At 72.4% G+C, this 55,736-nt stretch carries 50 protein-coding genes and 2 pseudogenes (1 of these 52 running past the window's edge); 23 read left to right on the plus strand and 29 right to left on the minus strand.

Annotated elements, in window-relative coordinates:
- Positions 1–118 precede the first annotated feature (118 nt).
- The 3 genes from AACH11_RS13450 to AACH11_RS13460 all read right to left on the minus strand — a co-directional run bounded on the left by AACH11_RS13450 (position 119) and on the right by AACH11_RS13460 (position 2,527).
- Positions 119–1,234, minus strand: coding sequence for a galactose-1-epimerase (locus AACH11_RS13450; RefSeq protein ID WP_341374756.1), 1,116 nt, complete (start codon positions 1,232–1,234; stop codon positions 119–121).
- Positions 1,231–1,827: an IMPACT family protein gene (locus AACH11_RS13455; RefSeq protein WP_341374757.1), complete on the minus strand. Its 597-nt coding sequence runs from the start codon at positions 1,825–1,827 to the stop codon at positions 1,231–1,233. The genes AACH11_RS13450 and AACH11_RS13455 overlap by 4 nt, the downstream gene beginning before the upstream one ends.
- A 91-nt stretch (positions 1,828–1,918) precedes the next feature.
- Positions 1,919–2,527, minus strand: coding sequence for a DUF924 family protein (locus tag AACH11_RS13460; RefSeq protein ID WP_341374758.1), 609 nt, complete (start codon positions 2,525–2,527; stop codon positions 1,919–1,921).
- A 90-nt stretch (positions 2,528–2,617) separates the two neighbouring features.
- Between AACH11_RS13460 and AACH11_RS13465 the strand changes: the two genes are divergently transcribed.
- Together AACH11_RS13465 and AACH11_RS13470 are read left to right on the plus strand one after the other, a co-directional pair.
- Positions 2,618–2,773 carry a hypothetical protein gene (locus AACH11_RS13465; protein WP_341374759.1) on the plus strand — a complete coding sequence of 52 codons (156 nt, stop codon included), beginning with the start codon at positions 2,618–2,620 and terminating at the stop codon, positions 2,771–2,773.
- Positions 2,774–2,969: 196 nt separating this feature from the next.
- Positions 2,970–3,164 carry a PEP-CTERM sorting domain-containing protein gene (locus AACH11_RS13470; protein ID WP_341374760.1) on the plus strand — a complete coding sequence of 65 codons (195 nt, stop codon included), beginning with the start codon at positions 2,970–2,972 and terminating at the stop codon, positions 3,162–3,164.
- A 46-nt stretch (positions 3,165–3,210) separates the two neighbouring features.
- On the opposite strand, the gene AACH11_RS13475 is transcribed toward AACH11_RS13470, so the two are convergent.
- From AACH11_RS13475 to AACH11_RS13500, 6 genes are all read right to left on the minus strand, one after another.
- Positions 3,211–5,490 (minus strand): hybrid sensor histidine kinase/response regulator, encoded by a 2,280-nt coding sequence (locus AACH11_RS13475; protein WP_341374761.1) that lies wholly within the window; start codon positions 5,488–5,490, stop codon positions 3,211–3,213.
- A gap of 36 nt (positions 5,491–5,526) precedes the next feature.
- Positions 5,527–5,964: a response regulator gene (locus AACH11_RS13480; protein WP_341374762.1), complete on the minus strand. Its 438-nt coding sequence runs from the start codon at positions 5,962–5,964 to the stop codon at positions 5,527–5,529.
- Positions 5,949–8,579: a sensor histidine kinase gene (locus AACH11_RS13485; RefSeq protein ID WP_341374763.1), complete on the minus strand. Its 2,631-nt coding sequence runs from the start codon at positions 8,577–8,579 to the stop codon at positions 5,949–5,951. The genes AACH11_RS13480 and AACH11_RS13485 overlap by 16 nt, the downstream gene beginning before the upstream one ends.
- Complete coding sequence (locus AACH11_RS13490; protein WP_423228746.1) at positions 8,563–9,768, minus strand: ABC transporter substrate-binding protein; 1,206 nt, start codon at positions 9,766–9,768, stop codon at positions 8,563–8,565. The genes AACH11_RS13485 and AACH11_RS13490 overlap by 17 nt, the downstream gene beginning before the upstream one ends.
- Before the next feature lie 461 nt (positions 9,769–10,229).
- Positions 10,230–11,564, minus strand: a complete 1,335-nt coding sequence (locus tag AACH11_RS13495) for a hypothetical protein (RefSeq protein WP_341374765.1) — start codon at positions 11,562–11,564, stop codon at positions 10,230–10,232.
- 119 nt (positions 11,565–11,683) lie between these two features.
- Complete coding sequence (locus tag AACH11_RS13500; protein WP_341374766.1) at positions 11,684–14,164, minus strand: hypothetical protein; 2,481 nt, start codon at positions 14,162–14,164, stop codon at positions 11,684–11,686.
- On the opposite strand from AACH11_RS13500, the gene AACH11_RS13505 reads away from it, so the two are divergent.
- On the plus strand, positions 14,163–14,963 hold the full coding sequence (locus AACH11_RS13505; protein ID WP_341374767.1) for a PfkB family carbohydrate kinase: 801 nt from the start codon (positions 14,163–14,165) through the stop codon (positions 14,961–14,963). The two genes, AACH11_RS13500 and AACH11_RS13505, sit on opposite strands and share 2 nt — an antisense overlap.
- Positions 14,964–15,358: 395 nt before the next feature.
- Here the strand turns inward: AACH11_RS13505 and AACH11_RS13510 are convergent.
- Positions 15,359–16,291 (minus strand): annotated as a pseudogene (locus tag AACH11_RS13510) (IS5 family transposase); the annotation flags it as partial.
- 1,009 nt (positions 16,292–17,300) lie between these two features.
- On the opposite strand from AACH11_RS13510, the gene AACH11_RS13515 reads away from it, so the two are divergent.
- Positions 17,301–17,615: a hypothetical protein gene (locus AACH11_RS13515; RefSeq protein WP_341374768.1), complete on the plus strand. Its 315-nt coding sequence runs from the start codon at positions 17,301–17,303 to the stop codon at positions 17,613–17,615.
- A gap of 118 nt (positions 17,616–17,733) precedes the next feature.
- Here the strand turns inward: AACH11_RS13515 and AACH11_RS13520 are convergent, their stop codons facing one another.
- Positions 17,734–18,801, minus strand: a complete 1,068-nt coding sequence (locus AACH11_RS13520) for a M12 family metallopeptidase (protein ID WP_341374769.1) — start codon at positions 18,799–18,801, stop codon at positions 17,734–17,736.
- Between the two features lie 187 nt (positions 18,802–18,988).
- Here AACH11_RS13520 and AACH11_RS13525 point away from each other — a divergent pair, with 187 nt between their 5' ends.
- Both AACH11_RS13525 and AACH11_RS13530 read left to right on the plus strand, forming a co-directional pair.
- On the plus strand, positions 18,989–19,975 hold the full coding sequence (locus AACH11_RS13525; RefSeq protein ID WP_341374770.1) for a Gfo/Idh/MocA family protein: 987 nt from the start codon (positions 18,989–18,991) through the stop codon (positions 19,973–19,975).
- Positions 19,976–20,000: 25 nt separating this feature from the next.
- Entirely contained in the window at positions 20,001–21,041 is a 1,041-nt protein-coding gene (locus AACH11_RS13530; protein ID WP_341374771.1) for a metal-dependent hydrolase, read from the plus strand.
- Positions 21,042–21,161: 120 nt separating this feature from the next.
- Here the strand turns inward: AACH11_RS13530 and AACH11_RS13535 are convergent, their stop codons facing one another.
- Entirely contained in the window at positions 21,162–22,025 is an 864-nt protein-coding gene (locus AACH11_RS13535; protein ID WP_341374938.1) for an EamA family transporter, read from the minus strand.
- Positions 22,026–22,329: 304 nt separating this feature from the next.
- Between AACH11_RS13535 and AACH11_RS13540 the strand changes: the two genes are divergently transcribed.
- The 6 genes from AACH11_RS13540 (at position 22,330) to AACH11_RS13565 (ending at position 27,501) form a co-directional block, all read left to right on the plus strand.
- Positions 22,330–22,560 (plus strand): CsbD family protein, encoded by a 231-nt coding sequence (locus AACH11_RS13540; protein WP_341374772.1) that lies wholly within the window; start codon positions 22,330–22,332, stop codon positions 22,558–22,560.
- Between the two features lie 122 nt (positions 22,561–22,682).
- Complete coding sequence (hemP, locus tag AACH11_RS13545; RefSeq protein ID WP_341374773.1) at positions 22,683–22,904, plus strand: hemin uptake protein HemP; 222 nt, start codon at positions 22,683–22,685, stop codon at positions 22,902–22,904.
- A gap of 127 nt (positions 22,905–23,031) precedes the next feature.
- Positions 23,032–24,264 carry a hemin-degrading factor gene (locus AACH11_RS13550; RefSeq protein WP_341374774.1) on the plus strand — a complete coding sequence of 411 codons (1,233 nt, stop codon included), beginning with the start codon at positions 23,032–23,034 and terminating at the stop codon, positions 24,262–24,264.
- Positions 24,261–25,268: a heme/hemin ABC transporter substrate-binding protein gene (locus AACH11_RS13555; protein ID WP_341374775.1), complete on the plus strand. Its 1,008-nt coding sequence runs from the start codon at positions 24,261–24,263 to the stop codon at positions 25,266–25,268. Before AACH11_RS13550 ends, AACH11_RS13555 begins: the two co-directional genes overlap by 4 nt.
- Positions 25,265–26,569, plus strand: coding sequence for a FecCD family ABC transporter permease (locus AACH11_RS13560; RefSeq protein WP_341374776.1), 1,305 nt, complete (start codon positions 25,265–25,267; stop codon positions 26,567–26,569). The genes AACH11_RS13555 and AACH11_RS13560 overlap by 4 nt, the downstream gene beginning before the upstream one ends.
- Positions 26,570–26,634: 65 nt before the next feature.
- Positions 26,635–27,501 (plus strand): ABC transporter ATP-binding protein, encoded by an 867-nt coding sequence (locus AACH11_RS13565; RefSeq protein ID WP_341374777.1) that lies wholly within the window; start codon positions 26,635–26,637, stop codon positions 27,499–27,501.
- 38 nt (positions 27,502–27,539) lie between these two features.
- On the opposite strand, the gene AACH11_RS13570 is transcribed toward AACH11_RS13565, so the two are convergent.
- On the minus strand, positions 27,540–27,920 hold the full coding sequence (locus tag AACH11_RS13570; RefSeq protein WP_341374778.1) for a 4a-hydroxytetrahydrobiopterin dehydratase: 381 nt from the start codon (positions 27,918–27,920) through the stop codon (positions 27,540–27,542).
- A gap of 172 nt (positions 27,921–28,092) precedes the next feature.
- On the opposite strand from AACH11_RS13570, the gene AACH11_RS13575 reads away from it, so the two are divergent.
- Positions 28,093–28,680 (plus strand): MaoC family dehydratase, encoded by a 588-nt coding sequence (locus tag AACH11_RS13575; RefSeq protein ID WP_341374779.1) that lies wholly within the window; start codon positions 28,093–28,095, stop codon positions 28,678–28,680.
- A 71-nt stretch (positions 28,681–28,751) separates the two neighbouring features.
- The gene (locus AACH11_RS13580; RefSeq protein ID WP_341374780.1) at positions 28,752–29,597 is read left to right on the plus strand and encodes a class I SAM-dependent methyltransferase; all 846 of its coding nucleotides are present in this window, start codon (positions 28,752–28,754) and stop codon (positions 29,595–29,597) included.
- Between the two features lie 72 nt (positions 29,598–29,669).
- On the opposite strand, the gene AACH11_RS13585 is transcribed toward AACH11_RS13580, so the two are convergent.
- Together AACH11_RS13585 and AACH11_RS13590 are read right to left on the minus strand one after the other, a co-directional pair.
- Entirely contained in the window at positions 29,670–30,437 is a 768-nt protein-coding gene (locus AACH11_RS13585; RefSeq protein ID WP_341374781.1) for a PEP-CTERM sorting domain-containing protein, read from the minus strand.
- Positions 30,438–30,501: 64 nt separating this feature from the next.
- Positions 30,502–31,704 (minus strand): DUF3500 domain-containing protein, encoded by a 1,203-nt coding sequence (locus AACH11_RS13590; protein WP_341374782.1) that lies wholly within the window; start codon positions 31,702–31,704, stop codon positions 30,502–30,504.
- Between AACH11_RS13590 and AACH11_RS13595 the strand changes: the two genes are divergently transcribed.
- Positions 31,682–31,954 (plus strand): hypothetical protein, encoded by a 273-nt coding sequence (locus AACH11_RS13595; RefSeq protein ID WP_341374783.1) that lies wholly within the window; start codon positions 31,682–31,684, stop codon positions 31,952–31,954. The genes AACH11_RS13590 and AACH11_RS13595 overlap by 23 nt on opposite strands.
- Positions 31,955–32,212: 258 nt before the next feature.
- Here AACH11_RS13595 and AACH11_RS13600 read toward each other — a convergent pair whose 3' ends face one another.
- From AACH11_RS13600 to AACH11_RS13660, 13 genes and pseudogenes are all read right to left on the minus strand, one after another.
- On the minus strand, positions 32,213–33,418 hold the full coding sequence (locus AACH11_RS13600) for a HupE/UreJ family protein (protein ID WP_341374784.1): 1,206 nt from the start codon (positions 33,416–33,418) through the stop codon (positions 32,213–32,215).
- A 254-nt stretch (positions 33,419–33,672) separates the two neighbouring features.
- The gene (gene dbpA / locus AACH11_RS13605; RefSeq protein ID WP_341374785.1) at positions 33,673–35,136 is read right to left on the minus strand and encodes an ATP-dependent RNA helicase DbpA; all 1,464 of its coding nucleotides are present in this window, start codon (positions 35,134–35,136) and stop codon (positions 33,673–33,675) included.
- Between the two features lie 189 nt (positions 35,137–35,325).
- Positions 35,326–36,321 (minus strand): virulence RhuM family protein, encoded by a 996-nt coding sequence (locus AACH11_RS13610; protein WP_341374786.1) that lies wholly within the window; start codon positions 36,319–36,321, stop codon positions 35,326–35,328.
- A complete protein-coding gene (locus AACH11_RS13615) occupies positions 36,318–36,470 on the minus strand; it encodes a hypothetical protein (RefSeq protein WP_341374787.1) in 153 nt (50 codons plus the stop codon). The genes AACH11_RS13610 and AACH11_RS13615 overlap by 4 nt, the downstream gene beginning before the upstream one ends.
- 88 nt (positions 36,471–36,558) lie before the next feature.
- Complete coding sequence (locus AACH11_RS13620) at positions 36,559–36,993, minus strand: universal stress protein (RefSeq protein ID WP_341374788.1); 435 nt, start codon at positions 36,991–36,993, stop codon at positions 36,559–36,561.
- 106 nt (positions 36,994–37,099) lie between these two features.
- Positions 37,100–38,296, minus strand: coding sequence for an ACP S-malonyltransferase (locus AACH11_RS13625; RefSeq protein WP_341374789.1), 1,197 nt, complete (start codon positions 38,294–38,296; stop codon positions 37,100–37,102).
- On the minus strand, positions 38,293–39,324 hold the full coding sequence (locus tag AACH11_RS13630; protein WP_341374790.1) for a triphosphoribosyl-dephospho-CoA synthase: 1,032 nt from the start codon (positions 39,322–39,324) through the stop codon (positions 38,293–38,295). The genes AACH11_RS13625 and AACH11_RS13630 overlap by 4 nt, the downstream gene beginning before the upstream one ends.
- 18 nt (positions 39,325–39,342) lie before the next feature.
- A complete protein-coding gene (gene mdcG, locus AACH11_RS13635) occupies positions 39,343–40,311 on the minus strand; it encodes a malonate decarboxylase holo-[acyl-carrier-protein] synthase (protein WP_341374791.1) in 969 nt (322 codons plus the stop codon).
- Between the two features lie 21 nt (positions 40,312–40,332).
- Complete coding sequence (locus tag AACH11_RS13640) at positions 40,333–41,232, minus strand: biotin-independent malonate decarboxylase subunit gamma (RefSeq protein ID WP_341374939.1); 900 nt, start codon at positions 41,230–41,232, stop codon at positions 40,333–40,335.
- Positions 41,206–42,081, minus strand: a pseudogene (locus AACH11_RS13645) (biotin-independent malonate decarboxylase subunit beta); the annotation flags it as partial. The pseudogene AACH11_RS13645 and the gene AACH11_RS13640, both read right to left, overlap by 27 nt.
- Complete coding sequence (mdcC, locus tag AACH11_RS13650; RefSeq protein WP_341374792.1) at positions 42,078–42,455, minus strand: malonate decarboxylase acyl carrier protein; 378 nt, start codon at positions 42,453–42,455, stop codon at positions 42,078–42,080. The pseudogene AACH11_RS13645 and the gene mdcC, both read right to left, overlap by 4 nt.
- A gap of 13 nt (positions 42,456–42,468) precedes the next feature.
- Complete coding sequence (mdcA, locus tag AACH11_RS13655) at positions 42,469–44,139, minus strand: malonate decarboxylase subunit alpha (protein ID WP_341374793.1); 1,671 nt, start codon at positions 44,137–44,139, stop codon at positions 42,469–42,471.
- A gap of 130 nt (positions 44,140–44,269) precedes the next feature.
- Complete coding sequence (locus AACH11_RS13660; RefSeq protein ID WP_341374794.1) at positions 44,270–45,277, minus strand: Bug family tripartite tricarboxylate transporter substrate binding protein; 1,008 nt, start codon at positions 45,275–45,277, stop codon at positions 44,270–44,272.
- A gap of 213 nt (positions 45,278–45,490) precedes the next feature.
- On the opposite strand from AACH11_RS13660, the gene AACH11_RS13665 reads away from it, so the two are divergent.
- The 3 genes from AACH11_RS13665 (at position 45,491) to AACH11_RS13675 (ending at position 49,224) form a co-directional block, all read left to right on the plus strand.
- On the plus strand, positions 45,491–46,459 hold the full coding sequence (locus AACH11_RS13665; protein WP_341374795.1) for a LysR substrate-binding domain-containing protein: 969 nt from the start codon (positions 45,491–45,493) through the stop codon (positions 46,457–46,459).
- Between the two features lie 8 nt (positions 46,460–46,467).
- Positions 46,468–47,073 carry a glutathione peroxidase gene (locus AACH11_RS13670; RefSeq protein WP_423228741.1) on the plus strand — a complete coding sequence of 202 codons (606 nt, stop codon included), beginning with the start codon at positions 46,468–46,470 and terminating at the stop codon, positions 47,071–47,073.
- A gap of 153 nt (positions 47,074–47,226) precedes the next feature.
- Entirely contained in the window at positions 47,227–49,224 is a 1,998-nt protein-coding gene (locus AACH11_RS13675) for an MFS transporter (protein ID WP_341374796.1), read from the plus strand.
- Positions 49,225–49,409: 185 nt separating this feature from the next.
- Here AACH11_RS13675 and AACH11_RS13680 read toward each other — a convergent pair whose 3' ends face one another.
- Positions 49,410–50,753 (minus strand): MFS transporter, encoded by a 1,344-nt coding sequence (locus AACH11_RS13680; protein ID WP_341374797.1) that lies wholly within the window; start codon positions 50,751–50,753, stop codon positions 49,410–49,412.
- Positions 50,754–50,909: 156 nt separating this feature from the next.
- Between AACH11_RS13680 and cyoA the strand changes: the two genes are divergently transcribed.
- The 5 genes from cyoA to AACH11_RS13705 form a co-directional block, all read left to right on the plus strand.
- Positions 50,910–51,980, plus strand: coding sequence for a ubiquinol oxidase subunit II (gene cyoA / locus AACH11_RS13685; protein ID WP_341374798.1), 1,071 nt, complete (start codon positions 50,910–50,912; stop codon positions 51,978–51,980).
- Positions 51,980–53,998 carry a cytochrome o ubiquinol oxidase subunit I gene (cyoB, locus tag AACH11_RS13690; protein WP_341374799.1) on the plus strand — a complete coding sequence of 673 codons (2,019 nt, stop codon included), beginning with the start codon at positions 51,980–51,982 and terminating at the stop codon, positions 53,996–53,998. Before cyoA ends, cyoB begins: the two co-directional genes overlap by 1 nt.
- Positions 53,999–54,025: 27 nt before the next feature.
- Positions 54,026–54,655, plus strand: coding sequence for a cytochrome o ubiquinol oxidase subunit III (gene cyoC / locus AACH11_RS13695; RefSeq protein ID WP_341374800.1), 630 nt, complete (start codon positions 54,026–54,028; stop codon positions 54,653–54,655).
- Positions 54,656–54,701: 46 nt separating this feature from the next.
- Complete coding sequence (gene cyoD, locus AACH11_RS13700; protein ID WP_341374801.1) at positions 54,702–55,106, plus strand: cytochrome o ubiquinol oxidase subunit IV; 405 nt, start codon at positions 54,702–54,704, stop codon at positions 55,104–55,106.
- A gap of 143 nt (positions 55,107–55,249) precedes the next feature.
- Positions 55,250–55,736: the 5' portion of an SURF1 family protein gene (locus AACH11_RS13705; RefSeq protein WP_341374802.1), read on the plus strand. 374 nt of this gene lie beyond the right edge of the window; the window shows 487 of its 861 coding nt (coding positions 1–487); the start codon lies at positions 55,250–55,252; its stop codon lies beyond the right edge, outside the window.

Raw genomic sequence — 55,736 nt, forward strand, 5'->3', positions numbered from 1 at the left:
GAAGACTCATGGCTCACCATGATCGCTCCACCTGGGCCCCTCTTGCCTGGGTCTGGCTGACCGAGGCGCGTATCCTCGCAACACGATTGGCCAAAAAAATCATTTAGGGGACACCCTCTCAGTCTGCCGGGCAGGCGAAGTCCCAGACCAGGGTGTGGGTCCAGGTCGCGCCCGGCGCCAGCCAGCAGTCGGGCTGCGGCCACTCCGGGTGGTTGGGGCTGTCGGGCAGCCACTGCGGCTCCAGCGCGATGCCGGCATGGGCGGGCAGCGGCCGGCCGTCGGCACCGTGCTCCTGGTCCAGCCAGCGGCCGGTGTAGACCTGCAAGGCCGGCTGGGTCGAGCCCAGCGTCAGACGCAGGCGGCCATCGGCCGACCCCAGCTCGGCCACGGTGGGCGCTGTGACCGTGTTGGCGGTGGCGTTCGTGGTGACGGGGGCGGCAGCGGTGGAGTGGGGACCGGCCGTGTCGATGGGGCTCCCGGCCGCAGGGGCGACCAGGAAGGCATGGTCCAGATCGCCGCCGGCACGGGCCTCGCGCAGGAGCCGCGCGGCACGCAGGTCGAAGCCGCTGCCGTCGACCGGGGCCAGCGCGCCCAGCGGGATCAGCGTGTCGTCGACCGGCAGCCACTGCGCGGCGGCCACGCGCAGGCGATGGTCGCGCACGTCCGTGGGCGGCCCCTCGGCCGGCACGCCGTCGAGGTTGAAGTAGCCGTGGTGGGTCAGGCAGACCGGGCTCGGCGCCGGGGCGTCCGCGTCCAGGGTGGCCGACAGCGTCTGCACGATGCGGCCGCCCGCTTCCAGCCGCAGCGTGCAGCCCATCTGCAGCGCACCCGGAAAGCCCTGGTCGCCATCGGCGCTGTCGAGCGCCAGCGTCGCGCCATGGGCATCGGCCTGCACGATGCGCCAGCGCCGCTGGCTGGCGCCTCCCGGACCGCCATGCAGCTGGTGGACGTGGCCGGGCGCGCGCGCCAGCGTCCACTGCCGCGATGGGTCCTGTGGATCGGTGATGCGGCCGTGGGCGATGCGGTTGGCCCAGCGGCCGACCGTCGCGCCCAGATAGGCGGTGTTGCGCACATGGGCGGCCGGATCGGGGCCGCGCAGCAGCACCTCGCGCGGGGCGGCCAGGCCCGGCAGGCGCAGTTGCAGCCGGTACCAGGTGGCGCCGATGTCCAGCACGGTCAGGCGCAGCGTGTCGTCGGGGGCCCTCAGGTCGAGGGTGGCGGGCAGGGTGTTCATTCGTCGTGGTTTTCGAGCCATCCCAGCCGCCCCTGCCCACCGTCGTCGAGCGCCTGGCGCAGCGCGGCCGCACCGTCCTGCGGCAGGCTGAAGCGGGCGGTGACCAGGCTGCCGTGGTCGACCGCATCGAGCTGCGCCCCGTGGCGGGCCAGCTCGCGCCGCAGCCAGCCTTCGAGCGGGTAGGGCACCTGGCAGGCCAGCGCCTGTCGCACCTGGCGCGGGATGCGCACGGCCGTCTTCAGCGCGCTGGCCACGGCTTCGGTGTAGGCCCGCACCAGGCCGCCGGCGCCCAGCGGTGTGCCGCCGTAGTAGCGCACGACGGTGGCCAGCACGCCTTCCAGGTCCTGGTGGCGCAGCACCTCCAGCATCGGCCGCCCGGCGGTGCCGGCGGGCTCGCCGTCGTCGACCGCCGCGCTCTGGCCGCCGGCCATCAGGGCCCAGCAGACATGGGTGGCGCCCGGGTGCTCGGCCCACAGCGCGGCGACGACGGCCTGCGCCTCGGCGCGGTCGGCCACGCTGCGCACGCAGCCGATGAAGCGGCTCTTCTTGATCGTCAGATCGCTGTGGACGGGGGCGGCCAGGGCATGGGGCATGGCCGGATTGTCGCCGGCCGGCGTCGGGTCGCAGGCGTCGCGCGGGCCCGCGCCGCGTCCGGCGCAGCCCGGCCCTGGGGGCGGGGGGCGCTCAGAACCCCGAGCCGGGCTGGGTGAGGAACTGCGCCTCCTCGGGCGTGTCGGGCCGGCCGAGCGCCGCATTGCGGTGCGGGAAGCGGCCGAAGCGCTCGATGATCTCCAGGTGGCGCTGCGCCCAGGGGGCCGCGCCGGCGACGACCGGATCGTCGATGCCCATGGCGGTGAACAGGCGCAGGCCCTCGCGCTGCAGCGCCAGATCCTCGGCATGGACGAAGGGCAGGTAGACGAACTGGCGCTGCACGCCGCTCAGGTGCCGGTCGGCGCCGCTGTCGACCAGGGCCTGGGCCAGCGTGCGGGCGCGTTCATCGCCGGCGAAGGCGCGCGCGGTGTCGCGGAAGATGTTGCGGGTGAACTGGTCGAGCAGCAGGATCAGCGCCTGGGCCGGCTGCACGGGCGGTGCCGGCAGCACGCCGGGCGGCGTCGCCAGCCAGTGGTCGAGGCCGCCGGCCAGCGCGGCCTCGACCCGTGTGCCGAAGCGCTCACGGATCTGCGCATCGAAGGCCGGTACCTTCTGGAACCACGAGGGCCGCGGCTGGCGGTGCAGCGGGTCGTCGGGCGGGCCGAACCAGAAATCGAGGATCTCGCGGACGTCGTCGTGCATCGGGGGGCTCGGCTGTGCAATCGTCGAGGGGCAGGGTGTGGCGCCAGCGTACACCGCGCGGTGCGCCTGCGTACATTGCGGAGCATGCCGATGTTCCTGCTCCTCAGCCTGCCGGCCATCCTGCGGGGCCCGGCGCGCCACCGTCTGCCCGCGGGCGTGCTCGCGCTCGGCGCGCTGCTGTCGCCTGCGGCGCAGGCGCTCGATCTGTTCGATCCGGCGCTCGGCTCGCCCGCGGCCCAGGGCTGAGCCATCGCCGGCTCCGGCACCGCCGCGCAACAGGCGCTCACCGCCGGGGCCTGGCTGCTGGACACCACCGGCAGCGGGGTCGTGCAGGCCGGTGCGGTGCGGCTGCTCGGCGGTACGGCCCCGCTGGACGCGGCCGCCGGCTACACGCTGAGCTTCACGCTGCAGGTGTTCGACGAGACCCATGACAGCGCCAACCGTGCCGGCTTCTCCGTGCTGCTCGGCGGGGCTGATCCGCGCCAGTCGCTGGAGCGTGGCGCTGGGCACGCTGGGCTGGCAGGCCGGGGTGGCCAGCGCCGTGCCGGAGCCGTCAGCGGCCTGGCTGGCGGCCGGCGGAGCGGTGCTGGTCGGCCTGGGCGTGCGCCGACGCGGCCGGCCGGTGGCCTCGGCCTGAGGTCCCGGCCCCGGCCCTGGCCCCGGCCGCTGCCGCCGCGCGGCGCTCAGCCGCCGCCGGTCTGCAGCCAGCGCCGCAGCAGCGCGTACAGGCGCTGCGGTGCCACCGGCTTGCTCAGGTGGTCGTTCATGCCGGCGGCCAGGCAGGCCTCGCGGTCCTCGGCGAAGGCGTTGGCCGTCATCGCGATGACCGGGACCGCCGCGCCGCCAGGCAGCCGGCGCAGCGCGCGCACCACCTGCAGGCCGTCCAGATGCGGCATCTGCACGTCCATCAGGATCAGGTCCCAGCCCGGCTGGCTGGCCTGGCGCAGCGCCTGCACGCCGTCGTCGGCCACGGCCACCTCCAGCCCGGCCCGGCGCAGCAGTTCGCAGGCCACCGTCTGGTTGATCGGGTTGTCCTCGGCCAGCAGCACACGCTTGCCGCGGCCGTGCCGGCGCAGCCAGTCGACATCGTCGCCGGGGGGCAGCAGGCGCGGCGTGTCCGCGCTCAGGTCGCTCCAGGCCGATGGCGGCGCGTCGAACCCGCCCAGCGCGCTGTCCGGCCAGGCGGGAGCCGCCGGGCCCGGTGCGCGGGTGCCCAACGGCGGGGTGTCGGGCCAGGGGGTGTGGCGTGGTGCCGGCGCGGCGGGGGCGCAGGCCGGCGCCAGGCGCAGCGTGCAGTCGAAGCGGCTGCCCTGGCCGGGCTGGCTGTGGACGTCGATGCGGCCGTCCATGCGCTCGACCAGGTGGCGGCAGATCGCCAGCCCCAGCCCGCTGCCGCCGTAACGGCGGGTCGTCGAGCTGTCGGCCTGGGCGAAGGTGTCGAACAGGCTGTCGAGCCGTTGCGGATCGATGCCGATGCCGCTGTCGGCCACGCTCAGCCGCAGGATGACGTGGCCGGTCCCGGCGGCGGTGCCCTGCTGCTCGATGTGCAGCCGCACATGGCCGCGTTCGGTGAACTTCACCGCGTTGATCAGCAGGTTCAGCAGCAGCTGGGCCAGCCGGGTCGGGTCGCCGCGCAGCTGCAGGCCGGGCGCCCGGTTGTCGACCTCGAACAGCAGCGCCTTGTCGCGGGCCCGCTGCTCGACCAGCGCGCAGGCGCGCTCGATCACCTCGTCGAGCGCGAAGTCGATCTGTTCGAGTTCGAGCTTGCCGGACTCGATCTTCGAGATGTCGAGCACGTCGTCGATCAGCGCCAGCAGGTGGCGTGCGGCGCTGTCGACGGTGGCCAGCCGGGCCCGCTGCGCGGGCGCCTGCAGCTCGGCCCCCAGCAGATGGACCATGCCGGTGATCGCGTTCAGCGGCGTGCGGATCTCGTGGCTGATGTTGGCCAGGAAGGCGCTCTTGGCCCGGCTGGCGGCCTCGGCACGGGCGGTGCGCTCGGCCACCAGCGTCTCCAGATGGTCGCGGTGGCGCTGCAGCTCGGCCAGCATGGCGCGCGCGGCGGTGGTGTCGCGCACCAGGCCCAGCACCGCGTCGCGGCCATGGTGCGGGAAGTGCGTGGCCCGCAGATCGACCCAGATGCGGCTGCCGTCGGCATGGCGCAGCGCGATCTCGGCGCAGGCCGCGGCCGGCGCGGGCACCGGATCGGGCTCGGGATCGGGATCGGGCAAGGCCGGCCGTGCGGCACCCGCTGCGGGCACGTGGGGGACGGCCCGCGCGCCGCCCCCCACGCAGGCCTCCCAGGCCGTGCGCGAGCCGGGTTCGACCACTTCGGCGAAGTCCAGCGCCAGAAAGCCCTCGGCCGGCCGGCCCAGCAGCGCGGGCAGCGCCGGGTTGACGTGCACGAAGCGGCCATCCTGGGCGACGAACAGGCCGTCGGCCAGCGAGCCGACCAGCGTGCGGTTGTAGGCCTCGCTGTCGGCCAGCGCGCGGGCATCGGCGGCGGCGGCGCGGTGGCGGTCCCGCTCCCGCAGGCAGCGCTCGATGGCCGGCACCAGCCGGCCCAGGCGGTCCTTGAAGACGAAGTCCGACACGCCGCGGTGCAGCAGGTCGACCGCCCGTTCCTCGCCGATGGTGCCCGAGACCAGGATCAGCGGCACCTCGGGCAGCGCCCGGCGCACGTGGGCCAGCAGTTCGTCCACGTCCAGGCCCGGCAGCGCGTGGTCGGTGAGCACCAGGTCCCAGGGCTCGGCCAGCGCGGCGGCGATCTCCTCCGGCCGGCAGGCCTGGCGGCAGTGCGCGCCCAGGCCGTGGCGCCGCAGGTGGCGCACCAGCAGCTGGTAGTCGGAGTCCAGATCCTCGATGAGCAGCACGCGGGCGGCCTGTGCGGCGGGCGGGGGCGTGGTCTGTGTCGGGGACGGAGACGGGGCGGGGTCGGCGGCGCTGGGGTCGGTACTGCGGATCATGGCGGCGGCGGACGGAAGGATCGAGGCGGGCCGGCGTCAGCCCTGCAAGGGCTGGTTGGTGGCCACCCAGTAGACGCCGAGCCGGGCCACGGTCTCGGCGAACTCGCCGAAGGCGAGCGGCTTGCGCACGAAGCTGTTGGCGCCGTGGCGGTAGCTGGACAGGCGGTCGGTGTCCTCGTCGGACGAGGTCAGGATGACGACCGGCAGCCAGCGGGTGCGCTCGTCCGCGCGCAGGCGTTCGAGCACCTCCAGGCCGGTCAGCCGCGGCAGGCTGATGTCCAGCAGCACGACGGTGGGCAGCTCGGGGCCCTCGCGCTGCGCGTAGTCGCCGTCGCGGAACAGGTAGTCGAGGGCCTGCTGGCCGTCGCGCACGACGTCGATGCGGTTGGCCACATGGGCCTTGCGCAGCGCGCGCAGGGCCAGCATCTCGTCCTGCGGGTTGTCTTCGACCATCAGGATCACGCGCTCTGACATGCTTCGCTCGATTCCTCGGCTGCGGGGCCGGTGGCGGTGGGGCGGGGGGCGGCGGGCGGCACGGCGTCACCGGCCGGCCGGCCCGAGGGGGTGGACCCGGCGGACCCGGCGGACGTTGCCGGATCCGGGCCGGCCTGCAGTCCGGGCAGGGTCAGCCGGAAGGCGGCGCCCTGACCGGGCCGGCCCTCGGCCAGCAGGCGTCCGCCGTGGCGCTGCACGATGCGCTGCACGGTGGCCAGGCCGATGCCCAGCCCGGGAAACTCGTCCTGCCGGTGCAGCCGGGCGAAGGCCTTGAACAGGCGCCCGGCATGGGCCATGTCGAAGCCCGCGCCGTTGTCACGGACCTCCAGCCAGCGCTCGCCGTCGAGCGTGCGGGCCTGGACCCGGATGCAGGCGGTCGCGGCATCGCGGGTGTACTTCCAGGCATTGCCGACCAGGTTGTCGAGCACCGCGGCCAGCATGCGGGGATCGCCGCGGGCCTGCAGCCCGGGTTCGATCCAGGTCTCGACCACGCGCCCGGGCTCGGCCTTGCGCAGCTCGTCGAGGGCGCGGCCGGCCAGACGGCTGAGGTCCACCGGCTCGTCGCGCATCACCCCGCGCACGCTGCGCGACAGCGCCAGCAGGCCCTCGATCAGCTCGCCCATGCGGCGGCTGCCTTCGACGATCTGTGCCAGATAGAGCCGGGCATCCGCGGGCAGCACGGGGCCATGGTCTTCCTCGAGCGCGATGGCGAAGCCGCTCATCGCGCGCAGCGGCGCGCGCAGGTCGTGCGAGACGGCGTAGGCGAAGGCGTCGAGCTCGGCATTGGCGGCCTGCAGCTCGGCGGTGCGTTCGGCCACGCGCTGCTCCAGCCGCTGGTTGAGCTCGTGCAGGGCGTCCTGGGCATCGCGCAGGTCGCTGATGTCCTGCACCATGCCGTCGATGCGCTCGATGCGGCCGTCCCCGGCCCGCACGGCGCGCGCCGACACCCGCAGCCAGCGGCAGCCGCCCGCCGGTTGCCGCAGGCGCAGCTCCAGATCGCAGGGCAGGCCCTGACGGCGCACGGCGCGCAGCGCCTGTCGCAGCTGCCGCCGGGCCGCCGGCACCAGCAGGTCGAGTGCCTGGCGGGGATCGGGCCGGGCCGTCAGCTGGCCGCTGAGCAGCCATTGCAGCTCGGGACTGCAGTGCAGGGCCCCTTCGGGCAACAGCAGACGCCAGCCGCCCAGCCGCGCCAGCGCGCTGGTGCGGGCGAGCTGGCCGCGCTGCTCACGCAGCAGGTCGGCGGCCGCACGCTCGGTGTGCAGGCGCTGGTTGAGCTCGGCATGCAGGCCGTGCAGCGCGCGGCCCAGGCCGGCCACCTCGTCGTCGCGCCCCGGCGTCAGCGCCGGCAGATCGGGCGCCTCGGCCCGCGCCACCCGCCAGGCGGCGCGCGACAGCGCGGTCACCGGTCGGGCGATGCGCCGTGCCAGCCAGACGCTGATCAGCAGGAAGGCCACCGTACCGCCGAGGCCGACCCACAGCAGCCTCATGCGCAGCGCGTCGGCCGCGGCGAAGGCGAGCGCGGCCGGCTGGCGCACCAGCACGCCGATGCCGATGTCGGCCGGCGGGCGCTCGTCGCGGTCGCCCTGATCGGCCACCGGTGGGGGCGCCCAGGCGGTCAGCCACTCCTGCGGCGGGCCATCGGGGCCCTGCGCGTCACCGGTGGCGTTCGCATCGGCATCGCGCAGCGCGGGCCGCGGCCCGGCAGGCGATGGCGTGCCGGGCGATGGGCCGGTCTCGGCCCCTGACCCCGCCGCGACGGCTGGCCAGCGGTGGACCGATGCCGCCACGCCGCCGCGCAGCTCGCGCAGCGCCGACAGGGCCAGCGGGCGGTCCAGCCAGGCCGCCGGGCCCAGCAGCACCCGGTCGTCACGGTCGAGCACGATGTGTTCGGTGCCGGGCCGCAACACGGCCGGCGGCAGCATGGCCGCGTGCTGCTCGTGCAACCAGTCCCAGCGCAGGCGGGCGGCTAGCACGCCGGTCAGCCGGCCCTGCAGGTCGTGGACCGGCAGCCCCAGGTCCAGCAACTGCACCGGCTGCCCGTCCTGCAGGCCGAGGTGGGCGGTCAGCGCGCCGGCCGGCCGGCGCGGGCCGACCCAGGGCCGCTGGCGGGCCTCGGCGAACCAGCGCTCCTGGCTCAGATCGGCGCCCTGCAGCAGCGCGTTGGTGGCCACCCGCACCTCGCCCTCGGGGCTGAGCAGGGCCAGCCAGGCCCAGGCCGGCTGCTGGCTGCGCTGGGCCTCCAGCAGCAGCCGCACCTCACCGGGATCGACCAGGCCGCTGACGAAGGCGGGCTGTGCGGCGATGTCCTGCAGCGTGCGCAGCTGCTGGCCGAGCCCGGCATGCAGCGTGCGCACCATCATCCGGGCCTCGCGCTGCATGGCCTCGCCTTCCGAGCGCAGCAGCTGGCCGCGCTGGGTGGTGTGGACGACGGTGGCGGTCAGCAGGGCCAGCGCCAGCCCGCTGCCGCCGATCAGCCAGGCAAAGCGCGCCAGCAGGCTGCGGCGCGGGTCCAGCCAGCGCGGCAGGCGGGCCAGCAGCGCGCGGGTGCGCGGTGGCCGTCCCGCGATCTGTTGCGGCTCAGTAGTAGCCCGCACGGCGCATCTCCTGCTCGGCCAGGCGCTGGGCGGCCTGCAGCGCCTGGGCCACGGTCTGGCGCCCGGCCAGCGCCGCGGCGATCTGCTGGCCGACGGCGATGCCGATGGTCTGGAACTCCGGGATCGCCGCGTACTGCACGCCCTGGTAGGGGCTGCGGGGCACGGTGGCGTCGTCGGGGTTGATCGCGTCGAGCGCGCGCAGCTCGGCCGCGTAGAAGGCGGCGGCTGCGCGCTGGAAGCCGCTCTCGCGGTAGGTCGAGCGCCGGGTGCCGGTGGGCACGGCGGCCCAGCCGCGCGTGCGGGCGACCTGGGCCACATACGCGCGCGAGCTGGCCCAGGCGACGAAGCGGCGGGCGGCCTCGGGCTGGCGGCTGCCCACCGGCACGGCCAGCGTCCAGGCCCAGAGCCAGCCCGCGCCCTTGGCGGTGACGGCCTGCGGCGCCAGCGTGTAGCCGACGCGGCCGGCGACCTGGCTGCCGGCCGGATCCTCGAGGAAGGACGCGGCGATGGTGGCGTCGACCCAGATCGCGCACTGGCCCTGGCGAAAGCGCGCCAGCAGCTCGTTGTAGCTGTCGGCCTCGGCGCCGGGCGGGCCGTAGCGGCGCATCAGGTCGACGTACAGGCCGACGGCCGCCTGCCACGGCGGGCTGTCGACCTGCGGCCGCCAGCCCATGTCGAACCACTGGCCGCCGTGGGCATTGACCATCGTCAGGATCAGCGCCATGTTGTCGCCCCAGCCGGGCTTGCCACGCAGGCAGATGCCATGCACGCCCTCGGACGGATCGTGCATGCGGGAGGCGGCGTCGGCCACCTGGCGCCAGGTCGGCCGCTCGGGCAGGCGCACGTTGTGGCGCTCGGCCAGGTCCTTGCGGTACATCAGCATCGAGCTCTCGCCGTAGAACGGCAGCGCGTGCAGCCGGCCGTCGATGCTCAGGCCCTGGCGGATGGCGGGCAGCAGGTCGGCCTCGTCCCAGGCCGGCGGCGGCTTGAGCGCCTGCAGCCAGCCCTGACGGCCCCAGACCTGGGTCTCGTACAGACCGATCGTGACCACGTCGTACTGCGCACCGCCGCGCAGCACGGCGCTGGCCACCCGCTGGCGCAGCGTGCTTTCCTCCAGCGTCAGCCAGCGCAGGCGGATGTCGGGGTTGGCCTGCTCGAACTGCGCGGACTGGCGCTGCAGCTCGATCATGTGGGCGTTGTTGACCGTGGCCACCACCACGTCGACCGGTGGGCGGGCGCGGTCCGTCGGCCTCGGACGCTCCTGGGCGACGACCGGTGCGGACCCGGCCAGCAGGACGGCCAGCAGGGTCAGCGACAGTGACAGGAGGATCGGGCGCCGGCCGCCGGAGGGGGCGCAGGGGCGGGCGCCAGGGCGGGCGCGGACGGCAGCAGGACGCAGGCGGAACGGCAACGGCACGGACGAAGGGCACGACGGCGTGCCGGACCGCGCGGATCAAGGCGCGACGACCGGCACCGGCCGGCGCGCGGACGGCGCCGGACTGGGGCTCGAGAGCCGGGTACTGCTGGAGCTGAGCATGCCTCATCCGGCGCGGCGCCGGCCAGCGGGCAAGCCCGGGGACGGCCGCTGTGCTGCTGGCCGCCGCGCCGTGCCGCGCCGGCCCATGCATCGGGCGCACCCGGACGGCCTGCTCAGGGGCGCTGTCGCTCCGCCGCTGGGCGCCGCGGGTCGGTGGCGGTGGACGTGCCGTCCGCCCAGCGCCAACCGAAGGCCAGCCGCATCGAGCGGGCCGTGCGGTCCAGCCGGTCGCCGCCGATCTCGAGCCAGGCGTCCGCGTGTCCGAACCAGAGGCTCAGCCGGCGTTCCTGCGGGGTCCAGGCCACGCCCTGCACGGCCCAATCCGTGCCGGCCATCCCGGAGGGCCCGTCGGGTGCGTCGGCCCAGCCTGCCCAGGCCGCGGAGCCCTGCCGGCGCTGCCAGCCCAGCGTGTGGCGCCAGCCGTGGTGGGCGTGGCGGCGCGCCGACCAGCCCCAGACGCCCGTGCCGGCGCGGGGCCGCTCCCCCGGGGCGCCCGCCCGGCCCGGGTCCAGCCACTCGGCGCCCAGGCTCCAGTCCGGTGTCTGCCAGACGGGGCTGTCGTCACGCTGCCACTGGCCGACGATCAACGGGCTGTAGACCAGGTAGCCGTCGGCGTCACGCCAGGTGGCCTCGGTGTCCAGCGTGGCCTGTTCGATCGAGCGGCGGCGCCAGCGCAGCCAGCCCGCGTCATGCCAGGACAGCCACAGGCGGGAGCCCGCCACCGGACCTGTCTCACCGTGGGGGCTGCTGAGGTGGTGGCTGATGCGTCCGCTGCTCAGCAGGGCCAGACCGTGATCGGCCGGCGCCGGTCCGAAGGGCGCGGCGGTGCGGCTGTCCATCGCCGTCGACACCAGACGGCCGCTGTAGTCGTCGGCGGCCGCGGTGTGCAGCACCTGGCCGTCGACGCTCCGCTGGCGCCAGCGGTCCAGGCGCAGGAACTGGCCTTCCAGCGTCAGGAGGGTCCGGCCGGCGGGTTCGGCGTCGGCGTCGGCGTCGCGCGGGGGGGAGGGCGATGCGGTCGAGGTGTCGGTCGGGGTGTCGGCCAGGACCACGCTGCGGCCGATCACCAGACCCTGGCCGGACCAGGCCTGCAGCCGCAGGCGGGCCGGCCAGTGCTCGTCCTGGAGGGCCGGCCGGTCGTCATCGGCGCTGCGGGCCGCCTCCAGCGCGGCCCGGCTGACCGACAGGGTGGCGCGCTGGCGGGCCACCACACCCAGGCGCCAGCCCGAGGCCAGATGCCGGGTCAACCGCCATTCATCGTCGATGCGGCCGAGCTGGCGCCCCGGCCGATCCAGCCGCAGCCGGGGGCCCAGGTCATCCTGCCCGGCGTCGCTCAGCGCCAGCGCATCGAGATGGTGGTCGATGCGCAGCGTCGTCGACCAGGCCGCGGGGGGCGCGACGGGCGCGGCCCATGCTGCCGGCGCCGTGCTGGCCGCCGGCGCCGTCACAACGGCCGCGGCCGCGGGTGTTGCCGCTGTCGCTGCCGCCCGGGTGAGGGCCAGCAGCAGGCCGACGGCCCCGATGCCCGTGCGGATTCCGCGGGCCGTCCGCGAGCCGGTGGCCGGCCTCACAGACCGATGTCCAGCGACACGAAGTCCCCGTTGGTGAAGGACATGCGGCTGTCGTCGCGGCTGTAACGGCCGATCACGGTGCCGGCGCCATTGAGCAGGTCGGCCGTGTCGGCACCGGGCAGCAAGGTCATGCGCAGGTCGCTGCCGGTCTCGGTGATCAGCGTCTGCGTCACCTTGCGGGTGGCCCCGTCATAGGTCGGCGTGAAGTTGACCGTGCGCACCGCGTTGCCGTTGGACAGCGTCACGTACTGCAGCGACGAGGACAGCAGCGTGCCGTCTCCGTTGTTGCGCCCGTCGGCCTGCACCGAGGCGGCGGCGATCATGCGCAGCGTCGGTCGGGCGCTGGCGGTGATGTTGCCGGTGAAGGTGGTGGTGACGGTGTAGTGGTTGGCGGTCGACTCGGTCAGGCTGTCGTTGAAGCTGCGCCAGCCGCTGATGCTGCCGCTGAGCGTGCCCTTCATGAACTCGGTGCGCGCACCGCCGCTGGCGATGGTGCGCAACGCGAGGCTGAGCGAGCCCGTGGTCGGCCGCAGGGCCCGGTTGCTGGCATCCCAGACCACGTCGCCGAGGGCCAGCGTGCCTTCCATCTCCGCGGTGCCGACGGTGGCCATCAGGTCCAGCGCCAGCGCATGGGCACGTGTGCCTGCGGTCACCGCGCCGGCGTAGGCCGGGCCGACCTCCTCGCCCGCGGCGTTCTGGTAGGCCGGGCCGAAGACGATCTGGCTGCCGTCCTTGAGCGTGACCGTCGCCGTGACCGTGCCGGTGCTGTCGTAGGCCGTCAGCGTGCCGGTGAGGGCATGGGTGCTGGTGCCGCCGCTGCCGTCGGTGACGGTGCCGTTCATCGCCAGCGTGTGGCGGTAGCCGACCAGGGTGTCGTCATCCCAGGCCGCGGGCAGCTCACCGCTGAGGCTGAAGCCGCGGATCGTGCCGTAGGTGGCGCTCAGGGTCGGCGCCAGCGTGCCGTTGAAGTACAGGGTGCTGCCTTGCGGGTTCTCCGTGGTGTAGGTGCTGCCGCAGCCGGCGTAGGTGCGCTTCTGCGCCCTCGAGCGCCAGCTGAAGCTGCCGTCGGCATTGGGCGTCATCTGGAACATGTGGCGCCACTGCGTGCACACATTGGTGAAACCGGTACTGCGGGTGAAGTAATGGCGGGCGCCGCAGCCGATGCCCACGGGCGTCTGCCCCGCCGTGACCGCGGTGGTGAAGCCGGTATCCGCAAACAGCGTGCAGCCGGCCGGTACCACCATGCTCGAGTAGTCCCAGGCCCCGTCATTGGCCACCAGATCACCGTCGCCGCGGGTGCGGTTGGCGTTCGTCGTGCGTCCGGCCATCCAGTCGTTGTAGAGGTCGATGCCCATCAGCATCGCTCCGCTGTCGGTGACCATCGTGCGCAGCGGCACGTGCACGCCTTCGGAGGCCGTGCGGAACTGGTAGGCCTGCTGGTTGACCACGCCGGTGGCGGTGGACGTGGCACCGCCCTGGCTGAACATGGACAGCAGGTCGGTCTTCAGGTTGGCGATCAGGGCCTTGGCCGAGGTGATCGCGCTGTCGACGGCGTTGTCGACGTTCACCGTCGTGACGTTGCAGGCCGCGCCGGTGCAGCCCAGGTTCTCGTTGGCCACGGCCAGTTCGCCGGGGCTGACGTCGCCGACCAGGGCCGGGTCGGCCAGCACGGTCTGCAGCGCGGCGTCGAGTTCCGCCGCGACATTGGTCGTGCCATTGGTCAGCGCCATGGTCGAGGTGCTGCTGGCGGCGCTGAGCGCCTGCACCACGCAGGTGGTGCGTTCACCACCCGCGGGGGCCGTGCCGCAGCCGAGCGCGCCTTCGGCCGCCAGCTCGGAGACGGCGGTCAGCATGACGGCCAGCCGGCGCTCGTCGGTGGTGGTGGCGGTGGCCACGGTGGTGGCACGGGTGGTCTGCGGGTCGAAGCCCAGCAGCTGGCTGACGGTGGCCCGGCCCTGGGCCACGTTGGTGGCCGTCAACGCACCGCTGGCCCGCGTGGCGGCCGACACCGCCATCTCCGAGTAGGGCGTGATGCTGGCTTCCATCGCCAGGTCGGTGCTGCCGATCGGGCGCAGGGCCGCGCGCATCAGGAAGGCGGACGGCAGGCTCTGGTTGGTGCCGCTGACCTCGTCGCGGTGGGTGGTCGTGGCGTCGCTGCGGCCTGCGGCGCGCACCACGTAGACGGCACCGGAGCTGTAGGCGAATTCCAGCGTGTAGCGGCCGCTGCTCGTGGGCGCGGCGGTGGCCAGGGCCGTCGCCGCCGGCTGACCGGTGGTGGCATCGACGGCATAGACCGCGACGTCGGCGTTGTCGGTCAGGCCCTTGGCCACGACGCCGGTCAGCGTCACCTTGCCTCCCGTGTTGCCGCTACCGCTGCCGTTGCCGCCGCTGCCGTTGCTGCCATCGCCGCTGCCGCCACCGCAGGCGGTCAGCAGCAGGCTGACGGCCAGCGCCGTCAGGCTTCGTGCTCGGTTCATGTGTGTGCTCCCTGTGCGTGTCGGCCCGCGCAGGTGGCGGCAGAGCTGCTGTCACCGGGGCCTGCCGCAGTGTGTCCAGACACGTCGGGCGCCGCTTCGGCCAATTGGCCGATCTCCTGGGGGCGGCCCTCCCCGGACATCGGGGGGAGTCAAGCTGAGCGGCCTTCGGGTCGTCCCGATCGGCCGGATTTCTGGCCTGCTGACCGCGACGCGCGATTGCGGCCTTATTCATGTCTCGAGCATCGGTGCGACCGGTCGTCGTCATCTTCTGGAGGCTCTGCGCCAAGCTCGCCGTGCGGGCACGGTGGTGTCCTTCGACCCCAACGTACGGACTCGTCTGTGGTCGGACCTGACCGAGCTGAGGACGGCGATGCGTGCGATCCTGGATGTCACCGACATCGCCTTGCCCAGCTTCGACGACGAGGCTGCGCTGTGGGGAGATGCGGACCCGCAATCCACCCTCAGCCGGCTCGAGCATGCGGGGGTGCAGGAGATCGTCGTCAAGAACGGGGCCGGTGAGGTGGCCTGTTCATGGTCCGGTCGGCGCGAGATTCTCCCCACACCACGGATCGATCGGGTCATCGACACCACGGGTGCGGGCGACTCGTTCAACGCCGGCTACCTCGCAGGCCGACTCGTCGGCCTGCCGATGACGCAGGCTTGCCATATCGGACAGCAGTTGGCCGGCATCGTCATCGGCCACTACGGTGCGCTGACGCCTGTCGATGCGCTCGATCACGTGCGTGCCGTGGTCCAGACCCCTGCCAACATTTCCAGAGCCGTCCATGTCCACGCCTGATCCCGTGTCCCCTGTCGGTACGGCGGTCTCTTCCGGACATCCGTTGGGTATCAAGGCCACGTCATCCGGACCTTGATGCTGCAGTCACCGGTGCCGCCACCGAGATGGTGGTGTCGGATCTGCACCCAGTAGCGGCCCGAGCTCAGGCGGTGGGCGATACGGGCGTTGATCGACTGGCCCGAGTCGTCGTCCTTGGCCACCAAGCGGGTGGGCTTGTCGGGGCCGAAGAGCTTCATCACCACGTCGGTACGGCCCGAAACCGCACAGCGCGGTGACACCGACCAAAGCCGATGGGGCGATCTGCAGTACTGCGCAGATCGGCGCGGCCCGGCTCTGCTGCACAAACCCGCGATCGGACGCCATGACCTCAGCCCCTGACGGAATCCTGCCACGGCGGCCACGGACACGGTCTGCGGCCGGCCGAACTGACTGAAGCGGTTGAGCACGGCCACGCGCACATGCAACTCAACCACCTGGCGCTCGAACGTGCAGGCCGTGACCCGCTCGCCCAGCCGCTTCAGGCAGTGCCTCTTGGTCTCCACCAGGCTGCGCCGGTGGTAGCCGCTCCACGTCTTCCAGATGCCATGCCCCAGGCGCTGGCATGCTCGGACGGCCTCGTTTCGGGACTCGGATCCCGGACTGGATCGACGCCATGCGAGCGTTCTTGCGCGGCGCAATCACCGCCACCGCGCCGCGCTGCGCGATCGCATCCCCGCACGCCCGCGTGTCATCGGCACCATCTGCCGTGACGCTGGCCAGGGCTTGGTCCGGCGGAATCTGCGCCAGTAGTTTCGGCAGCATCGGCGCGTCGCCGTCGCAGTGCTCGTGACCTCGACCGCGCGGATCTCCAGCGTCTGCGCGTCGATGCCCAGATGCACCTTGCGCCAATCGCGGCGGTACTCCGCACCGTGCTTCTTGCGCTTCCACTCGCCTCCACCGAAAAACTTGACCCCGGTGTTGTCGGCCAGCAGCTGCAAGAGCTCGGCGCTGGGACGGTAGCGCAGCTGCGCGTGCAGGGCCTTCTGCCGTCGGCACACCGTGCTGTAGTCGGGCACGGGCCAGTCCAGTCCGGCCAGCCGCAGCAGGCTCTACACCAGCCCCAACGTCTGCCGCAAAGCCTGCCCGAACATGCACTTGATGCGCAGGCAGAACTGGATCGCCGCGTTCGAAATGGTCTGGTTGGGACCTCGCTTGTCCGACAACATGGCCAGCCACTGCATGTCCTTGTCCAGCCACATCGCCAACGCACCCCGCGCCTTTAGCGCCGCGTTGTAGGATTTTAAGTTCGTCGTGCGGTACGTCGTCCGCCTCTTTTTTGCTTCGCCCACGACGTCAGCCTGCGAAGAAATGGTGCGGACTTTGTGTAACTGGCTCCAACAGATTTTCTATTAATGATAAAAATGATAAGCACTTAGCTCGTTTAGAGCGTTTAATTTATTACCTAATTTTACCTCGTTTAGCACGATTGCTTTAAGACATTGATATATAAGGATTTTTTGCCAAAAAGATCTCCCTGTTTTTCACCACCCACCCCCTGTTTTTTGATCTCCCGAGCCGCGGGATTACACGGTTTATTCTCCAGATTCATGTAAATTTACATTCATCATAAATCACAGAAAGTTAACGCTAAATTTTTTATTTCTTCATAAGAGGTTGGTAATTTTCTTCATGAATTTGAAAAAATTCCCCCATTGAAATAGATGATACTTCCGTAATTTATATTTCGGTTGGACTGAAGCAAAAATTTCAAATTTGAAGGTCCACTTCCAGAAGATTTATTTATATATTTTCAGTTATTTCATGATATTGATTCATTCCTTTTAAAGATTCAATTTAAATTGAGATTTTTGTGAACTGATTTTCGTTATTTTATTTATGAACTGCGCACCGCTTTAGGTATTCCGAGGCGACTCTCAGCAGAGAGTCCGGAAGAACGAAATGTGAATAACGTGTTGACGCTCAGTACAAGGTTGATTTCAAAGAGTCGGCCGTCAAACACGCTCAATCAGTGGCGTTGCGGTAGTCTCAAAAAGTCTGGGCTTGGTCGAGTAGTCGCTGCGCAAAGGGGTGAACGCGTCGGTGACCGGCGAGCTGACGGCGCCCGGTGTTGCCGGTTGACTCGAGCAGATGGATCTGTTCTGCCTGAGTGTAGGAGTATTTCGGAAAAAAACTTGTTAGGCTTTTTTCGAAAAGCTCGTTGTGAAGTGCGTCTTGATCGGCGGAAATTGGCCTCCAATAATTTTCTGACGGACCAAAACTCTTCTGTCCCAAAGGCGGAGCACGGCCCTGTGATCGCGCGCAGTCAAGACCTGTGGCAACGAGCTGCAGCTATCGGCAGTGCGGTGGTTCTTCAGGACCAACACGCTGCATCCGACCAATTACGCGGCCGAGCAGATGCAGCGCAACCTGTTGCACCAGCGCAAGATCTTCCGCCCCACCAACACGCTGCGTGGCAACCTTTTTGTCGCCCGCGGTTTCACGGAACGCGAGACCTGCCGATGGCAGAAGCGTGACCTGTGGAAGTTCGTGCAAAGGTCATGCGTTCATCCCCAAGACGGCTGCTTCGGGCTCGGTGCTGGCGAGCGGGCGGGTCCCTCGGGCTCGTACCGAGCGGCTGACGGTTCGGACTGGCTTGCCGCTTGTGCGGCTTGATTCAACGTAGCCTGAGTTCAGGATGTTCGACGCGGTGTGGCGTCACATGAACACGCACGGTGCGGCTGCCATTTCACTGAAGCCGGGGTGCCGGTCTCTTCCGGACATCGGGGGGGCGTCAAGACCGCGTCATCCGGACCTTGATGCTGTAGTCACCGGTGCCACCACCGAGATCCTGGTGGCGGATCTGCACCCAGTAGCGGCCCGGGCTCAGGCGGCGGGCGATGCGGGCGTTGGTCGACTGGCCCGAGTCGTCGTCCTCGGCCACCAGGCGGGTGGGCTGGTCGGGGCCGAAGAGCTTCATCACCACGTCGGTGCGGCCCTGGGTGTCGATGATGAAGGCGGCGGCCTGCGGCGCGTCGAAGACGTAGAGGTCCTCCTCGCCGAAGCGGCCGATCGAGGCCGTGGTGCGGGCCCGGGCGTTGACCTTGAGCGCCAGCGCATCGGCATGGGTGGGCCGGTCCTTCGGGTACATCTGCGCGCCGGAGATGAAGGCGCGGTCGGTGGCCGACAGCCGCTCGTTGGCGCGGGTGGCGATGCCGTTGCTCGTCCATTCGGCCGGGAAGAAGTACAGCATGACCGAGTCGGGGTCGAAGGCCGTGCCCTTGATCTGGTCGGCGCGGTAGCGGTGCAGGATGTTGTGCCGCGTGGTGGCTTCATCCCAGAAGTTGGGTGGGCCGGCCATCGCGCGCAGCACGGCGGCCTCGTTCCACTGGATGCCGCCCTGCGGGTTCTGGTGCTCGTGGGCCAGGCCGATGGCGTGGCCGAACTCGTGGGCGGCAGTGCCGCCTTCCTCGAAGCCGAGGTTCATCGTCGGCTGGTCGAGCGGGATGGACCGGGCATCGGTGCCGATGTAGGACCAGGCGCCGTCGGCGGCGTCGAAGGCGATGCGGATCTCGGCCTGTGGATGGTCGTCGAAGATGAAGTGCAGGTTGGCCACGGCCTCCCACCAGCCGGCCTGGGTGCGCGCGCTGTCGTGCTGGGCGCTGGTGCCGCCGAGGAAGCGCACGTGCAGCGTGCTGCCGTTCATCCAGGTCTTGCCGATCGGGGCGATGCCGCGCATCGGGCCACCACCGCCCGGCCCACCCGGGCCGCCGCCGCGCAGGCCCGCCGGTTGCATCGCCGGGGGCTGGAACAGGTCACGGGGCAGGATGCGGTCGAAACAGCAGCGGGGTGCTCTGGCCATGGGGTTCTCCGGTGGCACGGCGGATGCTGGACAGCGGATGCCGGATGCCGTGTGCGCGGCAGTCTAGGCAGGCGCGCGGGTGGCGGCATCGCCCGGGGGGCGGACGCCGCGGGCAGGGAATTTCCGCAGCCCGCGGCGATCACAATGGCCGCTCACCGACCCCTGTCCGACCCTGAGGAGATCCGTCATGTCCACCCGTCCGCCCGTGCGCTGGGGCATCCTGGGCGCTGCCAAGTTCGCCCGCGAGCACATGGCCCGCGCCATCCACGCGGCCGAGGGTGCCGAGCTGGTCGCGCTCGCCACGTCCGATGCGGCCAAGGCCGAGCCCTTCCAGGCCTTTTGCCCGTCGCTGCGGGTGCATGCCAGCTACGAGGCGCTGCTGGCCGATCCGGCCATCGACGCGGTCTACATCCCGCTGCCCAACCACCTGCATGTGGAATGGACGCTGAAGGCCCTGGCCGCCGGCAAGCACGTGCTGTGCGAGAAGCCGCTGGCCATGGCCGAGGCCGATTTCGATCGCCTGATCGCCGCGCGCGATGCCGCCGGCCGGCTGGCCGCCGAGGCCTACATGATCGTCCACCACCCGCAGTTCGCCCGGGCTCGCGAACTGGTGCAGGGCGGCGCCATCGGCGAGCTGCAGCTGGTCGACACCGTCTTCAGCTACAACAACGCGGCCGATACCGGCAACATCCGCAACCGGCCCGAGACCGGCGGCGGCGCGCTGCCCGACATCGGCGTCTACATCTTCGGCTCGACCTGCTACGTGACCGGCCAGGAGCCGACGGCGGTCCCCCACGCGCAGATCCGGCGCGAGAACGGCGTCGATGTCTTCACCCAGCTGACGGCCGAGTTCCCGGGCTTCGCCTACCGCGGCGTGGTGTCGATGCGGATGCAGGCGCGCCAGCACCTGACCTTCCACGGCAGCCACGGCCATCTGACGCTGACCGCGCCCTACAACGCCGGGGTCTACGACATCGCGCAACTGGTGCTGGAGACGGCACAGGGCCGTCAGGTCGAGCGTTGGCCGGCCGTCAACCAGTACGTGCTGCAGGTGCAGGCCTTCTGCCGCAGCGTGCGCGAGGGCGTGCCCTATGCCTGTCCGCTGGAGTTCAGCCGCGGCACCCAGCGCATGATCGACCTGACGCTGGCCGCCGCCGACGGCGTGGTCCGCTGAGTCCGGCCGGCAGGAGACGCGGCGCATGGATTCGCTGACGCAGATCGCACTCGGCTCGGCCGTCACGGTCGCGGTGATGGGCCGGCGCACGCGGGTGGGCCGGGCGGTGGCCTGGGGTGCGGTGGCCGGCACGCTGCCGGACCTCGACGCGCTGGTCTCGCACGGCGACGCGCTGCTGGACATGGTGCGCCACCGGGCCGAGACGCACGGCCTGGTGCTGCTGGCGCTGTTCGCGCCGCTGATGGGCGCGCTGGTCGCCCGCTGGCACGGCGAGCAGGCGCTGTGGCGGCGCTGGAGCCTGGCGCTCGGGCTGGCGCTGGTCACCCACCCCTTGCTGGACTGGATGACGGTCTACGGCACGCAACTGCTGCAGCCCTTCAGCGACCGGCCCTATGGCGTGGGCAGTGTCTTCGTCGTCGATCCGCTCTACACGCTGCCGCTGATCGTCGGCGTGGTGGTGGCCTGGCGGCGCGGGGCCGATGCGCGCGGGCTGCGCTGGAACGCGCTCGGCCTGCTGCTGTCGACCGCCTATCTGGGCTGGGGCGTGGCGGCGCAGGCCCATGTCGAACGGCTGGCGCGGGCCTCGCTGGCGCGCGAGGGGGTGGTCGCGCAGCGGGTGCTGGTCACGCCGGCGCCGCTGCAGAGCGTGGTCTGGCGCGTCGTCGCGCTGCCCGACGATCCGGCCGACGACCGCTTCCACGAGGCCCATGTGTCGCTGGCCGATGCCTGGGTCGATCCGGCGCGGCCGCTGCGCTGGCACGTCGCCGCGCGCGGGGTGGCGCTGCTGCAGCGCCATGCGCAGGCCGCGCCGGTGGCCCGGCTGTCGGCCTTCACCGATGGATTCGTGAAGCTGCAGCGCACGGCCGACGGCCACCTGTGGCTGACCGACCTGCGCATGGGCCAGGAGCCGGACTACGTGTTCCGCTTCGACCTCGGACCTGAGGCCACGGTCGGGCGGATCCCGGTCACGCAGCAGGGCCTGCGCGGCGAGATCGGGCCGATGGCGGGCTGGTTGTGGGCCCGCATGCGCGGGCTCGACGTGCCGCCGCCCGGGCTGACGCGCTGAGCTGGCGGTCCACCGGCCGGCGCGGCCGGTGGGTCCAGTTGGCCCGGCGCGGCCGGCCTGTCCGACCTGCCTGGCGCGGCCGGCTTGTCCAGCCGGCCCGGCCTGCCCGGTCCGGCCCGCTCAACGCCGCCGCGCCACCCACAGGTTCAGCCCCAGCCCGCCGATGACCAGCGCGGCGGCCGCCAGCTTCCAGCCTGGCAGCGATTCGCCCAGCCACAGCGCCGAGCTCAGCATGCCGACCACCGGCACGCCGAGGGCCAGCGGGCTGATGGTGGCTGCCGGATGGCGCGCCAGCAGCCAGGCCCAGACGCCGTAGCCGAAGACGGTGTTGCCCCAGGCCTGCCAGGCCAGCGCGATCCAGCCGCCGAGGTCGGCCTGCAGCACGGCCGCGCGCATCGCCGGCCAGCCCTCGACCGCCAGCGACAGCGCCAGCAGCGGCGGCACCGTCCAGATCGAGGACCAGACGACGAAGGGCAGCATCGGCGTGCCGCGCACCCGGGTGGCGACGATGTTGGCCGCCGCCCAGCACAGCGCGGCGAACAGGATCATGGCCACGCCGACGGGCGTGGCATCGCCGCCGCCGTGGGCGCCGATCAGCACGATGCCGCTGGCCGCCAGGCCGAGTGCCAGCCATTGCGGCGGCCGCAGGCCGGCCTGGCCATCGAAGCGGATGGCCAGCGCGATGGTGAAGAAGACCTGGGTCTGGATCACCAGCGAGGCCAGGCCGGGCGAGATCGCCCCGCGCATCGCCAGGTAGAGCACGCCGAACTGACCGACGCCCAGCAAGGTGGCATAGGCCGCCTGCAAGCGCCAGGCGACGGCCGGGCGCGGCAGCAGCAGCGCCGCCGGCAGGAAGGCCAGCACGAAGCGCAGCGCAGCGAACAGCAGCGGCGGCCACTGCGCCAGCGCCAGCTTGATGACGACGAAGTTGCTGCCCCAGATGGCGACCACGCTCAGGCCGAGCAGGACATGGGACAGCGGCAGACGGGGCGAGGTGGACATCGGCCCGAGGGTAACCGTGGCGGTGGCCGTGGATCCCGCCCGCGGCGTCCGGGCCCACGCTTCGCTGGCGCGACATAACGCCTGCACATCACGGTTGTCGAGGCCTGGGGCAGCGCCGAGAGGGCGGGGCAGGGCCCGGTCGCCCCGCCGCGGGCCTGGGGTTTGCTCCCCCAAGAATCAGGGTTGTCCCGGGTGTTCGTTGCGGTGCAGCATGGGTTCCGTGCACGAGCGACCGCACCGCGACGGCCCCGCCATGCACCACTGTCGAGTCCACCGGGAGCAGACCATGATCGATTGGAGCCTGTTGCGTGATGACTGGGATGAGGTCCGCGAGGCCGTGCAGGCCTTGTGGCCGCGTCTGACACGGGACGATCTGCAGCTGGTCAGCGGCAGCCGCATCTACCTGATCGACATGCTGTGCCACCGCTATGCGCAGCCGGAGGACGCGATGCGCCATGCCGTCGATGAGCGCCTGCCGGGGCTGTGGGCGGATTGCGTGATGCCGCGCGCCGCCTGAGCCGCCGCGCGGCGGTGGCCGCGCAGGCGACAAGACCCCGTCAGATTCAGGGTTTAGTGGCATCTAATGCGAATCATTCGCAATACACTGTCTCCATCGCCCCTGACCTGATGGAGTCCGCCATGACCCTGCTGTCCACCGCCGCCACCCAGGCCGCCCCGATCGCCGAAGCCCTGCTGCCGTTGGGCCTGTCCGAGGTCTCGACCGAGGCTTTGCAGCGCCCGCTGCGGGTGCTGTCCAGCCGTCAGCTGATGGGGCGTGACCAGGAGATCCACATCGCCCACGGCGCGGCGATGTACCGCCTGCGCATCACCGCGCTGGGCAAGCTGATCCTGACCAAGTAAGGGTCGCCCGACCCTCGACGATCGATGTCGGTCGACATCGATCGCTGTCCGCCGTCCGCCGTGCCGGTGGACGCCCTCCGGGCGGGATGGCCGGGCTGGCCGTCCGGCCCCCGCTGATCCCCCGACCATGACCTTGATGGCATCCGAATCCTCTTCCGGCGCCGCCTCTGCGCTGACGACCGACGGGGACCGCACGACCGACCCCCGCGCCTTGCGCCTGGCCTTCGCCGAGGCCCGGCGCGCCGGCCGTGGCCGCCACCGCGACATCGCCGAGCGCCTGGGCCTGAGCGAGGCCGCGCTGGTGGCCGCCCACTGCGGCGCCTGGCCGGTGGTCGAATCACCGCTGCGCGCGCGCCGCTTGCAGGGCCCGTGGCCGGAGCTGGTGGCCGCCGTCGAATCCCTCGGCGAGGTGATGGCCCTGACCCGCAACGACGGCTGCGTGCACGAGAAGACGGGCGTCTACCGGCGCACCAGCGTCAACGGCACGGTCGGCCTGGTGCTGGGCGGTGCGATCGACCTGCGCCTGTTCTACCGCGCCTGGTCCGCGGCCTGGGCGGTCGAGGAGCTGCTGGCCGATGGCCAGGTGCAGCGCAGCCTGCAGGCCTTCGACGCTGCCGGGCAGGCGGTGCACAAGATCTTCCTGCGCCCGGCCAGCGATCTGACCGCCTGGGAGCCGCTGATCGCCGCCCATCTGGCGGCCGACCAGCGCCCGGGCTTCGAGGCCGAGGCGCTGCCGGGCCCGGCCACCGACCGGCCCGATGCCGAGATCGACGTCGCCACCTTCCAGGCCGAGTGGCGTGCGCTGCAGGACACGCACGCCTTCTTCGGTCTTTTGCAGCGCCATGGCCTGGGCCGCGTGCAGGCCTTGCGCCTGGCGCCGCCCGGTCACAGCCGCCGACTGGCCACCGGGGCCGCCCATGCGTTGCTGCGTGCGGCCGCCGACCAGGGCACCGGCGTGATGGTCTTCGTCGGCAATCCCGGCGTGATCCAGATCCACAGCGGGCCGGTGCAGCGCGTCGAGCGCATGGGCCCGTGGCTGAACGTGCTGGACCCCGGCTTCAACCTGCACCTGCGCGAGGACCTGATCGACCAGGCCTGGTGGGTGGCCAAGCCCACGGCCGACGGTCCGGTGCATTCGCTGGAGCTGTTCGATGCCGCCGGCCAGACGCTGGCGATGTGCTTCGGCGTGCGCAAGCCCGGCCAGGTCGAGGATGCGGCCTGGGCCGCACTGCTCGACAGCCTGCCCGGGCTGGGCGAGGGCGGGGCGCCGCAGCCGGTGCCGCCCGGCGGGGACCTGAGCCCCACGGATGCGCAGCGGGCGGCAGCGCGCGCTGCGCCGATCCGCACGGAGACCGCATGAGGCCCGATGCCGGACGCCGACGCGTCTGCCGTGCGGTCGGGGCGCTGTCGGTCGCGGGCCTGGCCGGGCTGGGCGGGGCCGCGCACGGGCAGGGCACCGCACAGAACACCACGCAGAACATCGGGCAGAACACGGGCCCGGGTGTCGGCGCCGCCGCTCGCGTGGCCGGCACAGGGGCCCCGTCGGCGCCGCGCCTGCGCATCGTCAGCGTCGGCGCGGCCATCACCGAGACGCTGTACGCGCTGGGGGCGCAGAGCGATCTGGTCGGCGTCGACACCAGCTCGCAGTGGCCGGTCGAGGCCACGCGGCTGCCGCAGGTCGGCTACCAGCGCACGCTCTCGCCCGAGGGCCTGCTGGCGCTGCGGCCCACGCTGGTGCTGGCCACCGAGACGGCCGGCCCGCCCGCGGTGCTGCAGCAGCTGCGCGAGGCCGGCATCACGTTGCAGGTGATCGATGCCGACCACCGCATCGAGGGCGTGCGGGCGCGCACGCAGCGGGTGGCCGAGGCCTGCGGCCGCGCCGAGGCCGGCCGTGCGCTGTCCGGCCGCATCGCCGTGGACTGGCAGCGCGCGCTGGCGCGGGCCGGCCAGTTGCGCCGGGCGCAGGCCGGGGCCGAGCCGTCGCCGCTGCGCGTGCTGTTCGTGATGACCCAGGGCGGCACCGGCCTGCGGGCGGCCGGCCGCGACACCGCACCCGACGCGCTGCTGGCCTATGCCGGGGCCCGCAACGTGATGGCCGCCGTCGAGGGCTACCAGGCCGTGAGCGCGGAAGCCATGGTGGCGGCCGCGCCGCAGGTCATCGTCAGCACCACGCACACGCTGCAGGCGGCCGGCGGGCCGTCGGGGCTGCTGGCCCAGGCCGGGCTGGCGCTGACGCCGGCCGGCCGCGCGGGCCGCGTCGTGGCGCTGGACACGCTGCTGGCGCTGGGCTTCGGCCCGCGCCTGCCGCTGGCGCTGCAGACCCTGGCCGAGGGCCTCTACGGCGGGGCCGGAGGCCGGGCGTGAATGCGGCCTCCGGCGCGCCCGTCGGTGCGCTGCCGACGGCGGCGGTGGCGGTGGCGGTGGCTGGGAGATCGGCGGGTGAGCCGGCGCGCCGATCAGCAGGCCGCTGGCGTGGCCGTTCCGCCGGCTTCTGGCTCGGTCTGGTGCTGGTGCTGGCGGCGCTCGCCGCGCTGCGGCTGGGGGCCGTCCCCGTCACCTGGGCCCGGCTGCCGGGCCTGCTCGCCGAAGGCGCAGGCCAGGCGCTGCGTCCGCTGTGGCCCGCCTCGGTCGGGGGCTCCGTTCCGATGACCGGGGCGACCGGTTCCGGCCCGGCGGTGGCTGCCGATGACCCGGCCAGCCCCGGGCCCGCCGCCGCGGCGGACCCGTCCCCCGCGTTCGACACCACCCGTCACGACACCGCCAGTGCCGACGCCGCCCAGGCCTGGGTGCTGTGGCAGCTGCGGCTGCCCCGGGTGCTGCTGGCGCTGACCGTGGGCGCGGCCCTCGGCCTGGCCGGGGCCTTGACCCAGGGCCTGTTCCGCAACCCGATGGCCGATCCGGGCCTGTTGGGCGTCAGTGCCGGCGCGGCCTGTGCGGCCGCCCTGATGCTGACCGTCTTTGCCGGCGCCGAGCAGCGGCTGCCGCCGGCCTGGCGCCTGTGGTTGCTGCCCGGCGCCGCCTTCGCCGGGGCGCTGGCCGTCTGCGGCCTGCTGGACCGGCTGGCGCGCTGGCTGGCCCCCGGTTCGGTGGCCGGTCTGCTGCTGACCGGCCTGGCCTTGCAGGCGCTGACCATGGCCGTGGTCGGCCTGTGCACCTGGCTGGCCACCGACGAGCAGGCGCGCAGCCTGAGTTTCTGGACCCTGGGCTCGCTGGCCGGCGCCCGCTGGTCGGTGCTGGGGCTGCTGGCGCTGGTGCTGGCCGCCGTCGCGCTGGCCCTGCCGCGGCTGTCGACCGCGCTCAATGCGCTGGCCCTCGGCGAGGCCGCGGCCGGCCATGTCGGCGTCGACGTCGCCCGGCTGCGGCGGCGGGTCAGCCTGGCGGTGGCGCTGCTGGTCGCGCTGGCCACCGCCTGGTGCGGGCTGATCGGCTTCATCGGCCTGATGGCGCCACACCTGGTGCGCCTGGTGGCGGGCCCGGACCAGCGCCGCGTGCTGCCCTTGTCGATGGGGGTGGGCGCGCTGCTGCTGCTGGGCGCCGACAGCCTGGCGCGCACGCTGGCCGTGCCGGCCGAGCTGCCGGTGGGCATCTTCACCGCGCTGCTGGGCGCGCCGATGTTCATGGCGCTGCTGCGCGGGCGGCTGCGGCAGGCGGGGGGCGCGGCATGAGCGGATCGGCGCTCGATCGATCGGGCCCGTCGCTCCGGTCGGCCCGGTCTGCCCGGTCGCCGGCGGTGCCCTTCTGCGCCCAAAACAGAAGCGCGACCCCCATCCCTGCCCGGACGGGACCGGCCGCTCCTGCCGCGCTGCTCCAGGCCCAGGGCCTGTGCCTGCGCGCGCCGGGCCTGTCCCGGCTGGCGCCGCCGCACGGCCCGTGCGATCTGCACCTGGCCGCCGGTGAGCAGGTCGCGCTGCTGGGCCCCAGCGGGGCCGGCAAATCGACGCTGCTGCGGGCCTTGGCGGGTGAGCTGGCGCCGGCCGCCGGTCGCCTGGATTTCGACGGCGCCCCGCTCCACACGCAGGACCGGCTGGCGCTGGCGCGGCGACGCGCGGTGTTGCCGCAGTCGCACCTGGTGGCCTTCGGTCTGCCGGTGGCGCTGGTCGTCGGCCTCGGCCGCAGCCCCTGGATGCGGGCCGGCCGGGCCGCCGATGACGACGATCCGGTGATCCGCGACGCCCTGGCGCTGGCCGAGGCCGGCCATCTGCTGGAGCGCCGCTTCGACACCCTGTCCGGCGGCGAGCAGGCGCGGGTGCAGCTGGCCCGTGTCTTCGCCCAGCTGTGGACGGTGCGCGGCGGCCTGCTGCTGGTCGACGAGCCGCTGGCCGCCCTCGATCCGGGCCTGCAGTTCGCGCTGCTCGATGCGCTGCAGGCCTACAGCCGCGCCCGCGACCATGCGCTGGTGGCGGTGCTGCACGACATCAACCAGGCCTTCGACGGCTTCGACCGGCTGTGGCTGATGCGCCGCGGTGGCCAGCTCGATGCCCAGCCTGCCGATGCCCGGGCGCTGCCGGCGCTGGAGGCGCTCTACGGCATCCGGCTGCAGGCGGTGGCGCGGCCCGATGGCGGGCTGGGCGTGGTCGCCGGGCGGGCGGGGGGCTGAGGGTTGAGGGTTGAGGCCGCCGGCCCTGGCGGTCCGGCTCAGTCGTACTTCAGGTGGCGCAGTCGCGGATCGTCCGGCGTGCCCTCCAGCGGGCTGTCCGGATCGAGCCCCGGCTGCCAGCCGATGACGGCCTCGATCTGCCGCGCCAGCGCCACGTCCTTGGGTGTGATGCCGCCGGCCGAATGGGTGACCAGCTTGACGATCACCTCGGCATAGGTCACCGACAGGTCCGGGTGGTGCCAGGCCGCCTCGGCCAGGTGGCCGATGGTGCCCACCACCATCATCGTGCTCTTCCAGCCGGCGGTGCGGTAGTGACGGCGCAGGTGGCCGTCGTGCAGGCGCCAGTGCGGCAGGGTCTGCAGCGCCTGCTGCAGCGCGGCGGCGTCCAGCACGGCATCGGCATCGGGGTGGCGGCTCATCGGGTCTCCTGGGCGCGGTCCGGGGTGGGCGGACGATAGCGGCGCGCGCGAGACCGTGACGGGCGGGGGGGCTTGCCGCGTGGCTGCCGAGGCGCCGCCGTGCGGCTGTCAGGCTGGCGCCACGGCCTGCAGGCATGATTGGGGGTTACCCCTGATCCGAGGAGTCCGCACGATGCGATTCGCCGATTTCCATGCCGGCCAGGTGATCGACGCCGGCCGCTACCCGCTGGACGAAGCCGAGATCCTGTCCTTCGCCCGCCAGTGGGACCCGCAGTGGTTCCACACCGACCCCGCCGCGGCCGCCGACGGCCCTTACGGCGGTCTGATCGCCAGCGGCTGGCAGACCTGTGGCGTGGCCATGCGCCTGATGGTGCAGGCGGTGCTGGACGGCTCCGAGACCGTCGGCTCGCCGGGCCTGGAGCAGCTGCACTGGTATGCGCCGGTGCGCCCGGGCGACACGCTGCAGGTGCAAGGCCATGTGCTGGAGGTGCGCCGCTCGGCCAGCAAGCCGCACATCGGCGTGCTGCGCTGGCGCTGGACGGTGCTGCGCCAGGACGGCGTGCTGGCGATGGACCTGGTGGCGACCAGCCTGTTCGACCTGCGCCGCGGCCCGCAGGAGGGCGTGGCCCCGCTGGCACCGAGCCTGGCGGTGCCGGCCGCGATCACGGCCCAGGGCGGGGCGGCCGGCGCGGCCCCTGGCGGCACGCCGTCCGGCGCCGCCGTGGCGTCCGGCGACGACACCCCGCCGGCCGCCTGGTGAGCCGGACCGCGCCGGGCCGGCCCGCGCCGGGTCCGGATGCCGCGGGCGCCGGTGCGCCCGGATCCGGTGCCGTGGGCCCGGGGGCGCTGCTGGACGCGCTGCGGGCGGTGCAGGCCCGCCTCGATGCGGACGACGCGCCCGCGCCGGCGGCGGCCCCGCGGCCGCGGGTGAGCGAGGACGCCCGCGGCCGCTCCCTGCAGTTCGGCGACGACGTGGTGCAGAGCCGGCACGACCCACAGGAGCCGGCCCGCCTGCTGCTGCCCTACACCCGGCGCATGGCCGGCGCGCTGCTGTGGCATCCGGCGCCGCGGGCGGTGCTGATGATCGGGCTGGGCGGCGGCTCGCTGGTGCGCTTCCTGCGCGAGGTCAGCCCGGCCAGCGTCCTGGCGGTGGCCGAGATCAACCCCCAGGTGGTCGCGCTGCGCGGGCCGTTCGACCTGCCGCCCGACGATGGGCGCTGGGCGGTGCTGACGGTCGACGGCGCGCGTCTGCTGCAGGGCTGGGCGGCCGCCGGTGCGCCACCGGCCGCGCTGCGGCCGCAGGTGCTGCTGGTCGACGGCTTCGATGCCGACGGCCTGGCCGCCCCGCTGACCACGGCCGCCTTCTTCACGGCCGCCGCCAGCGTGCTGGCGCGCGACGGCTGGCTGGTGATGAACCTGTGGGCCCCGGCCGCGCAGCGCCGTCAGGTGCGCCAGCGGGTGGCCGCGGCCTTCGCCGGGCGCACGGTGTTCACCGTCGACGATGCGGTCGACGAGGACCAGCAGGTGCTGTACGCGGGCGGGCCGCCGCACGGCGCCGCCCACCCGCGGCCGGTGCACGAGGCGCTGGCCCGGCTGGGGCCCGGCCCCGCACGCGACTGTCCGCGCCTGCACGAGAGCTGGCACGAGGTGTACGCGGCCTGGGCCGCGCAGGCCTGAGTCGGAGCTGGAGCCGTCGGAGGGCCACCGCGCTCAGCGCCCGGTGCGGCGCCCGCGCCGCGGCCGGCGGACTCAGCCGCGCGCGGCCCGGCGCCGGCGCAGGCCGGCCAGCGCCAGCGCGCCGATGCCGGCCATCAGGCCGGCGGCCGGCTCCGGCACCGACGAGGTGATGGCCGCGGCCGTCAGCGTCACGGTGAAGGTGCCGATGCTGGTGCCGTCGCTCGTCGTGCTCGGGTCCAGACCGCTGAAGTTCAGCGTCAGCGTGTCGCCGCTCAGCGTGATGTCGCTGGTGTCGAAGCCGCTGATGTTGGTCGTCAGCGTGTAGCCACTGATCGTGTAGCCGTCACCGAAGCTCAGGCCGCTGAAGCTCAGCGCGTTGACGCTGCCGTCGGCGCTGAACGCATACAGCAGCGTGCCGCTGATCGTCGTGCTGCCGATGTCGATGGTCTCGCCGTCGCCCAGGCCGGCGCCGGTCAGGTTGGTCGAGCCGCAGATGCCGGAGGTCGAATCCGGGCAGGCGAACTCGGTGACGTAGGCATCGACGGTGGTGGTGGCGCTGGCCAGCACGCTGGTGGCATCCGGGTACAGCGCGCTGATCGTCACCGTGCTGCCGACCAGGCTGGCGCTGCTGGTCGAGGTGTCGGTGCCGGGGGTGGTGCCGGTGCCCGGTGCCGTGCCGGTATCGGTGCCCGGCGCCGTTCCGGTGCCGGGAAAGGTGCCGGTGCCGGGGAAGGTGCCGCCGGGGGCGGTCTGGGCAAGGGCGGCCGGGCTGCCGCCGGCGAGTGCGGCCAGCGTGGCGAGCGTGGCCACCAGGGCGTGCGGGCGCAGGGAAATCGTCATGTTCAGGTGTCCTGAGGGTCAGGTCGGATGGAGGGGCGAACCGAGGGGCGAACGCGGCGCAGGATCAGGACGCGCCGCACTGGCCGCCGTAGTCACCCGTCTTGTCACGCCAGATGGTGTGGAAGTGGATGTCCTTGTTGAAGATCACGCCGCCCTGCACCGAGAACTCGATCCAGACCCGCGGGCCCTCGATGCGGAAGTAGTTGTTGGATGCCGTGACCGTGCCGCTGCCGCTGTAGCCGATGGTGGTCTGGGCGAGTGCGCTGTCGCTCAGATAGGCTGCCAGGATGTCGGCGGCGTACTCGCTGGCCTGCGTGTTCACGTAGGCCTTGATCACGCTCTGCACCAGGGCCTGGGCCGTGCTGGACAGGCTGGCGTAGGCGATGCCGTGCTCGCTGACGCCGCTGAAGGCGTGCGGGCAGCTGCCGTCGATGCTGCCGCTGCCGTTGGCGCCGAACACCAGATCGGTGTAGGTGCCGCTGAACTTCGCGGCGCTGTAGCCGGTCAGCGCGCTGCCGAGGGCGGCCACGGCCTCGCGCTGCACCTTCATCGGGTCCGAGGTGTTGCCGCCGTAGGTGAAGGCGGCCTTGGGCTCGACGCCCATGAACAGCGGGGTCGGCGACTTGACGGTGCCATTGAAGGCCAGGTTGTGCGTCAGGTGGTGGCCGGTGATCTGCAGCATCCAGAAGCCGGTGGTCGACGGCGTGCCGAGCACGGCGATGTAGTACTGGCCCTCGCCGTAGCTGCTGCCGCCGCCGCTGGCGTACAGGTAGTTCTCGGCCGCCTGCATGTCCACGTGCTGCTGGTTGCCGGTGCTGCCGAGCGCGGCGATCACCAGCGCGCGGGCGGCCACCTTCTGCGCGTCGCTCAGGCTGCCCCAGGACACGCCGTTGCGCGAGACCATCGAGGCCGGCAGGTTCGACCAGTGGCGGGCCGTGTCCAGCGCGTAGGTGGTCTGGGCGGTGGCCTGCTGCGTGCTGCTCAGCGTGGCCAGGAAGGCCTGGGCGGCGCCGGTGACCTGGGCCGTCTGCGTGGCCGTGGTGGCGGTGGTCACGTTCAGCGTGACCTTGCTGCTGGTGGCCGTGCCCTTGGCGTTGGTGACGACGACGTGGTAGGTGCCGGTGTCGGTGCTGGCCGCGCTGGCCACCGTGTAGGTGGCGGCGGTGGCGCCACTGAGGGCGCTGCCGTCCTTGTACCACTGGTAGACGAGCGTGTCGGCGCCGGCCGCCGTCACGCTCAGCGTGGTGCTGGCGCCGACGCTGGCCACGCTCGACAGCGGCTGGCGGCTGATGCTCGGCGCGCTGGTGGCCGTCGAGCTGCGGCTGCTGCTGGTCGTGGTGGTCGCCGCGGTGGTGGTGGCGGTGGTTGCGGTGGTGCTGCTGTCCGCGTCGGAGGTGCTGCTGCTGGTGCTGCTGTCGGAGGAACTTCCGCCGCCGCAGGCGCTCAGAAGGCTGAAGCAGGACGCAACGGCCAAAGTGAGGATATGCTTTTTCATGGTGTCGTGTGGGCTCCGGTGAGGGGGGGTGAGCGATGACGCGCCGGTCCGTTGCCGGCCGGGGGGCGGGCGGTACGGCCGTCGAGAGGTCGGATCCATCGGCCGCGCGCGCCTTGCGCCAGGTCATGGACAGGCGCCGCCACCGTCGGCATCGATTCTGGAAACCGCGCTTTGCCGTGCCTTCTGCGCTGCGTATCAGCGCTGACACACAGCGGCCGTGTGTGTGTCGCCTGTGGTGTGTGCCCCACAGGCCGGGGGGGCAGGTGGCGCTCCGGTCTGCTCAGACCCAGCCGCTGACCAGCGGCGGCAGGCGCTGCCACAGCCACAGCAGCGCCATCGCGCCGGCAGCGGCGGCCAGCGCTGGCCGCAGCCGGGCATAGAGTGCCTGCCGGCTGGCCAGCAGCACCAGCGGCAGCGCGGCCAGCAGCACCAGCAGCTGCATCGCCTCCACGCCCAGGTTGAAGCCGGCCAGTGCAGCCAGCAGGCCGAGTCCGTCCAGACCGAGCGCGCCCAGCGTCGCACCGAAGGCCAGGCCATGGACGAGGCCGAAGCCGCCGGCGGCCAGTGGCTCGGCGCGCGGGGGCATCAGCGGCCGCCAGGCGTGCACGGCCGAAACCAGGATGGACAGCGCGATCAGCACCTCGACCGGCGCCGACGGCAGCCGCCAGCCCCACAGCACGGTGGCGGCCAGCGTCAGGCTGTGGCCGATGGTGAAGGCCAGGCTCACCGTCAGCAGGCGCCTCAGGCTGTCGGGCAGGGACAGCGGCGCGCCCCAGCGCCGCCGCGGGCGTCCCGCCGCGGCCGTGGCGGGGCCCGGCACCGGCGGGCCGCCCAGGCCCAGCCCGGCCGGCAGCAGCAGCGCCAGCAGGAACAGCAGGTGATCCGGTCCCTCGGCGATGTGGTCCAGCCCCAGGCGGAACATCGCCGACCAGCCCTGCCAGGGCGCGGCCTCGCCCAGGTCCAGCAGCGCGCGGGTGCGGCCGTGGTCCAGGGTGTCGATCAGGCGCGGACGGTCGGCGAAGGTCGCGCTGTCCCAGTCGCTGCGCAGCACCAGCTCGATGCGGTGGTTGATGATCTGGTGGCTGATCGCATCGCTGTGCAGCCTGAAGCGCCGCAGCGAGGCCTCGGCCGGCGGCCGCAGCTGCAGCGCCAGCTCGATGTCGGTGCGGCCGTCGCGGGCGTCGCGCGGCAGGCTCAGCCGCGGCGGGCCCCAGTCGATGCGCCAGGGCCGGCCCTGCTCGTCGGTGAGCTGGACATGGCGCCTGAGGTAGGCGGCCAGTTCAGCGGCTTCGCTCGCCTCCAGACGCTGGCGCGGCGGCAGAACCTGCCCCAGCCGCGCCTGCGGCTGCTCGGCCTGCAGCGCCAGCTGCAGCTCGACCAAGGGCAGCGTCAGCCGTGCGTCCACGCGGTCGGCACGCACATCCAGCAGCCAGGCCGAGTTCATCGCCGCGTGGGCCCGGGCGCTGGCCGGCAGCAGGGTGAACACGGCGATGCACAGCAGGGCCAGGCCTGCCTGGACACGGGCCGGGATGCACGCCGGGATGCACGCCGCCAGGGGCGGAAGAAGCCGGTAGGGCGGCAGGAACACGGTGAGGGCGCTGAAGCGGTCGACGGACAGCCGGCCACTGTCGGGCCCGCGCGTCGCCCGGCGATGTGCCGATCGTGTCAGGCCCGATACACCATGCCGCGCTCTGTTGCCACGGGCGGCTCGGCCGCCCGCTGGCCCCGCGGCTCAGCGGCTCACAGCCGCCGCACCTTGACCGAGCGGCCCTTGACCTTGCCCGCGTTCAGCGCCCGCAGCGCGGCATCCGCGATCCCGTGCGAGACGGCCACATAGGTCGAGAACTCGTTGACGTTGATCTTGCCGATCTGCGCGCCCTCGAAGCCCATGTCCTTGGTCAGCGCGCCCAGCACGTCGCCCGGGCGGATCTTCTCCTTGCGCCCGCCCAGGATCTGCAGCGTCACCATCGGCGGGCGCAGCGGCTGGCCGTCGGCCGACGGCGTCAGCTCCGACAGCGGATGCCAGACGCTCTCGCGCCCCTGCAGCGCATCGATGCGGCCGACGCTGCCCATCTCGTCGACGCTGGCCAGGCTGAAGGCCCAGCCGTCCTCGTCGGCGCGGCCGGTGCGGCCCACGCGGTGCACGTGCACCTCGGCATCCGGCGTGATGTCGACGTTGATCACCGCCTCCAGCTGGGCGATGTCCAGCCCGCGCGCGGCCACGTCGGTGGCCACCAGCACGCTGCAGCTGCGGTTGGCGAAGCGCACCAGCACCTGGTCGCGGTCGCGCTGGTCCAGGTCGCCGTGCAGCTCCAGCGCCACGATGCCTTGGGCCTGCAGCACCGCCACCAGATCCCGGCACTGCTGCTTGGTGTTGCAGAAGGCCAGCGTGCTGGCCGGGCGGAAGTGGTCGAGCAGACGGCCCACGGTGTGCAGGCGGCTCTCGTCCGTCACCTCGTAGAAGCGCTGGCGGATCTTGGCCGCGGCATGGCGCTCGGCCAGCCGCACCTCGCGCGGCTCCTTCAGGAAGCGCTTGGCCAGATCGGCCACGCCCTCCGGCCAGGTGGCCGAGAACAGCAGCGTCTGCCGCGTGCGCGGACAGGCCGCCAGCACCTGCTTGAGGTCATCGGCGAAGCCCATGTCCAGCATGCGGTCGGCCTCGTCGAGCACGAGCGTGGCCAGCGCGCCCAGATCCAGCGTGCCCCGCTGCAGATGGTCGAGCACCCGGCCCGGCGTGCCGACCACGATGTGGGCGCCGTGCTCCAGGCTGGCGAGCTGGTTGCGGATCGGCACGCCGCCACACAGTGTCAGCACCTTCACGTTGTCCTCGGCCCGGGCCAGGCGGCGGATCTCCACCGTCACCTGATCGGCCAGCTCACGCGTCGGGCACAGCACCAGCGCCTGCACCGCGAACTGCCGCGGCTGCAGCCGCGTGACCAGCGGCAGCGCGAAGGCTGCCGTCTTGCCACTGCCGGTCTTGGCCTGCGCGATCAGGTCATGCCCGGCCAGCGTCAACGGCAGGCTGGCGGCCTGGATCGGCGTCATCGCGTGGTAGCCGAGCTGGGCCAGGTTGGCCAGCTGCGACTCGGGCAGACCGAGGCGGGCGAAGGCGAGGGCGGGGTCGGCCGCGGGGGCGGACGGGGTGGCCGGAGTGGTCGGAGTGGTCGGAGTGGACGGAGCGGTGGGGGGGATCGGTGCGGACATGCGTGATTGTCGCGGGTGTGGGGCCGGGCCCTGTCGCTCCTGCGGGTCAGAAGGCGATTGAGCCTACGGTGAGCTGCCGCACCAAGCGATCCATCGTGTGGATCAACGTTGAGGCAGGCCGTGGTCGCGCCACCTGGCTGGCGAGTGCCTCCTGGTCCGAGTACTCGTTGTCTTGATACACCGGCTATTTCACGCGCCAGTCCCCTGGCCCTTCTTGGCCACCGCTTCCAGCGCCTTCAGGTCTTCCGCGTCGGCGGCGGCGGCATCGGCGCGCCGGCGCTCCGCGTCGAAGCTGTCGTAGCGCTCATGCGCGATCTGCCTGGCCTGCTCGGTGCTGAGCTTGCCGCTGCCCTGCAGGATGGGCTTGTCGTTGAAGGTCAGCAGCCGGTCCACGTTCTGGCGCCAGTAGTCCAGTGTCAGGGGCTGGCGGTCCTTGGTGCGCAGCTCCGCCTGTTCCAGGAAGATGACCACCAGCCGGTTGAGGGTGTCCACCTCGTCGGCGCTCAGGTAGTTCTTGGCCACGATCACGTCGGCCTTGCGCACGCGGCTGCCTTCCCAGGTGGTCAGGCCCATGTGGGGCGCGCTGGCGTCGGCGCGGTCGCGGATCAGTTCGGCCGCGGTGTGCTGCGTCACGGCATAGAGCAGCTTGTTCTGCACCTCGGCAAAGAACAGCTGGGCGGTCTGTTCGTGGGCCCGGTAGTCGCTGCTCAGGGCGAAGAGGTCGCGCACCTTCTGGTAGAAGCGCTTTTCCGAGGCGCGGATCTCGCGGATGCGCGCCAGCAGCTCGTCGAAATAGTCCCAGCCACCCGGGTTCTTGAGGCGTTCGTCGTCCATGACGAAGCCCTTGACCAGGTACTCGGTCAGGTGGGCGGTGGCCCATTGGCGGAACTGGGTGCCGCGTACCGATCGCACGCGGTAGCCCACGGCCAGCACCATGTCCAGCCGGTACAACTTGGTCGGGTAGCGCTTGCCGTCGGCGGCAGGTATTAAGTCCTGCTTAACAACTGAATCGGCGGCCAGTTCGCCCTCCTGCACGATCTTGCGCAGGTGGATGTTGATGTTGGCCACCGTCACGCCGTAGAGCTCGGCCAGTTGCAGCTGGGTCAGCCACAGGCTGCCGTCCAGCGGACGGAACTGCACCCGGGTCTGGCCGTCGTCGGTCTGGTAGATGAGCAGCTCGGTCATGCCGTCATCTCTTTGAGCAAGGTGTCGATGTCGTGCTCCAGGCCGGCGATCTCCTGCTTGATCTCATTGGCTGACAAGCCGGCGATGGAGCGGTTGAGATGGACCGCCAGCCTTTCCGGACTGCCTTTGAGGGCTTCTTGGTTCTTCATGGCGCGGGCGCTCCCCGGGAATTCCCGAGGGATTCTAGGTGGCGGCCTTGCCTGCCTCCTGAGCGGCCCAGCGCCCGCGCCCACCGGTTCAGCCCCCCGCCGCCCTGACCACCGTCACCGGCACCGGGCTGTGCGCCAGCAGCGCCTGGGCCACGCTGCCCAGGCCGCCGGCCTGCGGGTCGCCCTGGCCGCGGGCGCCCATCACCACGGCCTGGCAGCCGTAGTTCTCCAGCAGTTCGACCAGCAGGGTGGCGGGCTCGCCGCCGGCGACTTCGCTTTCCCAGGGCAGGCCGGCGCCGCTCAGCATGGTCTCGGCGGGGGCCAGCAGGTCGGCGCCGGCGTCGGTGCGCACGTGGTCCAGCACCTCGGTGTCGTGGGCGGTGACGACCTCGTAGAGCGAGGGCGGCTCCTGGACGTTGACCAGCACCAGCTGCAGCTTCAGGCCGGACAGGTGCAGGGCCAGCACGTGGCGGACGGCGGCCAGCGCATGGGCCGAGCCGTCGACGGGCAGCAGGATCTTCATCAGGGTCTCCCGGTCGGTTGCGACGGGGCCAGCATACGCCCGCGCGCGGCCCGGGCCGGCGCCTCAGGTCAAGTCCGCCCGGGTGCGTGGCGGGCGGCGCGGCACCTCAGTCCGTGCGCAAGGCCTGGTGCACCCAGGCGCGGACGGCGGTCGCGCTGCGGAACTCGTCGGCCGAGCGGGCGGGGATGTGCGGGTGGCGCTCGCGCCAGAGGGTGGACAGGGTGCGGCCGGGGCCCAGCTCCAGCACGGCACGCACGCCGCGCTCGGCGATGGCGTCCATGCAGGCCGGCCAGTCGATGGGCTGCACCAGTTGGCGGGCGAGCGCATCGGCCAGCGCGGGCGCGCTGCGCGGGGTGGCGATGTCGGCATGGGTCAGCAGGGTGCGGCGCGGGCGCTGCAGCCGGCCGTCGGCGAGGGCGACCTCGAGTGCGGCGCGCCAGGGCGCGACGGCGGGCGCCATCCACGGCGTGTGCGAGGCGATGTCGATGGCCAGCCGGGTGTGGCGGATGCCGTTGGCCTCCAGCCGGGCGGCCAGGGCGTCGAGCAGGGCGGCCGGGCCGCCGTACACGCAGCGGTCGGCGGCGAGGTGGATGGCGGGGTGGAGACCGGTCGGGGCGCCGGTGTTGGTGTCTGTGTCTGTGAGGGCGAGTGGGGGCGCCGCAGCGTGGGGCGGGTCGGGTTCGGCGCCGCTGGCGCTGCCCGTCGAGCCCGCAGGTCCGGGTGCGATGTGGCTCGGGCGCGCGGCGGCCTGGCCGTCGTTCGCGCCGTGGCGCACGTCGTCGTTCAGACCGGCCTTCAGACCGTCGGTTGGAAGGCTGCCGTGGACGGCGAGCAGCCCTTGGGCCTGCACGCCGCGGGCGGCGTCCATCGCGGCGGCGCGCAGGCCGGCCAGGGCCAGCGCGGTGGCCGGGCTGCAGGCGCCGGCGATGGCGGCCGCAGCCAGTTCGCCGACGCTGTAGCCGACGACCACGGTGGGCCTGAGATCTGCCGGGCTGGCGTGACGGGGGTCTGCCGTGGCCGCAGGCCCGGTTGAGCCCGGTGCGCCCTGCGCGCCAGGTCCGCCCTGAGCTTCCGCGCCACCCTGCAGGTCCTGCACGTCCTGCAGCGCCTGCCAGGCCGCCAGCGTCAGCCCGACCACCAGCGCCTGGGCCTGGGCGTTGGGCCAGGGGCCGGTGCCGGCGTGCTGGCGCTCGGCCAGCATCGCCCGCCAGCCGGTGGGCAGCAGCCCGGGCGCCTCGTCCAGCCAGGGCAGCACCTCGGGGCCGAGCGTGCCCTGGCCGGGACACAGCAGGGCGAGGCTCATCGTGGTCCGGACCCTGCCGTGACGGCCGTGGTCGTTGCGGCCGCTGCGGCCGGGTCCACCGGGCGCACCGTGCCGGCGTCGGCGGAGCCGCGGCGACGATCCGCGGACGGCCGCTGCGCGATCGGTCCGGCCGCACCCGTCACCCGCTGCAGCCAGCAGGCGGCCGACAGCAGATCCGCAGCGCCGCCGGGCGACAGGCGGCGGGCGACGAAGGCCCGGTGCAGCGCATTCGCCCGCTGCAGGGCGTCGGGCTGGAAGGCGCCGCCGGCGGCCAGCCAGGCGCGGGCCTGCTTGCGTGCCCAGTGCAGGCCGGCCAGTCCGCCGCGGTGGACCAGCGTCGTGTCGTCCAGCGCGGCCACGCCGTGCATCAGCGCATGCAGGCGCGCGTGGCGGCTGTCCAGGCCGGCGGCCTGGGCCTCGCGCAGCGCGGGCCAGACGCTGTCGAACAGCGTGGGCAGGCCGGCGGCAGCCTCGGCCGCGGCGCCGCGCAGGCCGGCGTGGCGTTGCAGCGCGCGGCCGCCGGGCGTGTCGCAGCGCGGCCGCGCGGCCTTGGCCTGCAGATCGGCGCCCCAGTGCTGCCGCAGGGCGGCGCGGATGGCGTCGGGCGTCAGGGGCCGGGCGAGGGGGGGCGTGGTGCCGTGCGTGCCGAGGGCACCGGCCGCTGCACACAACAGGCCAAGCTGGAAGATGGCGCCACGGTGGGTGTTGATGCCGCCGGTGGCCGCCAGCATGCGCGCCTCGGCCTCCAGCCCGCAGGCCTGCAGCGCGGCGAACGGCGCCCGCTGCGCGCCCAGCCGCGCGAAGGCCGGGAAGCTGCGGCGCAGCGCGAACAGGCTGCGGCCGAAGGTGTGGACGTCCATGTCGTCGTGGCTGCCGCTGTCGCGCGGCGAGACCAGGCCGGGCTTGGGCGCCAGCATCAGTTCGTCGTGCAGGGCGAGCGTGGCGGCATGGCCGATGGCGTCCAGGCTGGGCGGCGGTGCGCGGTCCGGGCTCGGCGGGGCTTGCCGTGGTTGTGGTCGGGCACTCATGGGGCAGTCATGGAGCATTCATGAGGCGATCGGACGGGCAGCGGGCTCGATCGGGTTCCAGGGCCGGGCCACCAGCCGCGGGCCGTGCAGGTGCTTGACCAGCAGCGGCTGGGGCGTGTGGGCGGACCGGGGCATCGGCAGGTCCGTGGGCGGCCGCTCGTCCGTGCTGCCGTCCGATCCGGCCCTCGTCCCTACCGCCGCCGCCGCATGCCTCTGCGCCCATTCGCGCCAGGCAATGCCGCCGCCGTCGGGGCCGATCAGTTCGCCGTCCAGGCGTGGCGCGCCGGGTGTCGCCGACAGTCGGGCATCGGCGCGCAGCAGGCCGGCGACGGCGGCATCGGCCTGGGCGGCGTCGCGCACCGGCAGCAGCAGGTCGAGGTCGCTGGTCGCGGTGCGGCAGGGCAGGCCGCTCAACAGCTCCCAGCCGTGGCTGCCGTGGACCCGGGCGGTGACGCCGAGTCGCCTCAGGTCGGCGTCCAGGTCGGCTAGGGCGGGGGCCGTGCCGTCGTGCGCTGCGGCCCGCCAGCGCTGCACCTCGGTCAGCATCGGAAAATCCGCTGGCCGGTCGAGTTCATCCGGATGCACGCGCAGTGCCAGCTTGCGGCGGCCCCAGGCGCAGGGCGCGGGCAGTCCGAAGGCGAGCGTGCCGGGCGCGGCCGGGTCGGGGCTCTGGCGCGTGACGACCAGGGGCAGATCGGCCGCGGCCCAGTGCGCGATCAAGGTGTGCAGGGTCTGCGGTGACGTCGCCAGGGGGGCGGCCGCGTCGGGGCTGGCCGGTGGTGTCATCGGCGGCCGCTGGGGCCGGTGTGCCGCCTGGGCCTCCGGATCGGCCTGCTCGGTCTGCTCGGTTTGCTCGGTCTGCGCCAGCAGCCGTCGCCAGCCTGCCGACGTGAGGTGCCAGAGCTGGTGGCGCTGCAGACCGGCGGGCGACGGGCAGTCGCCCGGCACCAGGGCCGTGCGTTCCGCAAGCGGGAAGGCCGATGGCATGGTCGGATCCGGTGACGAGGCTCAGGGCGCGGCCAGCACGCGGTCGCGGGTGGTGGCGGCCAGGCGGCGGCCACCGCGTTCGGCGCCAAGGCGGGCGCGCAGGTCCGGCGGCGTTGGCGTGGTCGTGGCCACGGTGGCGGTCGCAGCAGACGCCGCACCGGACGCCCCACGGCCAGCACCGTCCTCCCCCCCCGCGTCGACCAGCGCCTGCCGCAGCGCCGCGGCCAGGTCGCCCTGCCACAGCCGGCGCACGCCCCCCATCGCCACATAGTGCTCGACGCCCGGCGCGAACACCGGGTTGGACTGCGCCAGTTCGGCCAGGCGGGACTCGGGCAGCTTGGTCACACGGGCCATGGCCGGCAGGCGCATGACGCGGATCTCGGCCTGGGGCAGGGCGTCGCAGGCGTCGGCCATCAGGCCCGAGGTGATGAAGCCGCCGGACAGCGCCTGGTCGTAGACCAGACCCAGCACGCGGTGGCCGCGGCGCCGCGCCAGATCGATGCACTGGCCCAGATGGGCCATCGCGCGGTGGATGCCCAGCAGCTCGTCCTGACGCCGCAACTGCTGGCCCTGGGTGTCGATCAGCAGCACGATGGCGCGTCCGGGGTGGCGCGCCAGCACGTCCAGCACCGCCTCGGCCTGGCGCAGCGCCAGCGCGGCGCCGATCGGCGCATGGTCGGTGGTGCCGATGATGGCCAGCGGCTGCGTGCCGCCGCGCGGCGTGGCCGTGCCGTGCAGGAACCAGCCATCGGCCTGCACGCCGTGGCCGGGGCCGAACAGCGCGGTGCACAGCGTGGCCCAGTCGGGGCTTTCGGTGGGGGACGGGGTGGCGGTCGCGGGCCGTGCCGGCTGCTCGGCGCCAGCGATGCCGGCCCGGGCCGCATCCTCCAGCGTCGCGCGCAGCCCGCGCACCGCGTCCACGCCCAGATCCGGCACCCGCCCCGCGTCGGCCAGGCCCATCGCCGCCCACAGCTCGCGCGCCTCGCGCCGCTCACCGGCCAGCGCCAGGCGGTGCATCAGCAGCGCCTGCTCGGCCTGGCGGGCGGCCAGGTCGTTGGGGCGCGGGGGGCGGTCGAGCGCGGCGCGCGCGGCGGCGCGGAAGGCGGCCACGTCGTCGTCGACCAGCTCGTCCGCGTCGCCGATCAGGTAGCGGTGCTTGCCGCCGGTGGTGCGCCAGACCAGCGCCCGGTCGCGGCTGTCGAACTCCTCGACGCCGTGGGCGGCCTCGATCACCTCGGGGCCGGACATCGACAGCCGGCCGGTGACGCTGATCACACGCCAGTCGGCGCAGCCGGCGACGATGCCCATGCCGCCGAAGCAGCCGGCCGCCCCGCCGATCAGCACGAGGACCGGGATGCCGGCCGCGCGCACGTCCAGCAGCGCGCGCATCACCTCGGAGACGGCGATCAGGCCGGCGTTGGCCTCGTGCAGGCGCACGCCGCCGGAGTCGGCGCACAGGATCACGGCCTGCGGGCGCTCGCGCAGCGCGCGCGCCAGCCAGCCGCAGAGCTTGGCGCCGTGCACCTCGCCGACGCCGCCGCCGATGAAGCCGCCTTCCTGCGCGGCGACGAAGACCGGCCGGCCGTCCAGCGTGGCGCGGCCGACGGCCACGCCGTCGTCGAAGGCCTGCGGCAGGCCGAGCGCGGCCAGGTGCGGGCTGCTGACCCGCTCGGCCGGCGGCAGCCATTCGTGGAAGCTGCCAGCGTCGACCAGGGCGTCCAGGCGTTCACGGGCCGTGCATTCGGCCCAGCTGTGGCGGTGGGCGCTCATGCGGCGCGCTCCTGTTGCAGCGCGGCGGCCACCTGGGCCAGCCGCAGGCTGACGACGGCCGGCGTCGCGCCCATGTCGTTGAGGGTCAGGCGCAGGCCGCCGAAGGGCGTGCGGGCATGGAAGTCGCGCAGCACGGCGGCCCAGATCGGGCCGAAGCCGCGGGCCGAGGTGCGCACCTCGATCTGACAGCCAGATTGCTGCGCATCGGGTTCGGCCAGCACCTCCAGCTGCCCCGAGCCGACGACGCCGACCAGCACCGGCGTGCCGGCGGCCGGCGTCAGCGTGCCGCTGAAGTGGAAGGGCAGCACTTCGAGGCCGGGCAGCGGCTCGACAGGGGTGGCCGGTGTGCCGGCGGAAGCGTTCGGAAGGGTCATGACGTCAGGGCCTTCACCAGTTGCGGAAGCGCGCAGGCGGCCGGTACAGCCCGCCCGAGGCCTCGACCAGCTCGCGCATCGAGCGCGCGGCCAGCAGGTTGCGGGTGGCCAGGCGCGGGTCCACGCCCAGGTCCTCGGGGCGCTGGATGACGCCGCGGTCACGCAGGTTCTCGACCATGCGGCGGTCGCGTGCCAGGCCCACCGGCGTGTAGCCGGCCACGCCGCGCACGGCCTGCTCGCGCTCCTCGTCGTTGCGCACCAGCAGCAGGTTGGCGATGCCTTCCTCGGTCAGGATGTGGGTCACGTCCTCGCCGTAGACCATGATCGGCGGCAGGGGCATGCGGGCCTGCTCGGCCAGCGCCCAGGCATCCAGGTGCTCGACGAAGGCCGGCTGCATGTGCTCGCGGAAGGTCTCGACCATCTGCACCACCAGCTTGGTGCCGCGTGGCGTGGCGGCCGCACCGCTGCGCCCGGCGCGGGCCTGGGCGCCGGCCTTCAGCCAGGCCGGGCTGGCGTGGCGGCGGCCGCGGGCGTCCGCGCCCATGTTGGGGGCGCCGCCGAAGCCGGCGATGCGCCCGGCGGTGGCCGTCGAGCTGTTGGCCGCCAGGTCCATCTGCAGCGTCGAGCCGATGAAGAGATCGCAGGCATAGTGGCCGGCGGCCTGGCTGAAGGCCCGGTTGCTGCGCAGGCTGCCGTCGGCGCCGGTGAAGAAGACATCGGGCCGCGCGCGGATGTAGTCCTCCATGCCGACCTCGGAGCCGAAGGAGTGGATCGACTCCACCCAGCCGGCCTCGATGGCCGGGATCAGCGCCGGATGCGGGTTCAGCGCCCAGTGGCGGCAGATCCGGCCTTGCAGGCCGAGTGAGGCGCCGTAGGTGGGCAGCAGCAGCTCGATGGCGGCGGTGTCGAAGCCGATGCCGTGGTTCAGGCGCTGCACGCCGTATTCGGCATACAGGCCCTTGATGGCCATCATCGCCATCAGCACCTGCACCTCGCTGATCTGGGCCGGGTCGCGGGTGAACAGCGGCTCGACGATGGCCGGTGTCGGTGCGGGCACGACGAAGTCCACCCAGTCGGCCGGGATGTCGACCCGCGGCAGGCGCTCGACCACCTCGTTGACCTGGGCGATGACCAGGCCGCCGCGGAAGGCCGTGGCCTCGACGATGGCCGGCGTGTCCTCGGTGTTGGGCCCGGTGTAGAGGTTGCCCTGGGCATCGGCGGCCTGGGCGCAGACCAGCGCCACGTCCGGCGTCAGATCGACGAAGTAGCGGGAGAACAGCTCCAGATAGGTGTGGATGGCGCCGATGGCGATGCGCCCGCCGGCGGCCAGCCGGGCCAGGCGCGCGCCCTGCGGGCCGGAGAAGCTGAAGTCCAGCCGGCTGGCGATGCCGCACTCGAACAGGTCCAGGTGCTCGGGCAGGGCCAGCACCGACTGCACCATGTGCAGGTCGTGCACCTGCGCCGGGTCCTGGGCGGCCAGCGTGCGGGCCAGGAAATCGGCCTGCTTCTGGTTGTTGCCTTCCAGGCAGACCCGGTCGCCCGGCCGCAGCACGGCGGCCAGCAGGTCTTCGGCGGCCTCGGCCGGCAGGTGGCGGCCCTGCAGGCGGCCGCCGAGGGCGTCGGCGGCCGCGGCCAGCCGTGCACGGCGGCGCGCGCCGCGCTGGTCCCAGTCTCGGGCGCTCATCGGGATCGGACTCCTGTGGTAACGGGTTTCATCGGGTGTCGGGTTGTCCTGCAGGTGATCAGGCGGGGCGGCGGATGGCACCTCAGGCCGGTCGTGCGGGGGCCGGCCCCGCCGCCCGGCCCGCCGTGGCTCAGTCCGGCTTGACGTTGCCGGCCTTGACCACCGTCGCCCAGCGCGTGGTCTCGGCGGTCACCATGTCGGCGAAGGCCTGGCCGTAGAGGTTGGGGGGCTCGGCGCCGAGCTGGGCCCAGGTGGCCTGCAGCGCCGGCTCGGCGAAGGCCTTGCGCAGCTCGGCCGTCATGCGCTCGACCATCTCCTTGGGCGTGCCCTTGGGCGCCCACAGGCCGTACCAGGTGGCCACGTGGTAGTCGGGCAGACCGCCCTCGGCCGCGGTCGGGATGTCGGGAAAGCCTGCCGCCCGCTTGTGGCCGCCGGTGGCGATCGCCCGCAGCCGGCCGCTGCGGATGTGGGTGGCCGACGAGCCCAGGCCGTCGAACATCACGTCGATCTGGCCGCCGATCAGGTCCTGCAGCGCCGGGCCGGCGCCCTTGTAGGGCACGTGGGTCAGGGCGCTGCGGGTCTGCAGCTCGAACAGCTCGCCGGCCAGGTGGTGCGAGGTGCCGTTGCCGGCCGAGCCGTAGCTGAGCTTGCCCTGGTTGGCCTTGAACCAGGCCAGCAGCTCCTTGAGGTCCTTGGCCTGCGTCTTCTGCGGGTTGACCACGATAACCTGCGGCACGCTGGCCAGCAGGCCCACGGGCACGAAGTCGCGGCTCAGGCTGTAGTCGAGCTTGGGATAGAGCGCCGGGGCGATGGTGTGGTGCACCGCGCCCATGAACCAGGTCTGGCCGTCGGGCTGGGCCTTGGCCGCCACCGTGGCGCCGATGTTGCCGCCGGCCCCGCCCTTGTTGTCGATGATCATCTGCTGGCCGAGCTGCTTGGTCAGCTGCGCGGCCAGCGGCCGGGCGAAGGCATCGGTGCCGCCGCCGGCCGGAAACGGCACGACCAGCGTGATCGGCCGCGTCGGCCAGGGGCTGCTCTGGGCCAGCGCCTGGACCGGGGCGAGGGCGGCGCCGGTGGTGGCGCAGGCGAGGGCGGCAAGACACAGCTGACGGCGCGTGGGCGCGGACGGACGGGGCATGGCGGTGGGTCTCCTGTCGGTGGCGGGCCCCGGTCTGTGGCCGTCCGCGGTGCTGCGCACGGCGTGCCGGTGGTCCCGGTCCGTCGGCCCTGCGCGGTTAGCATGCGCATCGGCCCCGGACGGCTGGATGCTCCCCGATCCGGCCGCCGCGCGCCATTCGGTTTCCATTGAGGTGGCCTTCAACCTGGGTTGAGGCGCACCGCCCGCCCGCCCGTGATCAACCTCAACCGCTTCGACCTCGTCACGCTGCGCCTGTTCGTCGCCGTGCTGGATGCCGGCAGCCTGACGGCCGGCGCCGAGCGCTTCGGCATCTCGCTGGCGGCGGCCAGCAAGCGCATCGCCGAGCTGGAGCAGCACTGCGGCCTGGCCCTGCTGCAGCGCGGCGCGCGCGGCGTCACCGCCACCGCCGCCGGCATCGCCCTGCACCGCCACGCGATCGAGGTCATCGCCCGGCTGGAGCAGATGGCGCTGGCCCTCGATGACCTGCACGGCGGTGCCACCGGCCAGCTGCGGCTGTGGGCCAACCCGTCGGCTTTCGGCGGCTTCCTGCCGCAGCTGCTGGCCGACTATGCGCAGGCCCATCCTCAGGTGCGCATCGACCTGGAAGACGCGCTGAGCGAGGACGGCGTGCGCGCCGTGCGCGACGGCGCGGCCGAGCTGGCGGTCATCGGTGACAACGTGCCGACCGAGGGGCTGGAGACGGCCGTCTGCCACGTCGACCAGCTGGTGCTGCTGCTGCCGGCCGGCCATGCGCTGGCGGCGGGATCGGCCGACGTGCCGGTGCCCATCGAGCAGGCGCTCGGACACGACCTGATCTCGCTGGCCCGCCGGGCCTCGCTGACGCGCCAGGTGATGGCCGCCGGCGAGGCGGTGGGCCTGAACCCGCGCATCCGCGTGCAGGTGCGCAGCTTCGACGCGATGTGCCGCATGGTGGCCTGCGGCCTGGGCCTGGCGGTGCTGCCCCAGGCCGCCGCCGCCTTCCATGTCGACAGCCTGGGCCTGGTGCAGCGTCCGCTGTCGGGCCTGCTGACCGAGCGCCGCCTGTTGCTGGTGATGCGCCGGCGCGAGGCCCTGAGCCCGCCGGCGGCCGCCCTGCTGGCGATGGTGGAGGCGGCGATGCCCGGGACGGCGGCAGGGCTGCCGAGCGCCGATCCGCCGGCCGAGCGGGCCCAGGGCCGATGATGCGCCGCATGCCGACCGTTGCTCGCTCCTTCGTTCCTGCCCCCTCGTCGGGCCCGTCGACCGTGGGGCGCACGCGCTGTCGCACCGCGGTGCTGCTGGCGCTGGCCCTGTGCGGCGTGGTGCCGGCCGGTGCGCAGACCGCCCGCCCGGCCCCGGCGGCCGCGCTGACGCCTTTGCCTGTGCCCGCGGCCGCGCCGGCCGGGAACTGTCCGCCCTTGCTCGACCAGCGTCCGCTGCGCCTGCAGGATGAGCGGCCCCAGCATCTGTGCCAGTACGCGGGCAAGGTGCTGCTGGTGGTCAACACCGCCAGCTACTGCGGCTTCACGAAACAGTTCGAAGGGCTGGAGGCCTTGAACGCGAAGTACGCGGCCCGCGGCCTGGTGGTGCTGGGCTTTCCCAGCAACGACTTCCGCCAGGAGGATGCCGACGCGGCCAGGACGGCCGACGTCTGCTTCAACACCTACGGCGTCAAGTTCCCGATGTTCACTGTCGGTCCGGTCCGCGGTGGTGATGCACAGCCGCTGTTCCGCCAGCTGGCCGCGGCCACCGGCAACGTGCCGTCGTGGAACTTCAACAAGTACCTGGCCGGCCGCTGCGCCACTTCGGCAGCATGACCTCGCCCGACGATCCGGTCCTCGTCAAGGCGGTCGAGCAGGCGCTGGCGGCGGCGCCGCGCTGAAGCCCGGTGCCGAGCGGCTGATCCGGGCTGTCCGGCCGCCACCTATAGTGCGCGCCACCGGCGCAGCGCCGGCTGCCGTGGAGCCCTGATGACCGATCCGACGCCCGAGACCGCCGACCGCGGCCAGTTCGACCTGCTGCGCCAGCGCCGCTTCGGGCCCTTCTTCTGGACCCAGTTCCTGGGCGCGGCCAACGACAACCTGTTCAAGTTCGCCTTCACCGTGCTGGTGACCTACCAGCTGCAGGTGGCCTGGCTGCCGCCGTCGCTCGCCGGGCTGGCCATCGGCGCGCTGTTCATCCTGCCCTTCGTGCTGTTCTCGGCCACCAGCGGCCAGCTGTCGGACCGCATGGACAAGGCCGTGCTGATGCGGACCGTCAAGGCGCTGGAGGTGGCCATCATGGCGCTGGCCGCCTGGGGCTTCCTGGCCGAGGCGCCTGATCTCAAGGTGCCGCTGCTGCTGGCCTGCGTCGGCCTGATGGGGCTGCACTCGACGCTGTTCGGCCCGGCCAAGTACGCGTACCTGCCGCAGCATCTGGAGGCGCGCGAGCTGACCGGCGGCAACGCGCTGGTCGAGAGCGGCACCTTCATCGCCATCCTGCTGGGCAATCTGGCCGGTGGCCTGCTGATCGCGCTGCCCGGTGTCGGCCAGACGGCGGTGGCCGTGGCCTGCCTGGGCGTGGCGGTGGCGGGCTGGGCCACCGCGCGTCGCATCCCCGCGTCGCCGCCCGATGCCGCGGCCCGCGCCGAGCCGATGAACTGGAACCCCTTGAGCGAGACCTGGCGCAATCTGCGCCTGGCCCATCGGCATCCGGTGGTGTTCCGCTCGCTGCTGGGCATCTCGTGGATGTGGTTCTTCGGCGCGGTCTTCCTGGCGCAGTTCCCGTCCTTCGCCCGCGACGTGCTGCGCGGTGATGCCCATGTGGCCTCGCTGCTGCTGGTGCTGTTCTCGGTGGGCATCGGCCTCGGCTCGCTGGCCTGCGAGCGGCTGTCGCGCCGCCAGGTCGAGATCGGCCTGGTGCCGCTGGGCGCCATCGGCATGAGCGTGTTCGCGATCGACCTGTGGTTCGCGGCGCGCGGGCTGCCGGCCGGTGGTGTGGCGGCGGCCGTCGCGGGCGTCCCGCCGGAGGTGGCCGGTGTCGCGGCCGTGCCGGCCCTGATGGACGTCGGCGCCTTCCTCGCCCGGCCCGCGCACTGGCGCATCTGCGTGGATCTGCTGCTGCTGGCCGCCAGTGCCGGGCTCTACAGCGTGCCGATGTACGCGCTGATCCAGCTGCGGGCGCCGGCCAGCCACCGCGCCCGCATCATCGCCGCCAACAATATCCTGAACGCGCTGTTCATGATCGTCAGCGCGCTCGGTGCCGGGGCGCTGCTGTCGGCCGGCTTCGGCGTGGTCGACGTGTTCCTGGCGGTCGGCCTGCTCAATGTGCTGGTGGCCGGCGGGGTGTTCCGGCTGGTGCCCGAGTACCTGCTGCGCTTCCTGGCCTTCATGCTGACGCGCCTGGTCTACCGCCTGCGCGTGGCCGGCGGCGGGCACATCCCGGCCGAGGGCCCGGCCGTGCTGGTGGCCAACCACGTCAGCTACGTCGACGCCATCGTGCTGATGGCCGCCAGCCCGCGGCCGGTGCGCTTCCTGATGGACCACCGCATCTTCGCCGTGCCGGTGGCCGGCTGGATCTTCCGCGCCGCGCGCGCGATCCCGATCGCACCGCAGGCCGAATCGCCGGAGATCTATGCCCGGGCCTTCGACGAGGCGGCGCGCGTGCTGGAGGAGGGCGATCTGCTGGGCGTGTTCCCCGAAGGCGCCATCACCCGCGACGGCCAGCTGCAGCCCTTCCGCCCGGGGCTGATGAAGATCCTGCAGCGCACGCCGGTGCCGGTGGTGCCGGCCGCGCTGCAAGGGCTGTGGGGATCGAGCTTCTCCCGCATCGACGGGGGCCGGGCACTGGCGCGGCCGCTGCGGCGCGGGCTGTTCTCGCGCATCGGCTTGCGGGTGGGGCCGGCGGTGGCGCCGAAGGACGTCCGGCCGGAGACCTTGCAGGCCACGGTCGAGGCGCTGCTGCGGCAGCCGGTCGGCCCGGGCCGTTGACGCGGACGGGCGGACATGGGCCATCGCCGGGTGGGGCGCGGGCCTGTTCCGGTCAGGCGCTTGAATCGTGTTTAACGAACTAACGCCAGAAGCTCAGGAACGCTCACCCAACCTGGCAACAAACAAGAAGGCAAGAAAAAGCGGCCCGCAGGCCGCTCTGGATCGGATCGCCCGGTGAGGGCGGATCAGTTCCCGGCGTTCACCCGCCGGCCCACGTACAGCGCCAGCAGCGTCGCCGCCGCGCCGGACAGCATGTAGAAGCTGAGTGCGCCCAGGCCCAGGATGGTCGACAGCATCAGCGTGACCAAGGGCGCGAAGCCGGCACCCAGCAGCCAGGCCATGTCGGCCGACAGCGCCGCACCCAGGTAGCGCAACCGGGGCTCGAACAGATTGGCCATCGCGCCGGCCGCCTGGCCGTAGGACAGGCCGAACAGCACGAAGCCGAGCATGAAGTACAGGTTCTGGCCACCGGAGCCGCCACCCAGCAGGAAGGGCGCGACCATGCCGAACATCGCGATGGCCACCGCCGAGGCGCCCAGCGTGGTGCGCCGGCCGATGCGGTCGGCCAGCAGGCCGGACGTCAGCATCGCGAAGGCGGCCAGCACGGCGCCACCGGTCTGCAGCCACAGCAGCTCGTCGACGGCCCGCGGCTCGCCCAGATGCAGCCAGGACAGCGGGAAGACCGTCACCAGGTGCACCAGCGCGAAGCTGGCCAGCGCGGCGAAGGCGCCGAGGAAGACGTTGCCGAACTGGCCCCCACGCAGCTCACGGCTGTGCACCGGCTCCAGTTCGCTGGCCTGCAGCGCACGGCTGTAGTCATCCCCCATGACCAGCTGCAGCCGGGCGAACAGCGCGACCACGTTGATGCCGAAGGCCGCGAAGAACGGATAGCGCCAGCCGAAGTCCAGGAAGTCCGCCGGGCTCAGCTGGGTCACCAGCACCGCGTACAGCGCGGTGGCCATGCCCAGACCCAGCGGCGCACCGAGCTGGCCGATCATCGCGAACCAGCCGCGCCGGTCGGCCGGTGCGTGGATCGACAGCAGCGAGGGCAGGCCGTCCCAGGACGCCCCCACCGCCAGCCCCTGCACCCCACGGCACAGGGCCAGCAGGACGACGGCGAGTGCACCGGCCTGGGCCGTTCCCGGCAGCACGGCCATCGCGCAGGTGGCGCTGCCCATCAGCAGCAGCGAGGTGGTCAGCTTGACGCCGCGGCCGTAGCGCCGCTGCATGGCCATGCCGGCCAGGGTGCCGATCGGACGCGCGATGAAGCCGAGCGCCAGCAGCATGAAGGACATCAGCGTGCCCTGCAGCGGTGCCAGATCAGGGAAGAACAGCTGCGGGAACACCAGCACCGAGGCGATGCCGTAGACGAAGAAGTCGAAGTACTCGGAAGCGCGTCCGACGACCACGCCGACGGCGATGTCCCCGGGCGAGATCGCGCCATCCTGGTGGTTCGGATGGCGGCCGGCCGCAGGGTGCGTGGCACTCAGGGCGGAGGGCGACAGAGCGGGAGCTGAGGGGCTGTACATGCTGGAATCTGGCCTTGCAAGCCTTCAGATCAATCGGCCCCGGACGGCGGCCCGGGGGGCCTGAGACAAAGTGTCCAATCGTTGACGGCGCTCAATCTCAGTACATTCCCGCGCGCCTAGACCTATCCCGGGTCAACCCGAAGAGCGTTCTCCCCAATGTCCGTCTCCCCGCCCCCCGCTGTCCGTCGGACGGTGGCGGCAGCCCTCGCAGGCCTCAGCCTGCTGCTGGGCGGCTGCAACACCGTCATGCTCAATGCTTCTGGCGACATCGCCCGTCAGCAAGGTGATCTGATCATCACCTCGACGGTGTTGATGCTGCTGATCATCGTTCCGGTGATCGCGCTGACGCTGCTGTTCGCCTGGAAATACCGTGCCGCCAACACCGCCGCCGACTACGAGCCGGACTGGGATCACTCGACCAAGCTCGAGCTGATCATCTGGGGCGCACCGCTGCTGATCATCATCGCGCTGGGCGCGATCACCTGGATCTCGACCCACAAGCTCGATCCGTTCCGCCCGCTGTCACGCATCGACGACAAGCGCGAGCTGCCGGCCGACGTCAAGCCGCTGGTCATCCAGGCCGTGGCCATGGACTGGAAGTGGCTGTTCATCTATCCGGAGCAGAACATCGCCCTGGTCAACGAACTGCGCCTGCCGGTGGACCGGCCGGTGAAGTTCGAGATGACCGCCTCGACGGTGATGAACTCGCTGGCCATCCCCGCGATGGCCGGGATGATCTACGCGATGCCGGGCATGCAGTCCGAGCTGAACGCGATCATCAACAAGGTCGGCGTCTACGACGGCCGCTCGGGTCAGTACAGCGGCGACGGCTTCTCGCACATGACGTTCAAGATGCACGCCCTGCCTGCGGCCGAGTTCGACCAGTGGGTCGACGGCGTGCGCAAGGCCGGTGACACGCTGGACCGCGCCGGCTACCTGAAGCTCGACCAGCCGAGCAAGAAGCATCCGGTTGCCGTCTACGCGCAGGTCGAGCAAGGTCTGTTCGACGCTGCCGTCAACCGCTGCGTCGACCGCAGCAAGATGTGCATGGGCACGATGATGGCCATCGACGAGACGGGCGGTGGCGGCAAGGCCGGCATCGCCGGTCTGACCCGCCAGACCTGGCGTGGTACCGAGCGCACCGTCGTCGCCGGCCTGTGCACCCCCGCGAATCCCGAGGGCCGCACCGCCCTGGTCGCTGACGCCCAACCTGCCGGGAAGCTCTGATGTCCGCCACCTATCCTGTCGACAACCATCCGCTGTTCGGGCGACTGAGCCTGGGCGCGCTGCCGCTGCACGAACCCATCGTCCTGGCCACCTTCGGTGGCGTGGTGCTGGGCGGCCTCGTGATGCTGGCGCTGATGACGAAGTTCCGCCTGTGGGGCCCGCTGTGGCGTGACTGGATCACCAGCATCGACCACAAGAAGATCGGCATCATGTACATGGTGCTGGGCGTGATCATGCTGCTGCGCGGCTTCGCCGATGCGCTGATGATGCGCGGCCAGCAGGCGCTGGCCCACGGCGGCGCCGAGGGTTACCTGAACGCCCACCACTACGACCAGGTCTTCACCGCCCACGGCGTGATCATGATCTTCTTCGTGGCGATGCCCTTCGTCACCGGGTTCATGAACTACGTGGTGCCGCTGCAGATCGGTGCCCGTGACGTGGCCTTCCCGTTCCTGAACAACTTCAGCTTCTGGATGACCACCGGCGGTGCCGTGCTCATCATGGCGTCGCTGTTCGTGGGCGAGTTCGCGCGCACCGGCTGGCTGGCCTATCCGCCGCTGTCGGGCATCCTGGCCGATCCGGGCGTCGGGGTGGACTATTACCTGTGGAGTCTGCAGGTGGCCGGCGTGGGCACCACGCTGTCGGGCATCAACCTGATCGCGACCATCGTCAAGATGCGCGCGCCGGGCATGACGCTGATGAAGATGCCCGTCTTCACCTGGACCTCGCTGTGCACCAACGTGCTGATCGTCGTCAGCTTCCCGGTGCTGACCGCGGCCCTGGTGCTGCTGACGCTGGACCGCTACGTCGGCACCAACTTCTTCACCACCGACCTGGGCGGCAACGCCATGGTCTACGTGAACCTGATCTGGATCTGGGGCCACCCCGAGGTCTACATCCTGGTGCTGCCGATCTTCGGCATCTTCAGTGAAGTGGTCTCGACCTTCAGCGGCAAGCGCCTGTTCGGCTATGCCTCGATGGTCTACGCCACGGTCGTGATCACCATCCTGTCGTACCTGGTGTGGCTGCACCACTTCTTCACGATGGGCTCGGGGGCGAGCGTCAACTCGTTCTTCGGCATCACGACGATGATCATCTCGATCCCCACGGGCGCGAAGATCTTCAACTGGCTGTTCACGATGTACCGCGGCCGCATCCGCTTCGAGGTGCCGATGCTGTGGACGATGGGCTTCATGATCACCTTCGTGATCGGCGGCATGACCGGCGTGCTGCTGGCCGTGCCCCCGGCGGACTTCCAGCTGCACAACAGCCTGTTCCTGATCGCCCACTTCCACAACGTGATCATCGGTGGCGTGGTCTTCGGCGCCTTCGCCGGCATCACCTACTGGTACCCGAAGGCCTTCGGCTACAAGCTGCATGACGGCCTGGGCCGTGCCTCGTTCTGGTTCTGGTTCATCGGCTTCTACCTCGCGTTCATGCCGCTGTACGTGCTGGGCCTGATGGGCGTCACCCGCCGCGTCAGCCAGTTCGCCGACACCGCGCTGCAGCCGTACTTCGTGGTCGCGGCCATCGGTGCGGTGCTGATCGCCGCGGGCATCGGCTGCTTCGTGCTGAACATCGGCTGGAGCTACCTGAACCGCGCCAAGCAGCGCGACCTGCACGGCGACAGCTGGGAGACCGGCCGCACGCTGGAGTGGAGCACCGCCTCGCCGCCGCCGGACTACAACTTCGCCTTCACGCCCATCGTCCACGAGCGCGATGCCTGGCACCACATGAAGCAGGCCGGCGCGCAGCGTCCGACCAGCGGCTTCCAGCCGATCCACATGCCGGCCAACACGGCCGCGGGCATCGTGATCGCCGGTCTGTCGACCGTGCTGGGCTTCGCGCTGATCTGGCACATGTGGCTGGTGGCCGCCGCGTCCTTCGCCGCGGTCGTGATCGCCTCGATCATCCACACCTTCAACTACAAGCGGGATTACCACATCCCGGCTGACGCGGTGACGCGCAGCGAAGCAGAGCGCACCGCCCAACTGGCCGCGCTCGGCCGCAGCGCCTGATCGCGCCTGACCCGGAGACCCAACCCCATGTCCTCCTCCACGGCACACACCGCGCCCGGCGCGCTGAACTTCTACGACGACGGCAGCCACCATCCGCAGCAGGGCACCCTGCTCGGCTTCTGGCTGTACCTGATGAGCGACTGCCTCATCTTCGCCGTGCTGTTCGCCACCTACGGCGTGCTCGGCCGCAGCTACGCGGCGGGCCCCTCGGGCGCCGATCTGTTCGACCTGCCGCTGGTGGCCGTCAACACGGCCTTCCTGCTGCTGTCGTCGATCACCTACGGCATGGCCGTGATCGCGATGCAGAAGCGCGACAAGTCCAAGGTGCTGATCTGGCTGGCCATCACCGGCCTGCTGGGCGCGGCCTTCATCGGCCTGGAGCTCTACGAGTTCAAGCACCTGATCCATGAAGGTGCCGGCCCGCAGCGCAGCGCCTTCCTGTCGTCGTTCTTCGCGCTGGTCGGCACGCACGGCCTGCACGTGAGCTTCGGCATCATCTGGCTGATCACGCTGATGGTGCAGGTCAACAAGCTGGGCCTGACCGCCGCCAACCGCCGCCGCCTGATGTGCCTGTCGATGTTCTGGCACTTCCTGGACGTGGTGTGGATCGGCGTGTTCACCTTCGTCTACCTGATGGGTTCGATGCCGGCCGTCTGAGCCTGCATCACCCGCGCAACGCACATCCACCGGAGACACGCACACCATGGCGCACGATCCGCACGCCCACGGCCATGACGACCACCACGGCGACCACGCAGACCACGACGACGACGGCGCGGCCGACTACCACGCCAGCGTCGGCGGCTACGTCAAGGGCTTCCTCCTGGCGGTCCTCCTGACGGCCATCCCCTTCTGGCTGGTGATGGGCAAGGTCCTGCCCTCGCCGGGCATGACGGCCTTCGTCATCCTGGCGCTGGGCGCCGTCCAGATCGTGGTCCACATGGTCTATTTCCTGCACATGAACGTGAAGGTCGAGCAGGGCTGGTCCATGCTGGCCCTGATCTTCACCGTCGTGCTGCTGGTGATCATGCTGTCGGGTTCGATCTGGGTGATGTACCACCTGAACACGAACCTGATGCCGGTCCACGAGATCAAGAACCTGCCGTAAGGCCCGCGACGGACCGGCCGGTCCGTCACGCGCCCACCCGAGAAACGCCGGCTCCGTCCGGCGTTTCGTCTTTCTGGCGCAGCCGCCGCTGCGGCGACACTGCCGCACCGGCACCGCCCGTGCCTGCCGTCCTGTCCGTCACCATGTCCCGTCCACCGACCGCTTCCGTTCCCACCGACCCGGCCCACCCGCGCTCCGGCCTGGCACGCACGATCGCGCTCGGTCTGTGCCTGCTCATCGCATCGACCTGTGGCGCGCTGTCGGTGTGGCAGTGGCAGCGGCTGCAGTGGAAGCAGGCGCTGCTGGCGCGCATCGCCGCGCTGCCGCAGCAGGCCGAGACCGCAGCGCCCGGGCCCGCCGCCTGGCCGGACGTGCGACGCGACAGCCACGAGTACGCGCCGCTGGCACTCGACGGCCACTGGGAGCCCGCCCGCGAACAGCTGGTGGTGGCCAGCACCGTCCTGGGCCGTGGCCACTGGGTGATGACGCCGCTGCGCATCGAGCGCGGTGCGCAGGGCCCGTGGTGGATCTGGGTCAACCGGGGCTTCGTCGATGACGCCCACCGCACGCCGGCCCTGCGCCGGCCGCTGCCGGCCGGACCGGTGCGCGTGGTCGGCCTGCTGCGCGCCA

Origin of the sequence: Pseudaquabacterium rugosum (genome assembly GCF_038066575.1) — a bacterium.
Classification (GTDB): domain Bacteria; phylum Pseudomonadota; class Gammaproteobacteria; order Burkholderiales; family Burkholderiaceae_C; genus Pseudaquabacterium; species Pseudaquabacterium rugosum.

What these genes read in the sequence shown, in the direction of transcription:
- AACH11_RS13455 (WP_341374757.1), bottom strand. Translation starts at nt 1,827, where the DNA reads ATGCCCCATGCCCTGGCCGCCCCCGTCCACAGCGATCTGACGATCAAG.
- AACH11_RS13460 (WP_341374758.1), bottom strand. Translation starts at nt 2,527, where the DNA reads ATGCACGACGACGTCCGCGAGATCCTCGATTTCTGGTTCGGCCCGCCC.
- cyoA (WP_341374798.1), top strand. Translation starts at nt 50,910, where the DNA reads ATGTCCGTCTCCCCGCCCCCCGCTGTCCGTCGGACGGTGGCGGCAGCC.
- AACH11_RS13505 (WP_341374767.1), top strand. Translation starts at nt 14,163, where the DNA reads ATGTGTGTGCTCCCTGTGCGTGTCGGCCCGCGCAGGTGGCGGCAGAGC.
- AACH11_RS13575 (WP_341374779.1), top strand. Translation starts at nt 28,093, where the DNA reads ATGCGATTCGCCGATTTCCATGCCGGCCAGGTGATCGACGCCGGCCGC.
- AACH11_RS13585 (WP_341374781.1), bottom strand. Translation starts at nt 30,437, where the DNA reads ATGACGATTTCCCTGCGCCCGCACGCCCTGGTGGCCACGCTCGCCACG.
- AACH11_RS13480 (WP_341374762.1), bottom strand. Translation starts at nt 5,964, where the DNA reads ATGTCAGAGCGCGTGATCCTGATGGTCGAAGACAACCCGCAGGACGAG.
- AACH11_RS13615 (WP_341374787.1), bottom strand. Translation starts at nt 36,470, where the DNA reads ATGAAGAACCAAGAAGCCCTCAAAGGCAGTCCGGAAAGGCTGGCGGTC.
- AACH11_RS13465 (WP_341374759.1), top strand. Translation starts at nt 2,618, where the DNA reads ATGTTCCTGCTCCTCAGCCTGCCGGCCATCCTGCGGGGCCCGGCGCGC.
- AACH11_RS13525 (WP_341374770.1), top strand. Translation starts at nt 18,989, where the DNA reads ATGTCCACCCGTCCGCCCGTGCGCTGGGGCATCCTGGGCGCTGCCAAG.
- mdcG (WP_341374791.1), bottom strand. Translation starts at nt 40,311, where the DNA reads ATGCCATCGGCCTTCCCGCTTGCGGAACGCACGGCCCTGGTGCCGGGC.
- AACH11_RS13520 (WP_341374769.1), bottom strand. Translation starts at nt 18,801, where the DNA reads ATGGCCAGAGCACCCCGCTGCTGTTTCGACCGCATCCTGCCCCGTGAC.
- cyoB (WP_341374799.1), top strand. Translation starts at nt 51,980, where the DNA reads ATGTCCGCCACCTATCCTGTCGACAACCATCCGCTGTTCGGGCGACTG.
- AACH11_RS13490 (WP_423228746.1), bottom strand. Translation starts at nt 9,768, where the DNA reads ATGATCGAGCTGCAGCGCCAGTCCGCGCAGTTCGAGCAGGCCAACCCC.
- mdcA (WP_341374793.1), bottom strand. Translation starts at nt 44,139, where the DNA reads ATGAGCGCCCGAGACTGGGACCAGCGCGGCGCGCGCCGCCGTGCACGG.
- dbpA (WP_341374785.1), bottom strand. Translation starts at nt 35,136, where the DNA reads ATGTCCGCACCGATCCCCCCCACCGCTCCGTCCACTCCGACCACTCCG.
- AACH11_RS13475 (WP_341374761.1), bottom strand. Translation starts at nt 5,490, where the DNA reads ATGATCCGCAGTACCGACCCCAGCGCCGCCGACCCCGCCCCGTCTCCG.
- cyoD (WP_341374801.1), top strand. Translation starts at nt 54,702, where the DNA reads ATGGCGCACGATCCGCACGCCCACGGCCATGACGACCACCACGGCGAC.
- AACH11_RS13630 (WP_341374790.1), bottom strand. Translation starts at nt 39,324, where the DNA reads ATGAGTGCCCGACCACAACCACGGCAAGCCCCGCCGAGCCCGGACCGC.
- AACH11_RS13450 (WP_341374756.1), bottom strand. Translation starts at nt 1,234, where the DNA reads ATGAACACCCTGCCCGCCACCCTCGACCTGAGGGCCCCCGACGACACG.
- AACH11_RS13610 (WP_341374786.1), bottom strand. Translation starts at nt 36,321, where the DNA reads ATGACCGAGCTGCTCATCTACCAGACCGACGACGGCCAGACCCGGGTG.
- AACH11_RS13540 (WP_341374772.1), top strand. Translation starts at nt 22,330, where the DNA reads ATGATCGATTGGAGCCTGTTGCGTGATGACTGGGATGAGGTCCGCGAG.
- hemP (WP_341374773.1), top strand. Translation starts at nt 22,683, where the DNA reads ATGACCCTGCTGTCCACCGCCGCCACCCAGGCCGCCCCGATCGCCGAA.
- AACH11_RS13660 (WP_341374794.1), bottom strand. Translation starts at nt 45,277, where the DNA reads ATGCCCCGTCCGTCCGCGCCCACGCGCCGTCAGCTGTGTCTTGCCGCC.
- mdcC (WP_341374792.1), bottom strand. Translation starts at nt 42,455, where the DNA reads ATGACCCTTCCGAACGCTTCCGCCGGCACACCGGCCACCCCTGTCGAG.
- AACH11_RS13550 (WP_341374774.1), top strand. Translation starts at nt 23,032, where the DNA reads ATGACCTTGATGGCATCCGAATCCTCTTCCGGCGCCGCCTCTGCGCTG.
- AACH11_RS13530 (WP_341374771.1), top strand. Translation starts at nt 20,001, where the DNA reads ATGGATTCGCTGACGCAGATCGCACTCGGCTCGGCCGTCACGGTCGCG.
- AACH11_RS13620 (WP_341374788.1), bottom strand. Translation starts at nt 36,993, where the DNA reads ATGAAGATCCTGCTGCCCGTCGACGGCTCGGCCCATGCGCTGGCCGCC.
- AACH11_RS13570 (WP_341374778.1), bottom strand. Translation starts at nt 27,920, where the DNA reads ATGAGCCGCCACCCCGATGCCGATGCCGTGCTGGACGCCGCCGCGCTG.
- AACH11_RS13555 (WP_341374775.1), top strand. Translation starts at nt 24,261, where the DNA reads ATGAGGCCCGATGCCGGACGCCGACGCGTCTGCCGTGCGGTCGGGGCG.
- cyoC (WP_341374800.1), top strand. Translation starts at nt 54,026, where the DNA reads ATGTCCTCCTCCACGGCACACACCGCGCCCGGCGCGCTGAACTTCTAC.
- AACH11_RS13680 (WP_341374797.1), bottom strand. Translation starts at nt 50,753, where the DNA reads ATGTACAGCCCCTCAGCTCCCGCTCTGTCGCCCTCCGCCCTGAGTGCC.
- AACH11_RS13675 (WP_341374796.1), top strand. Translation starts at nt 47,227, where the DNA reads ATGACCGATCCGACGCCCGAGACCGCCGACCGCGGCCAGTTCGACCTG.
- AACH11_RS13625 (WP_341374789.1), bottom strand. Translation starts at nt 38,296, where the DNA reads ATGAGCCTCGCCCTGCTGTGTCCCGGCCAGGGCACGCTCGGCCCCGAG.
- AACH11_RS13670 (WP_423228741.1), top strand. Translation starts at nt 46,468, where the DNA reads ATGCCGACCGTTGCTCGCTCCTTCGTTCCTGCCCCCTCGTCGGGCCCG.
- AACH11_RS13500 (WP_341374766.1), bottom strand. Translation starts at nt 14,164, where the DNA reads ATGAACCGAGCACGAAGCCTGACGGCGCTGGCCGTCAGCCTGCTGCTG.